Source organism: Bombella favorum, assembly GCF_014048475.1.
Classification (GTDB): domain Bacteria; phylum Pseudomonadota; class Alphaproteobacteria; order Acetobacterales; family Acetobacteraceae; genus Bombella; species Bombella favorum.
This window is the reverse complement of the sequence record NZ_NWUS01000005.1, coordinates 1-47,152: the sequence shown is the minus strand read 5'-3', so window position 1 is coordinate 47,152 and position 47,152 is coordinate 1. Positions and strand designations below refer to the sequence as shown.

The following is a 47,152-nucleotide window of genomic DNA, read 5'->3' as shown; positions in this document are numbered from 1 at the left end:
ATCAGCCTTCGCTAACGAAAACGCCGCCAACATATCCCTTCCAGTCTTTACTTTATAACCCATATTCTCTTTTCAATGACCACCCCGTCAGCCCCGAAACTTCCGCTCCAGCGCCGCCGGTGAATGGGCTTATACGCAGAACCCCCTACCCGCACAACCCCAAAAAAGAAGAAAAATCAAAAAAACTTCAAAAAACGTTAAAAAAACCTAAAAAGCCCCGTTTTTCCTTCCCGTCTCTCCTCCCCTCCCCCGAAATAGAAAGGGCCGGGTCATTCAAACCCGGCCCTTTCATCCATAAAGGTTCTCCTGCCCTCAAAAATTCGGCATGGAAGGCAGCAGGTCCCCTCCCTGACGGAACGGGCAAACTCGAATAGCCAACCCCGTTGTATCATCCGTTTCCACCATCAAGCCAGAAACAGTGGCCTTTCCTCCGGCAGGCTGGAAGCGTTCTGTCGGCACCTTCTTAAGCATTTTGCGAATGGCGTTCTCTTTTTCCATACCGATCACGCTATCATAGTCACCACACATACCCGCATCTGTCTGATAGGCTGTTCCACCTCTCAGAATACGATGATCAGCTGTTGGCACATGCGTATGAGTACCAACCACGAGAGAGACCCGCCCATCGTAAAGATGTCCAAAGCCCATTTTTTCGCTGGTGGTTTCTGCATGGACATCCAACACAGCAGCATGAACGGTTCCCCCAAGACGATGCTTGGAAAGAATCTGCTCCACGGCTCGGAATGGGTCATCCAGGGCATCCATGAAGACACGGCCCATCACATTGATAACTAGCACCTTCCGCCCACAAGGCAGGGTAACAACACAACTCCCCTGCCCCGGTGTTCCCTCAGGATAATTGGCAGGGCGGACAACAGCAGGAAGCTGATCGAGCTGTCCGATAAGGTCTTTCCGGTCCCACGCATGGTTGCCCAGCGTTATAGCATCCACACCACCATCCAGCAGGTCACGGGCGATCTGGGGGGACAGACCAAAACCGTGGGAGGCGTTCTCCGCATTCGCAACGACCATGTCCAGCGATAGCTCTTCTCGCCAGCCTTTTAGGCCCTCTAGAACAGCCTCACGCCCTGACCGGCCAACGATGTCTCCCAGAAATAACAGTCTCAATGTCTATCCTTCATTCTTTCTGATCTGAATAATCTCACGTTCCGTCACAATGACGGGTAGTCGATGATCATACTCATCCATAGGCAGGGCCTCTCTCTCCTGTGAGGACAGACCGTACCCTATGAGTGTGGCCTGCGGGTAAAGAGGCAAGGTTCGGTCATAATAACCGCCACCATAGCCAAGCCGCCCCCCCTGCCTATCAAACGCTACGAAAGGTACCAGAATAACATCAGGTTCCTTCCGTCCCCCTGTGGGGTGCCATGTCCCAAACCGCCCCTTTCGCATTGGGCGGTCACATCGCCATTCCCGGAAGATGAGAGGCTCTCCTTTAGGAGGTGTCTGCGGTAAAACGACACAATAACCCGCACGCACCAGCTGTTCACAAAGCGGGCGAAGGTCTGCTTCCCCCGGCAAAGGCCATGTAGCCGCAATCACGGTCGGCTTTATGTGATGAAGGCTGATCAGGAGGTTAGCGATAAGCTGCCGATTCTGCCGTGGCAGAACGGGCCGACGGGACGCCAGAATTTCCTGACGAATCATTTTTTTATCGCAAACGGATGGAAGAGGAAGCTGAGCCATAAAATCCATGAACTGGTGAAGCCGCCTTAGCCGTTGGTCTCATCAGCCCTCCCGGACCTGCTAGGGCAGGTGGGCACCGGTAATAACGTGACCACAGCCACGACAGAGCCAGTTCCCTTGGAAGTGCTTATCGGCCCAGAGGTTGATCGTGCCTGACGCACCAGGCAGCTTCGGCCCTCATATTGCACTCCTACCCGGTACTAGACAAGCACCGGAACGGTGCTTTCTATGGATCACGGCCATAGGCAGGGCCGGTATGTGGGAAATCGTGAGTATCTTATTCGCTAACTGCCACCTCATTGGCGGTAGCTGTCCCGGCCGACGGCTTGAGACCTTCCTCCACCCGGCGGAGCAAACTGGTTGCTATATCCGCCGCATCTGCCAAACGCCCCGCTGTCTGTTTGTAAGAGGCCTCAATCTGACTGCTGCGCGCCACAGCTGCCCGCTCTTCGTCCGTCATCTGCTTTTTACGGGCCTCATAAAGGTCATCAGTCGTGAGCAAAGCGACTAGAAACATAGCTTCGCCATCGCCCCGCGGCCCCAATGTCCTACGTACTTCCTCAAGACGCCGAGAGATGGAAGCAGCGAGGTCCTTCAAATACTCTTCTTCACCGTCCTGACAGCCAACCGTATAGCTAAGACCACCAACTGAAAGCGTTACCTGCGCCATATACCTTATCTTTCCTCTTCTGCTTCAGAGGATGCTGCCAACCCGGCCGTCTCTGCATCCATATCCAGAATTCCCCGCAGTCGGGCTTCAAGAGCATCAATTCTGGCAAGCAGAGCCTGTTTCATTTTTTTCTGCTCTGTACGTTCAGCCTCGCACTGAATCTCCTGCTGCTCCAGAGCAAAACCAAGCTGAACAAGAGCGATTTCCAGCCGCTCAAGGTCCGGATTTTTCTGCATGGCGCTCACCTGCTTTTTCTCCTGCACTGACATCCCTCACCTCGTAGCCTATGATACGCCCCTGCCACGGTAGAAGCAGGCCACCTGCATCCCCCATGAACCTATAGCCATCGTCCCAGATGGAGCCAGAATGACCGATCCTCACAGTGCGTCAAGCATCTTTCCATCCTTCCCCCGTCCCTTTATCACCATTTCTACCCGCACAACCCTCCTGAAAGTGCATCAACATTTTGCTGGACACCCCTTCACCATCCTCTCCCCTCTCCATGCCGGGGCCAGTCTAGGCATAGAGTGGTGGCTCCACCTCATCGGGGAGTCCAAGGCACCCTCCATTCTGGATTGTGGGGCCAGTGCCTCACTCGCTATCGAGGCCCTGCATAAAGGTATTGAGGGAGTCGTGTGCAGGGACTTCCGGGCTGGTCTACCAGACGACATGAGAGGACGCCTTTTCTCGCAACGCCCATCTGATACGAGCATCCCAACGCTGATGCTCCCCTGAAAGATGAAAGGCTGGTCAATACACAAACAATCTGCCACATCTGATTCCTATGAATCACTGTGACCTCTACCCTGTCATTCCTTCCCTCACTGCGCTGACAGCAGTGCAGGAGCAGCTTCCTTCTCTGCTAGCCGACGACTCTGTCACTGCCTTGCGGCTCTGTTTTGACAAGCCACTAGAACGCAAGCAGCTTGAAACCGTACGGCAGATGGCATGGGAACGGAATGTAGCCCTGATCCTGGCACCTGCCAGCCTCAATCTGATACAGGGTGTTTCCCTGAAAGACAGTGATGGGATTCATCTTGCCAGGCTACAGGATGTCAAAACCTTTGCTAACCGCAAGGACAGACCTGGCTCTTTTCAAATCGGCTGCACATGCCTGACGTTGGATGATGCTATGTCTGCTGGGGAGCAGGGTGCCGATTACGTCAGCCTCCCTGCTGTCAATCTATCCGCCCTGACACAATGGAGCGTGTTTGCAGAGCTCCCCGCCGTGGCTGAACATGTCTGCACCGCAGAAGAGGCCCGTGCCGCCGCACAGGCTGGGGCCGACTTTCTCGCCATCACGCTGGACCCGGCAGAAGATGGCCTAGCTCGTTTCGCAGCTGTAAGCGCAGCCCTCTCCTAACTCAGGCGAATCTCCCCTTACTGATAGGGGAGAATGGAGTCTGCCATATACAGAACACCATTGGCCTGCGGGTACCCTCCTCCGGTCAGCGTCACTGTGCCATCCTTGCCGATGACTTCCACACTGCCGAAGACTGTAGGCTTTAGAATCACGTCATGCCCCGGCCCAGCAAGTGTCGGCACCTGTACGCTGCCACCCTTTTTTGCTGCCTTACGCTGGATCGTAGGCATATCCCAATGCCCAACAAGAATCATCTGGCCAATAAAACCCCTCAAATAGCTACGCCCTGTAGGCCTCATAAGGTCCGGTTTAACCTCATGCTTGAAGGCCTCAAAAGGACCATTGGGAACAGCCAGCACAGTATAATTTTTCTCTCCCTCCAGCAGGGGCCAGTACCCAGCTCGTATGACGGCAGCCTCAAAATCGGCCATCTCAATAGAGCCAGAAAGATTGTCACTCAATGGCCTATCTTCAAAGGAAAATGCGGGCGGCACATGGTACTTGACCTGCGGATTAGGCGGCTCATCGGAAGAGGCCGGCTTATACGCCTCTTGAATACTCTTCGCCTCGGGCAAAGGTGCTGCATAAGAAGAACCACGCACAGAAAGAGGGTCCTGCCGGTTCGACGTTCCGCCGCCGCAGCCAGCCAGAGCAGAAAGAGCCATACAGGCTAGCCCCAGCTTTACAGGCAGCACCTGCCCACATCGCAACCTACGCATCAAACTCAACACCCCCCTCCATACAGCTTCCATCCCACAACCTTATCTTCCACCGCTTCAAATGTCGTCTGACAGGTAGAGCTGTAATAGCTGGGAGGAATACTGATGCCACCCCAGCCTCCCCCATACCCATAGCCATAACCGCCGCCCCAGCCCCAATCCCAACCGGAATACCCCGGGGAAAACTGCGTTTCCGTCTCGATATAGGACAGAAAATTATGCCCTTGAGCAACGTAGGTACGGGTAGGCACCCCAAAACGGCGCAAGACCTCTACAGTCGACTGTCCAACCATGGAATTCAGCACCTTCGGCCGCTGAAGAGCCGGTGCTGTACACCCTCCCAACAACAGAACGACCCCAAGAGCCAGCCATACCCCCTGTCCATATGCAGAGCGTTTCATACCCCCACCCCTTCACTCATCGATAATTTATCGACCATGCACTCTGGTTACAGAACCATTTCTGTCAGCTTAGCCAAAGAATCTCCTCAAGACGAGGGGCTCCCGTTGCCAGCATCACAAGCCTATCAAAACCCAAAGCAATACCAGATGTCGGAGGCATGTCGGGTAGAGCCTCAAGAAAGGCCTCATCCACTGGCCAATCCTGTTCCGGCGTAATCTGCATCCGCCGGACCCGGTCCGCTTCAAAACGCTGACGCTGCTCTTGCGGGTCTGTCAGCTCCTCAAACGCATTGGCCAGTTCCAGCCCAGCGGCATAAAGCTCAAAACGCAGAGCCACCCGTGGGTCAGCTGGGTCACGCTTTGCCAAGGCTGCCTGTTCGGCTGGCCAATGTGTCAGAAAAGTAGGACGCTCCCGCCCGATATACGGCTCAACCTTCTCCAGCAGTAAACGGAAGAAAAGGTCTTCCCAATCCTCCCCCTCCCGGAGCGAAACACCAGCCTCACAAGCAAGACGGGCCGCATCCCCGGCACTAGATAGCAGGTCCACCCCGACATAACGAGCAAAGGCCTCCTGCATCGTCATACGTTCAAAAGGTCGAGACAGATCCAGATCATCCTCGCCATAAAGCAGGCTAGGCGGCAAAAGAGAGCGCAACAAATGTTCCGTCTCATCCATAAGAGACGAGAGGGCCGCACCGGGGCGGTACCATTCCAGCATGGTGAATTCCGGCATGTGGGTCGCACTCCGCTCCCCATTGCGCCAGACACGGGCTAGCTGAAACAAAGGCTGCCCCGTTGCGGCTACGAGACGTTTCATAGCGAATTCTGGGCTAGTATGGAGGTGGCGCACCTCTGATGTACCGTCCGGATGGTCCAAAACGGTACGGAAACAGCGCAAATGCACTTCCTCACCCGGCACGGGCACGGCATAGGGCGTCTCGACCTCCAGATAGCCCCGCCCCTCGAAGAAAGCGCGCACGGCTTGCACCATCCGGGCACGTCGCCGCAGAAATGGCAAACGGTCCCGTATCCGGGCTGTTGTCTGCATCGTGCTGAAACGTCCCATCACCACCCCCTCCACTTTTTAACTTTCATGCCCAATCATCATCCCTCCCCTATAAAGCAGGCCTTCACGCAAGCGCCATAGTAGAGTCTTCTTGCGGAAAGCCGTCTCCTTTCGCTAGAGCAGCCTCATGCAAGACCCTGCCTCACCCTCCACACCACACAAAGCACTCCGCACGACACAAGCGCTTCTTGAGGCAGACCTCATCACGCCGGAACAAGTTCCTGCGTTGGAGGCTGTGGCGGATCGCTATGCCACCGCCATCCCCCCGGCTTTCCAACGGCTCATCACCCGCCCGGATGACCCAATCGGGCGGCAGGTCATTCCCGATGCACGGGAATTGCAGACCATGCCACACGAAAATGAAGACCCTATCGGCGATGAAGCCCTCTCCCCTGTGCCCGGCATCGTGCATCGCTACGAGGACAGAGCCCTGCTCAAACCGCTGCTTATCTGCCCGCTGTACTGCCGCTTCTGCTTCCGCAGGGAACATGTCGGCCCGGATGGTGGCCTGTTGGGGGAAGAGGCATTAGAAGCCGCCTTCCACTGGATTGAGACACATCCACAGATACGGGAAATCATCCTGACCGGCGGGGACCCGCTGATGCTCTCCCCTCGCCGGATGAAACACATCATCCAACGTCTGTCGGCCATCGCCCATATTGAGATTATCCGCATCCATAGCCGTGTCCCCGTCGCCGCACCGGAACGCCTGACAACGGACCTTCTGGATGCTTTGGAGACTGACCGTGCCCTCTGGATGGTCGCTCATATCAACCATGCCCGGGAACTAACCGAAGAAGCCCGTCTGGCTGTCCGGCAAATGCTCTGCCGGGGGATTCCTGTCCTCTCCCAATCCGTCTTGCTTCGGGGCGTGAATGACACAACTGAATCGCTGGAAGCCCTCCTGCGTGCGCTGATCGCTGCTCGCATCAAGCCCTATTACCTCCACCACCTCGATTCTGCCCCCGGCACAGCGCATTTTCACGTCCCGGTGGAAGAAGGCCGTGCCTTGCTGGAGAGCCTACGGGGCCGGGTCTCCGGTCTGATCTGGCCGACCTATGTCGTGGATATCCCCGGTGGAAAGGGCAAAGTACCCCTCGGGCCGGATTATCTCATCCACTCATCATCTGACAGTGCCTCCCCCCCCTCGCAAGCACGAGGAACGGATGGACAGCATTATCCTTTTACCTAGAGCGCGTAACAGGGAGCTTGCACACCCCCCGCCGACACGGCTAGAAGTCTCCCAGAGCGCCATCGCTCCCGCCTGTAAGGCAGGGAGCCTTGGGCAACACCGATCTTTTGCACGTACATCAGGAGCTGACATGAAACAGCAAGCCAACCTCATCCGGGCCGGGCAGGTCATCGAACATAACGGTCGCCGCTGGACCGTTCTTAAACAGCAGATTCTGACCCCCGGTAAGGGCGGTGCCTTCATCCAGGTGGAGATGCGTGACCTCGCCAGCGGCAACAAAAGCAACGAGCGGTGGCGTACAGCTGATACTGTCGAACGTCTCCTGACCGAAGATAATGACTACATCTATTCCTATATGGACGGCGACAACATCGTCCTCATGGACCCGGAAACATTCGAACAGACCATGCTGCCGAAGGACATCCTCGGTGATCAGCTCCCCTTCCTTCAGGACAACATGACAATCGGTGTCAAGCTGGTTGAGGGCGACCCCGTTGCCGTTACCCTGCCACCGCAGGTCACGCTGGAAATTGCTGAAGCCGACCCAGTCGTCAAAGGTCAGACTGCCAGCTCCTCCTACAAGCCTGCCGTGCTGTCCAACGGTGTGAAGGTGATGGTTCCTCCCTTCATCGAAGCTGGTGAGCGCATTGTCGTCCGCACGGAAGACGCCACTTACGTTGAGCGTGCCAAGGACTGATCATGCGTCTTTCTCCCCATATGGCCGTCATGCAGAACACAGCGCAAAAAGCGGCGCGCTCTCTCCTGCGTGACTTTGCCGAGGTTGAACAACTTCAGGTCAGCATCAAAGGTCCGGGAGACTTTGTCTCCCAGGCCGACATGCGGGCCGAGAAGACCATCCGTGAAGAGCTGGCCCGTGCCCGCCCTGGCTATGCCTTCCTGATGGAAGAAAGCGGTGCCTCTGGCGGTGACAATTGGACATGGCGCTGGATTGTCGACCCGCTGGATGGAACCTCCAACTTCCTCCATGGTATCCCGCTCTGGGCTATTTCCATCGCCCTCCAGCGGCGCCATCCAAACGGGGATGTCGAGCTCGTGGCTGCCGTCGTCTATAATCCGGCCTCCCATGAAATGTTCTGGGCAGAAAAAGGCATCGGTGCCTTCCTCAATGACCGGCGCATCCGTGTTTCTGCACGGCGCAAGCTCTCAGAATCCATGTTCGCCACAGGGATTCCTTTTGCCAAGGTTCCCGCAAAACATCGCCTGCCTTTCGGGCGTGTTCTGAGCAGCCTTATGCCCAAAGTGGCTGGCATCCGCCGTTGCGGTGCTGCCTCATTGGACCTCGCCTGGCTGGCAGCTGGACGCTATGAAGGCTACTGGGAACTGGGGCTGAAGCCGTGGGATTGCGCTGCTGGCCTGCTGCTCGTGCGTGAAGCTGGTGGCCATGCCACAGATGATCAGGGCCGTGACCTGGGCGATCTTGATGATGAAGTGAATGTGGTTGCTGGTAACCAGCATTTCCATGCGCCCCTGCGGGAGCTGGTCCACAACGCCCTCACACAGGACTAAGCCCTCACACCACCATGAGAGGGTTATGGGGCCGTATTCCACAGCATGATATTGCCATAATGATTGCAGGATACGGCTCCTCCGCATAGGATAACGGCATGAAAAAACGGCAGGCTTCCCTCTCCCCTCTACTTTTCACGCCTTTTCTGGCAGGTCTTCTGTACGCTCCGGCTGTGCAGGCGCAGGTTTCCACCAATCTAGATGCCTTGCCCAAGGCGGCCCCAGCCCAGCGGCCCCAACAGACTGTCCGGCATACGAGCCAGCCAGCCCCCACCCATCATGATTCAACGCCACCGCTTCCGCCGGTGCCATCAGGCTATACACAAGTACCGGCTATTTCAGCCGGGGCTCCTAAGCCGACCGTCATAACGCCGCCGCCCTTTCCGGTTGTTCTACACCCCCCTGTTCCTGCAGCAGATGTACAACCCGCCAAGGACAGCCACAGCCGAGCTGAAGCACAGCAGTCGGATTCTCTTCGTATTCTGTTCGATACAAACAGCACCGGCATGAATGCCACCACTATTGATGCTATCCGCCATTACGCAGAAGCCATGGCACCGAAGGTAAATACCCGCCTCATCCTCCGCAGCTATGCGACGACACCAGGCAGCGACATTTCCGCCCCCCGTCGCATCTCCCTGTCCCGTGCGTTGGCCGTGCGCAGCCTGCTGATACAAGGCGGCATTGCCACGACACGCATCTATCCCATCGCCCAAGGGCGGCCAGATAGTACCGACACAGCACCAGCGGACAGGCTAGACATCCTCCCCGAAGCCAACCCTGCCCCTTCAGAGAGCCCTGAGAAAGGAAACACGATACCATGACACGCCCAACCCGCTATCTCGTCCGTATCATTGTTTTCCTACTGATCATTCTGGGATTGGCCTTTGCCCTGCAGAATGTGTTGATCCATGCCTTTATGGTAAATCCGGGGCTAGATGGCGTCATCGTCGCAATTCTGCTGCTTGGTATTCTCTGGAATCTCCATCTAACCCTCCGACTCTTTCCGGAAGTTCGTTGGGTCAACATCCTTCGTCAGCCACGGGCTGGGCTGAAGGTACCAGAGCCACCCCGCCTTCTCTCCCCTATGGCTCGTGTTTTGCGGGCACGGCGTGACCAGAATCCGAAGTTGACCCTCTCCACACAGACCACACGGGCTATGCTGGAAAGCTTGGAAGCCCGCATGGATGAGGGGCGGGAAATTTCCCGCTACATCACGCAGCTTCTGGTATTTCTTGGGCTACTAGGGACATTTTACGGGCTGATCCTGACCGTGCGTTCCGTTGCGGATGTTATCGGTGCCATGCCTTCTGGCGGTGCAGATATTTCCACCATGTTCGACCATATCAAAACGGGGCTGATCAAACCACTTGCTGGGATGTCCACGGCCTTTTCTGCCTCCATGTTCGGTCTGGCCGGGTCGCTCATCCTTGGCTTCCTCGACCTGACTTCGGGGCAGGCGCAGAACCGCTTTGCCAATGAGATTGAGGAATGGCTGGCCGACCAGACCTTCCTTGACGCTCCCACCGCAGAAGCAGACAATAAGGCCTCTCATGATTCTGCCCGCGCAGCAGAAAATAAAGCCGCCAACATAGAGGCGTGGCTTCCACGGGTGCAGGACTTCATGCGCCTTACGACAGAAAATGTGGCGCTGCTCCAGCAAAACATCACCATTCTGCGCCGCATCATGGAAGGTAATAAAGGAACTGATGAAAAGATCATCCTTACTCTGAACACCCTCAATGAGAGCCTGCACAAGCTCCAGACTGACAGTGCACTCAGCCGCGGGCAAACTGCCATTCTCAACAAGCTGACCGATGTAGAAGGAATCCTCCGCCAGTCTGCACAACAGGCCCCCGCCCCGTCTTACCATGAGGGACAAGTCTCCCTTATTGACCGGTTGACCCGGATCAGCGAAAGCCTCCTTCACCACCGAGAAGCACCTACGGAGACCATCCGCACGGGCCAGGCCGCTATCCTTGAAAAGCTAACGGAAATCAACGCTGGCATCCAGAACAGACAGGAAGCACCACCCCATCAGCAAGATGAAGCTATCCGCACGGGTCAGATCGCTATCCTTGAGAAGCTAACGGAAATCAACGCTGGCATCCAGAACAGACAGGAAGCACCACCTCATCAGCAAGATGAAGCTATCCGCACGGGTCAGATCGCTATCCTTGAGAAGCTGACGGAAATCAACGCTGGCCTCCAGAGCAGACAAGAAGCCGCTCCTACGCTGGACCTCTCCCCGATCCAGAATGCCCTCCAGCAGATTGCAGAAGGGAATCAGGCAACATTAGAAACCATGAAAACCCTGAGCAGCACCATCAGCCAGCGTCAGTTTGAAGACCCAGCCGTGACCCAGCTGCTGCAGGACATGGAAAGGCAGCTTCTTGGTCTGCGCACCGACATCGTCACGCTTGCGGGAGATGAGAAGGCCTCTTTCCTTTCCCGGCATGAGGAGGGCTAATCATGGCCCGCCGCCGTCACCGCTCCGGCTCGATCAACGCATGGCCAGGTTATGTGGATGCGCTCTCCTCCCTGTTGATGGTGGTCACGTTCGTGCTGCTAGTCTTCGTACTAGGGCAGGAATTTCTTTCTGCGGCTATTAACCAGAGAGAACATGCCCTGGCGGACCTAAAGCAGGAACTGACCCACCTCAGTGACATGCTCTCCCTCAGCGAGGCGAAGGTTAAAACGCTGAGCAATGCCGAACAGGAACAGCGCAACATGGTTGCCTCGCTAAAAAGCCAGCTGGACGAGCGACAGCATCAGCTGGAAGAAGCGCAAAACCATGCAAAGGACGTCGAGGGGGCGCAGCTTGGCAACATTGCTGATCTCTCCTCGCAGATCAGCGAACTAACCCGTCAGCTTCAGGCTATTTCCAGCGCTTTGGAAATTGAAAAAAAGAATGAGGCGGACAAGGATGCCCGCATCGCCGAGCTGGGGCAGAAGCTCAACATCGCTCTGGCAGACAAGGTCAGTCAGCTCCAGCGTTATCGTTCTGAATTCTTTGGTAGACTACGGGATATCCTGAAAAATCAGCCAGGGATTTCCATCGTGGGCGACCGGTTTGTCTTCCAGTCCGAGATCCTTTTCCCCAGTGGCAGTGCCACCCTCACACCCACGGGCCAAAAGCGGCTTCTTACGCTGGCCCGTACATTCCGTGAGGTCGCTGCTACTATTCCGGCTGATGTCCCGTGGATTCTTCGTGTTGATGGTCATGCAGATAAACAGCCCATCCGCTCCGCATTCCCCAGCAACTGGGAACTCTCATCCGCCCGTGCCATCACGGTCGTCAAAACGCTGATTGTCAACGGGGTGAACCCACACCACATTGCGGCCACGGCCTTCTCCGGCTATCAGCCGCTAGACAATGGCTCCAGCCCCGAAGCTCTGGCCCGCAACCGTCGGATCGAGTTCCGCCTGACAGACCGCTAACACTACCATTCGTGGTGGGGGGCTCCGCCACTCCACCTACTGACAGAACCTTCAGAATCACTTAATTAGGGCGTCATGACCGACACACCGCTTCACCTCATCCGCAATTTTTCCATCATTGCCCATATCGACCACGGTAAATCCACCTTGGCGGACCGGCTGATTGAAGCCTGCGGCGCCCTGACTGCCCGTGAAATGAAAGGGCAGGTTCTTGATTCCATGGAGCTGGAGCAGGAACGTGGCATCACCATCAAGGCTCAAACCGTCCGGCTGACCTACCCGGCCAAGGATGGCAACGTCTATACGCTCAACCTTATGGACACACCCGGCCATGTGGACTTCGCCTATGAGGTCAGCCGTTCTTTGGCGGCCTGCGAAGGGTCACTGCTGGTTGTGGATGCCTCACAGGGGGTCGAGGCGCAGACACTGGCCAACGTCTATCAGGCGATTGATGCCAATCATGAGATCGTCCCCGTTCTCAATAAAATCGACCTTCCGGCTGCCGAGCCGGAGCGTGTCCGCGCCCAGATCGAAGAAGTGGTCGGCATCCCGGCGGATGACGCTGTGGAGATTAGTGCCAAGACGGGCCTGAACATTGAGGGCGTGCTGGAAGCCCTCGTCCAGCGTCTACCCGCCCCCAAGGGTGATGCCGAAGCTCCCCTGCAAGGTCTGCTGGTGGACAGCTGGTACGACAGCTATCTCGGCGTCATCATCCTTGTCCGCATCAAGGAAGGCCGCCTGAAGCGGGGCGACAAGATCCGTATGATGCAGACCGGGGCAACCTATCATGTCGATCAGGTCGGTGTGTTCTTGCCCAAGATGCAGCCTGTCGAGTCCCTAGGGCCGGGTGAGATGGGCTATATCAATGCCGCCATCAAAACCGTGGCGGATTGTAATGTCGGTGATACCATCACGCTGGACAACCGCCCGGCGGAAAAAGCCCTCCCCGGCTTCAAACCCTCCGTGCCGGTGGTCTGGTGTGGTCTTTTCCCGGTTGATGCGGATGACTTCGACAAGCTGCGGACCAGCCTTGGCAAGCTGCGGCTGAATGATGCATCCTTCCACTTCGAGGCCGAAACTTCTGCAGCGCTTGGCTTCGGTTTCCGTTGCGGGTTCCTCGGGTTGCTGCATCTGGAGATCATCCAAGAACGACTCTCTCGTGAGTTCAATCTGGACCTCATCGCTACAGCCCCTTCCGTCGTCTATAAAATGCACATGAATAACGGCGATGTAGAAGAGCTGCACAACCCGGCAGACATGCCAGAAATTAGCAAGATCGACTATATCGAAGAGCCGTGGATCAAGGCCTCCATCCTCGTGCGGGATGAATATCTAGGGTCTGTCCTCACCCTCTGCACCGAACGCCGTGGCGTGCAGATCGACCTGACCTATGTTGGCGACCGGGCCATGGTCGTCTATCGCCTACCACTTAATGAAGTCGTGTTCGATTTCTATGACCGTCTGAAGTCCCTCACCCGGGGGTATGCCTCCTTTGAGTATCAGATGGATGGCTACGAAGAGAGCGATCTGGTCCGCATCTCCATTCTCGTGAATCACGAGCCGGTAGATGCCCTGTCCTTCATCGCTCATCGTACCGTGGCCGAAACACGCGGGCGGGCCATCTGTGCCAAACTAAAGGACCTTATCCCCCGTCAGCTCTTCAAGATCGCCATTCAGGCTTCCATCGGTTCCAAGGTCATTGCCCGTGAGACACTCGGGGCACTCTCCAAGGATGTGACGGCCAAGTGCTATGGTGGTGACATTTCCCGTAAGCGCAAGCTGTTGGAAAAGCAGAAGGAGGGTAAAAAACGTATGCGGCAGTTCGGCAAGGTCGAAATCCCGCAGAGTGCCTTCCTTGCTGCCCTGAAGATGGACTGACCCATGCTTCGGACCGCTGCCCTGCTCTGTATCCATAATGAGGCCAACAGGCTTGGTTGGTGGATCGCCCACCACGTGGCGGCGGGCTTTTCTGCCCTGCTTATCTGTGACGATCACTCCACAGATGGCAGTCAGGAGATTTTGACACAGGCAGCCCGCAATTACGACATCCGTCTGCTGGCTACAGACCAGCGGGAGACGGACCGCCTGCAACGCCATCAGAACGCCCTGACAAAGATGCTCCGGCAGGAAGGTGGCCATTTTGACTGGGTCATTCAGCTAGCCGTTGATGAATATTTCCTCCCAGAAGGCGGCTCCGTATCGGCCTTTTTTACCGAGACAGAAGCTCGATTGGGAGCGAAAACCTTCCAGCAGATCACGCATTTCCCCATCAACTGGTGCCTAACAGGGCTGGGTAAACGGACGAACCAGCTATTTGATGGGCAAATGCCCCATCCAAGAGCCCTTTTCCAGACCCATGCCTCCGAGGCCTTCCCAGATAGCCGGGTAACACGGTCTTTCTTCCGTCCTGCTCACCAACGGCAAGGACTACCAGACCCCTTTGCCTATGTTCAGAACACACCGGACTGGTCCACGGCCCGCATCCTGCATGACGCTGCCGCCAGCAGCCCCACACCGCAAATGCGCCGTTACTACGACCGCAATGACCAATATTACAATAAGGGGCAGGCTCTCCTACCGAAAACACTAGATATCAGTGCCCATATCCTACAGGGGCTGATCCTCGGTGCCTGTTACGCCATACAGAATGGACAGTCCGCCCCGGCCCATCCAGAAGGGCCACTCCCTGAAACGGCCCGCCGGTTTAAACGATTCCATCTACACCGTGGCGAGCAGAAACTCGTCATGGATAGTCATAACCGTACAATCAGCTTCCAGCCCATTGAGGAGCTGCGTGATGGTGATGAGTTTGTACCTCTCTGCCTCATCAGGCCGGAAGATCTCTCTCCCCAGACAGAACATCTTGCCTGGCTCTATACAGAGCAGCCTATCGCTGCGCCTTACCTGCCAGCAACCACACCTACATTCACCTATTTCCCAACCCTGCTGGACTGCCTACCGGTCCGCCTTCAGCAGGAGGATAATGGTGCTGTCAGGCTATCCCTCTACCCAACAGGACTATCCCTACCGGATGATGAGCCTGTAGTCCTCATCCATACGGAAAATGCGCTCCCCTCCGGGCCCGACCCGGTGGAAAAGGCTCTCCAATTCTTCACGATTTATGGTTTCTCGGCGGCTGGACTGCATGAAGCCATACGGCAAAGCCGGTGGCTCTCTCCATCAATCATCGGGGCGCTCTATGCCCAACTGCCTAAACAAGAGGCCCAAACCCTCTTCTCGCCCCTACTTTATCGGCTTTTCCATGACTGGAAGCGCTAGACCACTCCCTACCCTATGAGACATGACGCTGTGATCCGATCCCGCCTCGACCGCTTCTTCCAGATCACCCAGCGCCATTCGACAATCCCGCGTGAGGTCAGTGCCGGGCTGACTATTTTTGGATCAATGGCCTATATCATGGCCGTCAACCCGGCTGTCCTTGCGGGGGCCGGTCTCATACGCCATGACATGGTGATAACCACCATTGCCGGGGCCATCGCTGGAACCCTCCTCATGGCGCTCTGGGTACGGCTTCCCATTGCTCTCGCCCCCGCTATGAGTAGTAACGTCCTGTTCGCTCAAGTCATTGTCCAGCAAGCCCATGTCTCACCCGCTACGGCCTTTACAGTCGTTCTTTTCAGCGGATTGTGCTTCACGCTGCTCCCCCTCACCCGGCTTCGCCTAAAGATCATACAAAGCTTTCCACCCTGCATCATATTGGGCATTCAGGTGGCCATCGGTGCTTTTATTGCCCGCATTGGCCTCATCTCCGCTGGAATCGCCGTTCCATCCACTAATGGGCTGGGTTTCGCCTCCCTGTCCCAACCTTCCGTCATCCTTGCTCTAGCAGGCGTGATGCTCTGCCTCCTACTTCAGCTCCTCCGTATTCCTGCTGGACTGCTCATCACCATCATGCTCCTGACCGTGGCCGGACTTTTTATTCCCGGTTCGGACGGCCAGCCCTTAACCCAGCTCCCCGCTCATCTGATGGACTGGCCCCATTATCCCATCCACATGCTGGCACCTTTCAACTTCAAAGAGTTCTTCCATCATCTCGGCCTGCTTCTGCCCATCACACTCTATATACTGCTAAGCGACTTTTTTGATGCTACAGGCACGATGCTGACAGTCACCCGACAGGCTGGACTTTGCGGAACCAAAGAACGTCCTGATCTCGACCCCCGAGCCTTTACCGCCGATGGTGTCGCCAGCGTCCTTGGCGCACTACTGGGGACCTGTACCGTCTCCGCCTATCTAGAAAGCCTAACTGGGGCCGAAGCTGGTGGCCGTACGGGTCTCAGTGCCCTTGTAGTCGCCTTATTATTTGCCATCTCTTGCATCTTCTGGCCTCTAATCACCGCCATTCCTGCATTGGCAACAGCCCCGGTGCTGATTTTTGTCGGGATTATCATGCTCAGCAACCTGACAGAACTCTCCAACACACTAGAAGACGCCTTTCCCCCTCTCTGCATGCTTCTGCTAACGGTCGTCACAGGTAATTTCATGCTCGCTCTCGCTTGCAGCATGCTGCTTTATACGGCTATTCTACTTGTCAGACGGGCCTTTTGTAAGGTAACACCTATTATAATAGGTCTTGATATCACTTTTCTCTGTTACATGATTTTGCAGGGACAGCTTTAAAGCAGCAGGACAACAAACATCCTGACATTCCTTGAAGGAAATCATTACAATGGGGTTGCCCATGCCTCTGAAAAGTATCACGGCATTCCATGATGTTTCCGAACAAATAGGATGAGGGCTGGAAAAAATCTCTTTATCCCTGTAATGCCCTGTAAGTTTCATGATCTGAACCCCGGCTGGATAGTTCATGCCCGACCCTATGACGACACAGACAACACCGCTGCACCAGCTTTCTTTTGAAAATGCCTTGGCCGAGCTTGAACAGATCGTCCGGGGGCTGGAAAGTGGCCAGATGAAGCTGGAAGATGCCATCTCTGCCTACGAGCGTGGTGCCGCCCTGCGCCGCCATTGTGAAGCACGACTGGGGGAAGCAGAAATGCGTGTGAAAGCCATCGTCCAAAAAGCAGATGGCTCACTCTCCGAGGAGGAGCTTAACACTCCAGCGGATCAGCCGATCCCGGCACGCCGTAAAAGAGCCCCCACCCGGACTACGCAGAGGCCACAGGATGATGCCCCTTCCGCCCCGATCTGGGATGATAACATTCCATTCTGATGATACCTGATACACAGCCATCCCCGACCACCACCAAGGAGACCCCTTCCATGACCGACAGCCACGCCCTCCCTCTCAAGGATGCCCTACGTCAGGCCTGTCGTGACATTGAAGCCAGTATTGACGCTCTCCTGCCGCCCGTGCCGGGGGATGAATCCTTGCTGATTGAGGCCATGCGCTATGCAGCCCTAAATGGTGGCAAGCGTCTGCGTGGGTTCCTCGTGCTGGAAATCGCCGCCCTGTTTGGTGCCCCCCGTGAGGCTGCCCTCCGTGTGGCCGCATCCGTTGAGTTTCTCCACGCCTATTCTCTCGTCCATGATGACCTCCCCGCCATGGATGATGATGACCTCCGCCGAGGCCAGCCCTCCACACATAAGAAATTCAACGAGGCTTTTGCCATTCTTGCTGGCGATGCCCTCCAGACCAGCGCCTTTGAAGTGCTACTGGAAGATGCCACCAGCAAAGACCCTGCCATCCGGGCTGATCTAGCTCTGGCACTGGCCCGTGCTTCTGGTAGTGCAGGCATGGTCGGCGGGCAGGTCATTGATATCCGTGGCGAGGGCAAGGCCCTTCCGCTGGAGAAGGTTCAGCGTCTGCACGCCATGAAGACCGGCGCCTTAATCCGTTACGCCGCAGAAGCCGGGGCTATTCTGGCTGGGCTCAAGGCTGATGACCCACGCCGTAAGGCCATCGTCCGCTATGGTACAGACCTCGGCACGGCTTTCCAGGTAGCCGATGATATTTTGGACACCACAGCCAGCACCGAGGAACTGGGCAAGACAGCAGGCAAGGATGAAGACGCTTGCAAGTCTAACTATGTCTCTCTGCTAGGTATCGAGGGCGCCCGAAAAGAGGCGCAGCGTCTAAGCGAGCAGGCCCGTCAATCCCTTTCTTCATTCGGCCCGCAAGCAGAGACACTCCGTGCCCTCGCTGATTATTTCGTTGAACGCAGGAACTGATTGTTCATGAGCACGTCTTCCTCTATCCCTACTCTGGGTCGTTATCCTCTTCTGGATCGGGTAAGCGTACCGGCGGACATGAAAAACCTGTCCATCGAGCAGCTCACCACCCTAGCAGAAGAGCTCCGTTCGGAGACCATCAATGCCGTCTCGACAACGGGCGGGCATCTCGGTGCCTCCCTTGGCGTTGTCGAGCTGACAGTGGCTCTTCATGCGGTATTCAACACACCGGATGACCGGGTAATCTGGGATGTAGGTCATCAGGCCTACCCCCATAAAATTCTAACCGGTCGCCGTGAGCAAATCCGCACGCTGCGCCAGCCCGGTGGTCTTTCCGGCTTTACACGCCGTTCCGAAAGCCCCTACGACCCCTTCGGTGCTGCACACTCCTCCACGTCCATCTCTGCCGGGCTGGGTATGGCTGTGGCGCATCACCTCTATGCGGAAGATCATCCCTCCTATCGGGAACGAAACGTCATTTCCGTCATTGGGGATGGGTCCATCTCCGCTGGTATGGCCTATGAAGCCATGAACAACGCCGGCGCCATGGGCGGCAAAGGGGCTGAACGCCTCATCGTCATCCTGAATGACAATGAGATGTCTATTGCGCCACCCGTTGGGGCTATGTCCAATTACCTCAGCCGCCTGATGACCTCCCGCCGCTTCCTGACCCTGCGGGACATGGCTGGCAAGCTGGCCAAGCGGCTTCCCTCCCGCATTGAGCGCACCGCCAAGCGGGCTGAGGAATATGCCCGTGGTATGATTACCGGCGGCACACTGTTTGAGGAGCTTGGCTTCTATTACATCGGCCCCGTAGATGGGCACGACATGAACCAGCTTGTCCCCATCCTACGCAATCTCCGGGATGCTGAGGATAAGGGGCCTGTCCTGCTGCATGTCATCACCGAGAAAGGCCGAGGCTATAAGCCTGCCGAATCCGCTGGTGATAAATACCACGCCGTCGCCCGCTTTGATGTGGAAACCGGTAAGCAGCAAAAAGCTCCCGCTGGCCCGCCCACCTATACGGATGTTTTCTCCCGTGAGCTGCTCCACCGGGCTAACCAGGACGATAAAGTCGTTGCCATTACTGCGGCCATGCCTTCTGGCACCGGGCTGGACAGAATGGCCCAGCAGCATCCGGACCGTTACTTCGATGTCGGCATTGCCGAACAGCACGCCGTAACTTTTGCTGCCGGTATCGCCAGCGAGGGGATGCGCCCGTTCTGCGCCATCTATTCCACATTCCTCCAGCGGGCCTACGATCAGGTCATGCATGATGTAGCCCTCCAGAATCTGCCTGTTCGCTTCGCTGTGGACCGTGCCGGGCTGGTCGGTGCTGATGGGGCGACCCATGCCGGGTCTTTCGACCTCAACTATCTCTGCTGCCTACCGAACATGACCGTCATGGCTCCGTCTGATGAGCTGGAACTGCTCCATATGACAGCCACGGCATGGGCCCATGACAGCGGGCCGATCGCCCTGCGCTATCCCCGTGGGGCTGGCCTTGGCCTAACCCTCCCCGAAGAAGGCGAGATTCTGGAAATCGGCAAGGGTCGTATCGTGCGTGCCTCCGAAGGGGAAGGCGTGGCCATCCTCGCCCTTGGCCCCCGTCTGCAGGAGGCCCTAAAAGCCGCTGAGACGCTGGAGAAACACGGTATCGCCGTTACGGTGGCCGATGCCCGCTTTGCCAAGCCCGTTGATGAGGCACTGATCGAACAGCTAGCCCGCCAGCACAAGGTCTTCATCACTATTGAAGATGGCGCACCGGGTGGGTTCAGCACGCAAGTCGTGCAGCATTTGGCTCATACCGGTCTGCTGGATCAGGTTCGTTTCCGTCCGATGGCCCTGCCTGATACATGGATCGACCATAACACACCTGCCGCCCAGTATGAGGAAGCTGGCCTGACAGCGCATCATATTGCCGACCTGGCCCGCAAAGCTCTTGATGGAAAGGCCGGGGCCTGATGGCCAAACGTCGTGCGGATCAGCTCCTTGTAGAAAGGGGGCTGGTCGAAACACGCAGCCGGGCACAAGCCCTCATCATGGCCGGGCTGGTCTATGCTGGCCCGCATGGTGACAAGCCTGTTAAAAAAGCAGGCGATCAGCTCGCCGAGGACATGCCCCTGACCTTGAAAGGGCAGGATCACCCTTGGGTCTCCCGTGGTGGGCTGAAGCTAGCTCATGCGCTGGAGCATTTCCCTCTTTCTGCTGAGGGCAAAATCGCCGTGGATGTCGGGGCCTCAACGGGAGGTTTTACCGATGTGCTACTCCAGAACGGGGCCGCCACAGTCTATGCTGTAGATGTCGGGCATGGTCAGCTCGCATGGAAAATCCGTTCTGATGAACGGGTGATCGTGCTAGAAAAAACCAATGCCCGCCATCTGAATACCGAGCATGTACCAGAGGCCCCGGATATTGTCGTCTGCGATGCTAGCTTCATTAGCCTCAAAACCGTTCTAGCCCCTGCCCTCAGCATGGCAAAGGATGGCGCATGGGCCGTAGCCCTCATCAAGCCGCAATTCGAAGCGGGCCGAGCCGACATCGGCCCCAAAGGCGTTGTGCGAGACCCCGCCGTGCATGAGCGTGTCTGCGAGGAAATCCGAAACTGGTTTGCCGCCCTCCCCGGCTGGACCATCCTAGGCCTTGTCCCCAGCCCGATCACCGGGCCGGAAGGCAATAAAGAATTCCTCATTGCCGCCCGTAAAGGCGCACTCTAGGTCATTCTTTTCCATCCCATCACTTTTCTGACCCGTAAACGGGTTCCCGTGCTATAGCCGCCCCATGACACATCCGATGCCCTCTTCTTCCCCTGTTTCCTCCGATGCCGTAAATGCCCTCAATGAAAGCGAGCGCAAACGCATTGAGGCTAAATCCGCCCTTTTTGCTCCGCCTACGCCTGTTACGGAAGACGGGCGGCGGGAACTGGTCGGCCTATCCCGGGAAGAACTGGCCGAGGTCCTGACCGAGATCGGCGAGAAGCCCTTCCGAGCCAAGCAACTTTGGCACTGGATTTACCATCAGGGCGTGACGGATTTTTCCCGCATGTCCACCATCGCCAAGCCATTACAAGCCAAGCTGGAGCAGCACTTCATCGTTGGCCGCCCCAGCCTGACGACACAGCAGACATCTAAAGACGATACCCGCAAATTCTTGTTCCGCTTCCGTGACGGGCAGGAAGCCGAAACCGTCTATATTCCGGACCGGCGCGAAGACCGGGGAGCTGTCTGTATTTCCTCGCAGGTAGGCTGCACATTATCCTGCACCTTCTGCCATACCGGCACGCAGAAACTCGTCCGTAATCTGGGTGCTGCCGAGATTGTCGGACAGTTCATGGCCGCACGGGACAGCTATGGTGAGTGGCCCAGCCCCAAGGGAGACACCCCCCGCCTGCTCTCCACCATCGTCCTGATGGGCATGGGGGAGCCACTCTATAATTACGAGAATGTCGCCAAAGCCATGAAAATCATCATGGATGGCGAAGGTATCGCCCTCTCCCGCCGTCGCATCACGCTTTCTACCTCGGGTGTCGTGCCTATGATGGACCGCTGCGGGGACGAGCTGGGCATCAATCTGGCTATTTCCCTCCATGCTGTCCGCAATGACCTGCGGGACCAGCTGGTCCCCCTGAACAGGAAATACCCGATTGAAGAGCTGATGGCCGCCTGTCATCGTTATCCGGCTGCTTCCAATTCCCGCCGCATCACTTTTGAATACATCATGATCAAAGATGTGAATGACAGTGATGCCGAGGCGAGAGAGTTGGTTCGGTTGATCCGTGGTCTGCCTGCCAAGGTCAATCTCATTCCCTTCAACCCGTGGCCGGGATCGGACTTCCGCCCCTCCACACGGGAACGTCTGGCTAGTTTTGCCCAGATCATCATGGATGCCGGGTATGCTGCCCCCATCCGTATGCCTCGTGGTAAGGACATCCTCGCCGCCTGTGGGCAGCTCAAGACCCAGAGCGAGCGGAAGCGGCAAGCAGAATCACGCAATAAGGGGGCGTAAACCTTCCCTTACAGGGCGGGCCTCTGGCCCAATGGTCTGACAACTGTTACAAGACCATAATAACTTAACGATATCTGGTTCTGTCTTTCAGCAGAGGATACATAGCGACCATGAGCAAAGCCTCAGGCATCAAAAAAGTCGTTCTAGCCTATTCCGGTGGGTTGGATACATCCGTCATTCTCCGCTGGCTTCAGGAGCATTACGGCTGTGAAGTTGTGACCTTCACGGCTGACCTCGGCCAGGGTGAAGAGCTGGAGCCCGCACGCCGCAAGGCTGAATCCCTTGGCGTGAAGGAAATCTTTGTCGAAGACCTGCGGGAAACCTTCGTCAAGGATTACGTCTTCCCGATGTTCCGGGCCAACACGGTTTATGAAGGTCAGTACCTACTGGGTACCTCCATCGCACGGCCGCTGATCTCCAAGCGTCAGATTGAGATTGCCGAGGCTGTCGGGGCTGATGCCGTGGCACATGGTGCAACAGGTAAGGGGAACGATCAGGTTCGCTTCGAGCTGTCCTATTACGCCCTGAAGCCGGATGTGAAGGTCATCGCCCCATGGCGTGAATGGGATCTGACATCCCGCACCAAGCTGCTGGACTTTGCCGAGAAGAACCAGATTCCCGTCACTAAGGACAAGCGCGGCGAAGCCCCCTTCTCCGTGGATGCCAACCTGCTGCATTCTTCTTCCGAGGGGAAGATTCTGGAGGATCCCTCCCTTCCGCCGGATGAGATCGTCTTCCAGCGCACCATCTCCCCCGAAGCTGCGCCGGATAAAGCTACCGAAATCACCATCGACTTCAAGCATGGCGACCCGGTGGCTATTAATGGTGAAGCTCTCTCCCCGGCTACTCTGCTCGCTCGCCTCAACGAGCTGGGCAAGGCCAACGGTATTGGCCGTCTCGACATCGTGGAGAACCGCTTTGTCGGCATGAAGTCCCGTGGGATTTACGAAACACCGGGCGGGACCATCCTGCTTCAGGCTCACCGCTCCATGGAATCCATTACGCTGGACCGTGAAGCTGCCCATCTTAAAGACAGCATCATGCCCCGCTATGCAGAGCTGATCTATAACGGCCTGTGGTTCTCCCCGGAACGCCACATGCTGCAGGCACTGATCGACAGCAGCCAGCAGCATGTGAATGGTCGTGTCCGCCTGAAGCTCTATAAGGGTAATGTCATCTGCGTGGGCCGTGAAAGCCCCGACAGCCTGTACGATGCCCGTGTCGTGACCTTTGAGGATGACGAAGGTGCCTATAATCAGGTCGATGCTCAGGGCTTCATCCGCCTGAACGCCCTGCGCCTGCGACTGGGTGCCAATAAAGGACGCCGCGGCGGCACACCCTGATCCCGCGTCCTTATCCCCTGCTGGGCTGTAACAGCCCGGCAGGTCTGTCTCTTCTCTCCCGTTTGCAAAGAGGCGTCTCCATGTCCCATTGTCTGCGTTCTCTCTTCCGTTATCTGCCTGCCTGTGCGCTGGCTGGTCTGCTCGGCATGACTGCCTGCTCCGGCGGCCCCAAACCGGACCTGACACCCCAGCAATTCATGGATCAGGTCTATAAACGACCAGGAGTGCAGAAACTTCCGGATGGCCTCGCCTATAAGGTGCTGAAATCTGGCCCCAAGGATGCACCGCATCCACAAAAGGGTGCTACTATGATGGTCATTTATGAAGGCCGCCTGCCGGATGGTGGCATCTTTGACTCATCCGAGATGCACACTGGTGCCGCCTATATGGAGATGCCTCTGGATGGTGTCATCGAAGGTTGGATGGAAGGACTTCCCATGATGCGTGTCGGCGACACGTGGGAACTCTACGTCCCGCCCCAGCTGGGATACGGCAAGCGGGCCATGGGGATCATCCCCCCCAACAGCCCGTTGATCTTTAAGATTCAGCTTCTGGGTGTCGAGGATGACAACTCTTTGCAGCAATAAGGCTGTGCCCCTTCTCTGACTAGCCCTACATGCAGGGCCTCTGCCGCCCCCCACTCCCGAGCGGGCGGCATCTCTCTATCCTCTTCCGCAGGACAATGTTCATGCAGCGCGTTTTTTCTGGCATCCAGCCAACAGGTATCCCTCATCTTGGCAACTATCTTGGGGCAATCCGCAACTGGGTTACCCTGCAGAAAGACCATGACTGCCTGTTTTGCCTTGTGGACATGCACTCCCTGACCATGCCGTGGTCCCCCGAGGCCCTGCGTGAACAAACCCTTGCTTCCACCGCCTGTCTTCTGGCCTCTGGCATCGACCCGACACGCCTCTACAACCAGTCTGCCGTGAGTGCTCATGCTCGCCTTGGCTGGATTTTCAACTGTGTGTCCCGTCTGGGCTGGTTGAACCGTATGACGCAGTTCAAAGACAAAGCTGGTAAAAACCGAGAAAACCATTCTGCGGGGCTCTATGTCTATCCCAATCTAATGGCTGCGGACATTCTAGCCTTTCACGCCACACGGGTTCCTGTCGGGGACGACCAGCGGCAGCATCTTGAGCTAGCCAATGACATCGCCCAGAAGTTCAACCATGATATGGGTGTTGAGTTCTTCCCGCTCATCGAGCCACTCATCCCGCCTCATGCCGCCCGTGTGATGAGCCTACGAGATGGCAGCAAGAAAATGTCCAAGTCTGATCCATCTGCCCAGAGCCGCATCATTCTGAATGATACAGCGGATGAAATCGCCCAGAAAATCCGCAAGGCCCGTACGGATGCTGAGCCCCTCCCCAGTGAAGAAGCTGGACTGGAAGGCCGCCCGGAGGCCCGCAACCTGCTGACCATCTACGCCGCTATGTCCAACAAGACGCTGGCCGACGTGTTGACCCAGTTTGCTGGACAAGGTTTCGGTACCTTCAAGCAGGCTCTGGCTGATCTGCTGGTTGAGACGCTGGCTCCCGTCGCTGATGAGACCCGCCGCCTGATGGATGACAAGGCCCACCTTATGCAGGTCCTGCGACAGGGTGCCGAACGTGCCCGTGCTGTCTCTGAACCCATCGTCAGCGAAGCAGAAAAGCTGGTTGGTTTCCTTCGCTAAGGCGATAACCTTCTCCTCACAAAAAAGGCCTGCCCCCATAGGAGCAGGCCTTTTTTCATGAAGCCTATATTTCCGAGAATGGCGTTTCCATAAGGTCCAACACTTGCTTTGCTGCTGACATGGCTGGCAGCTCACCATCCGGGGCCTCCAGCATAGCTAAGATATCCCCAAAAGCTTCTCGCTGAGCCTGACGTTTCGTCTCATCCGTTAGAAGGGATGTTATTTCATCAGCAAGCTTCTGAGGGTTGCAATCATGCTGCACCAGTTCTGGAACAACTTCCCGCCCTGCCAGAATATTGATCATAGAAATATAAGGCAGCCGTAGAAACAGCCGCCCAAGCAAAGCCGATATTGGGTTCACCTTGTACGTCACCGCCATAGGGACGCCCCCAATGGCCAACTCCAGAATGGATGTACCCGATTTTGTCAGCGCACAATCCGCCGCACGAATGGCATCATGTTTGTCTTCCGTGTCTGTCAGGATAGACGGGTGAACAGCCCAATGCCGTACCATCTTCCGGACCAATGGAGCCATACCGGAGGTCGCCGGAATGACCGGCTGAAGATCGGGAAACCGCTTATGAAGGATAGTCAGCGTCTTCTCAAACACCGGCAGAAGCTGGGGAACTTCTGATGAGCGACTGCCCGGCATGAGGATCAAAATGGGGCTGCTCGGCCGAAGGTCATGCCGTTTGAAGAAGCGTAAGGCCTTACCATGTGCCACACCCGACTGTAGAATAGGATGCCCGACAAACCGGCCTTCTGGCAGGCCTCGTTCTGCAAACCATTTTTCTTCGAAAGGGAAAAGGCAAAGCAGTCGGTGCCATAACCCTCGGTACCCTTTGACCCGGCCCTCCCGCCATGCCCAGACCTGCGGAGCCACATAATGCAGCCGCCGGACATTCAACTTACGGATACGCTTTAACAGCCGAAACGAGAAGCCCGGACTATCAATAGTAATGACAATATCCGGGCGGCGCAGTTCGATATCCTGTTCCGCTTCCAGAAGCCTCTGGGACAGCAGACGCAAACGGGGCAGAACCTCCATGAAACCCATGACCGTGAGGTCTTCCATCGGGAAAAGGCTCCGCAAACCTCGAGCTTCCATCCGCCCGCCCCCGACACCGGCAAAAACCAATGTCGGGTCGATGCGGTGCAGGGCCTGCATGAGACGGGCACCGATACTGTCCCCGCTTGGTTCCCCTGCGAGAATCCAGATCACCCGACCATGCTGGTGAAGGGGAACCTCACCTTCGACAGGAGCGCCCACATCCACCATGACATCATTCCCTTCGTTGCACCGCCACCATCTGGGATCAACGGCGGAGCGTTGCCCCCGTGGCCTTCTGCACAGAACTTTCCACCGCTGCCATCAAGGCGTCAAGCTGTGCGTCTGTCAGGCTATCCTTCTGCGGCTGGAGAGTGACCTCCACACCGAGGGACCGATGCCCAACCGGGACGGAGCCACCTTCAAAGATATCGAAAAGACGCACATCCGTGATCAGCTTACGGTCCGCCATCCGAACAGCCTTTAGAACATCCTGAATCTGGACGTTTCCATCGGCAAGGAAGGCAAAGTCACGCCGCACAGGCTGAAGAGCCGAAAGAGCCGGGGCTGCTTTACGCTTTACCTTGGGCAGCGGAACCTTATCCAGCGTTACCTCAAAAAGTGCTACCGTACCACCAAGCCCGAAATGACGGGCCACACGGGGATGCAATTCCCCAAAGCTACCTAGCACAAGCTTAGGCCCCTGCCGCACGACGCCAGACCGACCCGGATGGTAATAGCCCGGGGCATCCTGCGTGCTACTCAGGGACGCTTCCGCAACCCCAAGTGCGGTAAGAACCGCCATCAGATCAGCCTTAGCATCCATCCAAGAGGGTTCCGTAGCGGACTGGCCGGGGGCACGGGCACTCACACCGCCACGCACACCCGCCAACACCAGACGGTTACCCTGCTGCCCGAAACAGGGCCCCAGCTCGAAGAAAGAGGCATCACCAGCAAAACCCTGCCCGTGGGCCAGATTCCGCCCCAATGCTCGCAGCAAGTTAATGATTGACGTCGGGCGAAGCTGATTCAAATCCGTGGCAATCGGATTCAACAGACGGTCATCTTCCCGCCCTTCTTCAAACAAGGCAGCATCTTGGTCGGAGACAAAGGAGAAGCCTACAGTCTCCATCAGGCCACGCCCAGCACACAGACGGCGCAGAAGGGATGCTCTGGCCTGCTGCGCCGTCACGGCGGGAGCGGGTACCATATGCGTCTGGGGCAGCGAGAGGGCCGGAACCTCATCCAGACCACGGATACGCAGAACTTCCTCGACCAGATCGGCCTCGGCCTCCATACTCTCAACGCTTGCCGCAGCCTGTGCAGCAACGGCGGCATCCAGCGTTTCAGACTGCGCCAGACCATGTCCGGCCGCTACATCATTCCGCCACGACGGCACAGAGAAAACGGCCTTCTCTGCCGTGCGGTCCTGAACCTCAAAACCCAAAGCCTCCAGAATATCCACGGTCTTATCCGCTTCAATTTCCAGTCCACCCAGTGTGGCCAGACGCCCGAAACGCAAGCTGGCCGTTCTCTGCCATGCTGGTTCTGCGCCTGCCTCAGTCACTTCACTCGGCGTGCCACCACATAGCTCCACAATCAGGGCTGTAGCGGCTTCCAAACCAGAGCGCACAAGAGCTGGGTCTACCCCACGCTCGAAGCGATAGCGGGCATCAGTCTGCACACCAAGACGACGCCCTGTCAGGGCGATACGCACGGGGTCGAACAAGGCGGATTCCACAAAGACATCAACTGTCTCATTCGTGACCGCACTGGCCTCCCCGCCGATGATGCCTGCCAGAGACTGCACACCAGCATCATCCACAATAACGAGATCATCCTTCCCCAGAATGAGCTCCTGCCCATCCAAAGCCCGGAAATGCTCGCCCATGCCGGATGTCAGGGACAATCTGCCACCTGTCAGGCGGGATGCATCGAACACATGCAGGGGGCGACCAATATTCATCATTAGATAATTGGTTACATCCACCAAAGCCGACTGCGGCCGCAGCCCCACACTCTCCAGACGCCGTTGTAGCCAAGCAGGGCTAGGACCGTTCTTCACACCACGGATCAGCCGCCCAGTCACATAGGAACAAGCCGGATGGTCTAGCTCCCAGTGGATCGGACAATCACCCTGCCCTTCCACCGTTTTCGTCAGCCAAGGTTTCAGGGTGCCTAGACCAGCCGCTGCGAGGTCACGGGCAATCCCTCGGACGCTCAACGCATCGCCACGGTTAGGGGTAATAGCAATCTCGATGACCGGATCATCCAGCTTGGCATAGCGGACATAATCCTCACCCAACGGAGCACCATCAGGCAGCTCCGCAATGCCACTGGTTTCTTCGCCGATTCCCAGTTCCCGCAGGGAACAGAGCATCCCGTTACTGGTCTGACCACGGATTTTCCCCGGCTTGATCGTCATATCGCTACCGGGAATGTAGGTACCCGGTGGGGCGAAAATGACATGCAACCCCGTGCGGGCATTCGGCGCACCACAAACGACCTGCACTTCTTCAAAGCCTTTACCCGCAGACACACGGCAAAGCTGGAGACGGTCGGCATCCGGATGGCGGGAAGCCTCCAGAATTTTCGCTGTACGGAACCCGGCCAGACGTTCAGTCGGGTCATCCACATTTTCGACCTCCAGGCCGATGCGGTTTAATGTCGCGCAGATATCATCCAAAGACGCCGTGGTATCGAGGTGATCCCGCAGCCATGAGAGTGAAAATTTCATGTTAGAAACCCTCCGTCAGCGTTGCCGGGGACAGTGATGAAAAACCATAGTGACGCAGCCAGCGCAGGTCACTCTCATAGAAGGACCGCAGGTCCGTAATACCGTTCTTCAGCATGGCCAGACGTTCGATCCCCATACCAAACGCAAAGCCCTGCCATTCTGCCGGGTCCAGCCCGCAATTGCTCAGCACCCGGGCATGAACCATTCCAGCCCCCAGCACTTCTAACCAATCGGCCCCACCGCCGATCACACCTGTCTCCCGTGACCAGCCGATATCAATTTCCATGGATGGCTCGGTAAAGGGAAAATAAGAGGCACGGAAACGGACAGGCAGATCAGGCTGATTAAAGAAAGCCCTTAGGAACTCTGTCAGGCAACCTTTCAGATGGCCCAACGTGATGCCTTTCTCGATGACCAGCCCTTCGCACTGATGGAACATCGGGGAATGGGTAGCATCGTGATCGGCCCGGTAGGTCCGGCCGGGTGCGATAATGCGAATCGGTGGCTTTTCGCCCAGCATAGTCCGGATCTGCACCCCGGATGTCTGTGTCCGCAGCACACGCATTTCTTCACTCTCCCCGGTGGCGGGAAGGTAAAACGTGTCTTGCTCTGTCCGAGCTGGGTGATGTTCCGGCGTGTTCAGGGCGGAAAAATTATGCCACTGGCTTTCAACATCCGGGCCTTCGGCTACATGGAAATCCATGGCCCCGAAAATAGTCGTAATTTCCTCAATCGTCCGGCTAACAGGATGGATGAGGCCAACCGGTGCAGTAGCCGGCGGCTGGGTAACATCCACCGTTTCCTCCGCCAGACGTTGCTGGAGAGCCAACTCCTCGATTTCTTTACCACGCTGTTCGATCAGCCCAGTAAGCTCATCCCGCAGGCGGTTGAGGGCCTGCCCCCGTTCTTTCCGCTCCTCATGAGGGAATGAGCCAAGCTGCCGGAGCAGGCCGGTCAATTTACCGGAACGCCCCAACGTCCCTACACGGACTGCATCCCACTCACTATGAGTTCTGGCCTCCTTTAGGGCCGCCAGTGTCTCATCCTTCAGCGTTTCGAGGTCATTGGCCATAGCCTGTCTTCCATCATCTCGTGAGCCTGTTTCAGAAACACCTCCCGCCCCCGTTTCGCCCCGAGGGGCCGGATGTTGAGATGTTTCTGAAGCAGCCTCAAAGAAAAACGGGCTGCTCCGTTGCCAGAACAGCCCGCCATTCATCAGTCCCATCCCTCATGGCTCCCTTAAAAGCAGACCATGAGGAATCGGGGGATCCTCTTACAGGGCTGCCTGAGCCTTGCGTACGATCTCAGCAAAAGCTGCGGCATCATCATAGGCGATGGCAGCAAGAACCTTACGATCGATCTCGATCCCAGCCTTATTCAGCCCGTTGATGAAACGGCTGTAGGTCAGGCCATGCTCACGCACGGCAGCGCTGATGCGCTGGATCCACAGAGAGCGGAAGTCACGCTTCTTGTTGCGGCGGTCGCGATAGGCATAACGCAGTGCCTTCTCGACACGCTCGAGAGCGATGCGATAGTTTGTAGAAGAACGCCCGCGATAGCCTTTGGCCAGATCAAGGACCTTCTTGTGACGAGCGTGAGTGGTCGTACCCCGTTTAACACGTGCCATGGTTTTTCAAATCTCCCTTATGACAGCCCGTAGGGCGCCCACTGCTTGACGGTACGTGCATCCATGTCCGTCATCACCTGCGGACCACGGTTGCTGCGCTTCATCTTCTGCGGACGGTTGATCAGGCCATGGCGTTTGTTACCGGGACCACAGGTCACCTTACCGGTTGCGGTGATCTTGAACCGCTTCTTGACCGAAGACTTCGTCTTCAACTTGGGCATTTTCATCTCCTTAGTTCTGAAGTTTCCCTTTTCCTGATGGAAAACGAAAACCGCACGGCCGGGCATGCCACATCATATGGCCCGGGCGCGTGCACGACCTAAGGGCGGTTATAGGGATAACGGGGTGTGGCCTCAAGCAAAAAGCACATCAGACCGCATGTTTTTTCCACAGCATCCTATTAACCTTCAGAAAGGATTTATCACATGGCTGTGAATATGATGTTAGAGGCACTGACCTAGTCCGAATTATTATTCGCAAATGCTTGACCCATAGCCCCTTCCTTGTGCTTTAAGAGCGGGAGATCATCATCCGTGGCGGAACAATCCTGCCAGGGAAGCACTATCCACGTGAATGATCGAGTTTAACAACACTGAGGCTTATCCATGTCCTCCACTTCCCGTACGGGGGGAATCTGGGTCTCGCTGGTTGCCATCCTTATGGCGATCGTCGGCCTACTGCTGGTTGCCGGTGGTATCTATTCCATCAGCGAAGGCGGTCCCTTCTATTATCTCATCAGCGGGCTGGGCACGCTGCTTAGCGCGTTTTTCGTTCATAAACGGAAGCCGATCGGTCTTGCCGTCTATGCCGTTGTTCTTCTGGGCACACTCATCTGGGCTCTTTGCGTCGTAGGCCTAGACCTCTGGGGCCTCGTGCCTCGGCTGGATGTGGTCATCGTCATTGGCTTTGTGCTTCTGCTGCCCTTTATCCGCCGTCCGCTCGCTGCAAACCTGCTGGCTACGCTCCCTCTGGGGGTTGGTGTTGTCCTCAGTGCTCTGGCACTGGTGATCTCCATTTTCATGGACCCGTATGACATCAACGGTTCCCTGCCTGCAGAACAGGTAAACGCCAGCCCGGCCAATCCGGAAAATGTGCCGGATAATGACTGGCCATCTTACGCCCGTACGCAGGATGGTAACCACTGGTCCCCTCTGGCACAGATCAATAGCCAGAACGTCAACAAGCTGAAGGTTGCTTGGGTACTGCGGACTGGCGACCTGCCGGACCCATCCCGCGACCCAGGTGAGGCCACCAACGAAGCCACACCGCTTGAGTTCGATAACACGCTCTATTTCTGCTCCCTGCATCAGAAGGTCTTTGCCGTTGATGCTCTGACGGGGAAGACGAAATGGGTGTTCGACCCTAAGGTTAACGTTAATCCGGGCTTCCAGCATCTGACCTGCCGTGGCGTCAGTGCCCACACGATGCCCGCCAATGCTGTGGATAGCAGCGGCCAGCCTGTCACCACGACGGATTGCGCCAAGCGCATTATCGCCATGGTCAATGATGGCCGTATGGTCGAGATTGATGCGCAGACGGGTAAAGTCTGTCAGGGCTTCGGTGATAATGGTCAGGTGGACCTGCGCTTCTCCCATCAGCCTTACACAACGGTTGGTGAGTATGCGCCGACATCACCGCCGGTCGTTACGGACAAGCTGATCATCGTTAATAGTGCGGTGAAGGATAACGGTTCCGTTCATCAGCCTTCCGGGGCGACACGGGCCTATGACGTCTACACAGGCAAACTTGTCTGGGTGTTTGACGCAGCAAATCCCGATCCGAACGAGATGCCGAGCGAAGAGCATCCCCATTTTCACCCCAACTCTCCGAACTCCTGGTCTGTCTCGTCTTACGACAAGAACCTGAACATGGTGTACATCCCTATGGGTGTTGGTACGCCTGACCAATGGGGTGGCTACCGCGACAAGGATGCCGAGCGTTATCCGCCGGGTATCATTGCGCTAAACGCCGATACGGGTAAGCTCGTCTGGTTCTACCAGACCGTTCATCATGACCTGTGGGATATGGACGTTTCCGCCCAGCCTAATCTGGTGGACGTCACCCAGAAGGATGGCAGCCTAGTACCGGCCATCTACATCCCGACAAAGAGTGGTGATATCTTCGTTCTGGACCGTCGCACGGGTAAGCCGATTGTTCCAGCACCGGAGGTACCGGTACCAGGTGGTGCGGCTACGGGTGACCATACAAGCCCAACACAGCCTCACTCCCAGCTGACCATGCGTCCGGATGCACCGCTGTCCGATCGGGATATCTGGGGTGCTACCATCCTCGACCAGATGGTGTGCAGCGTGTACTTCCACAGCCTGCGTTATGAGGGGCCTTTTACGCCACCTTCCACACAGGGTACGCTGGTCTTCCCTGGGGACCTCGGCATGTTTGAATGGGGTGGCCTTGCGGTTGATCCTCGCCGTGAAGTGGCCTTTACCAACCCCATCTCCATTCCGTTCGTTTCCACACTGGTCCCCCGTGGGCCGGGCAACCCCCGTTGGCCGGATGCAAACAGCAAGGGCGGAAGCGGTGGCGAGACAGGGCTCCAGCCGAATTACGGCATCCCTTACGCCATCAACCTTCATCCGTTCCTAGACCCGCTGTTTGCCAAGATCGGTCTCTTCTTACCGTGCCGCACGCCACCGTGGGGTGCTGTTGCTGGAGTCGACCTGCGGACTAACAAGGTCATCTGGCGGCATCGTAACGGAACCCTGCGGGACTCCCTGCATGGCTCCATCCTGCCGATCCAGATGCCACCCATCAAGATCGGCGTGCCAAGCCTTGGTGGACCGCTGGCCACAGCTGGCAATGTTGCGTTCCTGACGTCTACGCAGGATTATTATATCCGTGCTTATGACATCACGACAGGCAAGGTCATCTGGCAGGACCGCCTCCCCGCTGGGGCACAGTCCTCCCCCATGACCTACAGCATCAATGGTCGCCAATACATCGTGACCTATGCTGGGGGACATGGTTCCTTCATGAGCAAGATGGGTGATTACCTGATCGCCTATGCTCTGCCCGAGAAGGACGAGAAAAAGTGATAGCCTAAAAAGGCTTATCGCAAAGTAAAAGGGGGAGTGCCCAACAGGGCCTCCCCCTTTTTTGTCCTGAGCCTGTTTCCAGCTGGTTAACCCTGATTAATAATATATGGTAATAATGGACCATTATTTCTGGAAAATAACACAGACTTCACTATCCTATTCTGAGATTTTCCGTATAGAGTGGTGCCAGCCTATTCGTCCTTGTTTTGACAGAAGGAAAAATCCCATGATGTTCCGTCGCATGGCCACATTCGCCCTCATTGCCAGCGCCCTGACCAGTCAGGTTGCCTTTGCTGCCACCTCTCACGGCAAGGCTCACCATTGCCGCAATGAGAAGGGGCAGTTCACGAAATGTGAAAAGCCAAAGGCTAAGCCATGCCGCGACAAAAGCGGTAAATTCACTAAGTGCAGCACACAGGATGCAAAACCTGCTGACAAAGCCGCCGCTACTGCCGACAGTGTGAAGGACAGCTCCAACCCGATGAAGTCCGACATGCCTGCAACGGACGCCACAGCACCTGCCACGCACTAAAACGCGTTGCAGACATCTGCATAAAAAAAGGCCCTCTGGTTTACCCTCCAGAGGGCCTTTTTTGTGACCATAATCCGGCCTACCACCATAAATGATGCTCTCAGGCAGCCGCCCGCTGCCGAATGGCCTTTGCCATAGCCTCCACACCATTACCACGGTTGGCTGAAAGTGCCTTTACCAACCCGAGCTCATGCAGAAAAACTGGTTCAGTCGCCAAAATTTCATCCCGTGTGCGACCGGAATAAACCCGCAGCAACAACGCTACCAGCCCGTGAACAATGGCGGCATCGGAAGCTCCAGCGAAGAACAGGCGGCCTTCCTTCTCTTCAACCTCCAGCCAGACTTGACTCTGACACCCGGGCACACGGTGGGCATCATCCTGCCACTCCTGCGGAAATGCTGGAAGTTTCCGCCCCAGTTCAATGATGTACTGATACCGTTCCATCCAGTCATCAAACAAGGTCAGCTCATCACCAATGGCTGTGATGGCCTGTGCTGCATCCTCTTCTTGCGGCTGAACAAAACAGGCTTCCCTATCGGCCATAGCTTCCCCCTTATCTTCCACGTAGCGTTCATGCCGCACATCATACCCGGACAAAATGAAATGGAAACCATTCTCCTCCGGGAGGTCATACCGTCATGTTTTCAGGAGCGGCAGCAACAGACGCATCACTGTTCCTTGTCCGGGCTGGCTTTGCACAGCCACATCGCCATGATGGGCCAAAATGAAGCCATAAATACCAGCCAACCCCAACCCCGTGCCCTTCCCTGCCTGTTTGGTCGTAAAGAAAGGCTCAAAAATATGCCGCTGGACTTCCTCGCTCATCCCCTCGCCCTCATCCCGAACCTCCAGAGCCAGCGCATGATCCTGCTCACATTCCGATGGTGCAGCGGGCAAGGTATAACAAACCCGGCGCGCTGAAAGCGTGACCGTGCCACCAGCAGGCATCGCATCACGAGCATTTACGCAGAGATTGAGCAAGGCCATCTCAAGCTGTTCCGGGCATGTTAAAACGGATGAAGATATCTCTTCAGCGAGGTCCAGAACAAAACGAATGGCCGGTGTTGCCCCGTAAAAACTGTGCTGGAACAGACCGGACCGCTCCTTCAGAAAAGAGACAATATCAAACGGTCGAACCGTTGCACCACTTCGCCCTGCACGGCCAAACTGAAGCAGCCGGCGGGTCAGTGCCTCTCCCCGCTCTACAGTTTCCAAGGCCCGAGCAAGCCATTTCCTCTGGGCGGCAGAGGCGGGGTCTTCGTTCTTTACCTGCTCTGCCAGAGCATCCAGGCAATTTCCCAGAATAGTCAGCAGGTTATTGAAGTCATGCGCCACACCACCGGCAAGACGCCCCAGAGCCTCCAGCCGCTCCCCCCTGTTTAGCCGATCCTCCATCATCACCCGCCGGGTCACGTCCCGGTCCATGCTGACCTGCCAGGCTTCCGTCAGCGGCACCCCTTCCGGCCATTTCAGAGCCAGACGGACAATCTCATGCCATGTACTCCGGCCATCCTCCGCCGTGACCTCCAAAAGCTCTTCTGCCTGCCCTTCCTGCCAGACCTTTTCCCGCAAGCGGGCAATCACCGGCTGTAGGCTAGCCGCATACTGGCTACTCTCGGATGTTCCTTGATAATGCCGGTTACTGCGGATGCAGTGGCCCTGCGCATCCGAAAAAACCAACCCAAAAGGCAGGCTTTCCATAAGGCCGTGAAGCAAAGCCTGTTCTACCTTCAGGGCATGTTGAGCTTGCCATGTCCTGTGTGCTTCATGAACAAGACAAAGGACATGGTCTGCCTCCCACGGCTTATGTACATAAGCTACAATCTTCCCATGATTCAGGGCCGCAACCACGGCATCAAGGTCCGCATAACCAGTCAGCAGAATGGCCCGCGCATCCGAGCGAGTGCTAGCACGGCTAAGGAACTGATCACCCGTCATACCCGGCATACGCTGGTCGGAGATAATGACAGAAATCTCCGGATGTGCCTCCAGCAAAGCAAGAGCACGGAGGGGCTCGGTAGCTGTCAGCACCGTGCAGCTTTCCTCCAGCAAATCGCCAAGGGCAATAAGGATCTCTTCCTCATCATCCACCAAAAGAACGCAAGGCCTCATCTCGATACTATATGGCACGGTCATGCCGTTTCACTTCCTCCCATAGCCTTGCGCCGTTTTGGCTCCCGCACAGCCCATCCTTCTGCCGTTTCATGAACGGGAAGGCGAATCACGAAATGTGCACCTCGCCCTGGTTCGGTCTTCTCACCTGCCGGGTAAGCATCCGTAACATCAATCGTCCCACAATGAGCCTGCACGATGCCATGAACTATGGAAAGCCCCAGCCCCGTTCCCTCTCCCTGTGCCTTCGTCGTAAAGAAAGGATCAAAAATCCGAGGTCGGACCGCCTCCTCTATGCCCGGGCCATTGTCGCTTACCGTAATTTCGTAAACATCCTCATAAAGACGGGTCGCAATTCGTATCCGTCCGTCATGGCGCACATCCCCAGCCAAGCGTACCTCGTTTAATGCATCCGCCGCATTGGCAATGAGATTCATCACCGCTTGATGAAACAATGTTTCCTGACAAATCAGCTTCTGGGGTGCGTCCAACCGGGATTCCACAGCAATGCTTCCGCCTAGCCTGTGCCGAACAAGAGCCAGCCCCGTCTCTATGGCCTCACTCACATCTACCATGCTCCATTGCCCTTCCTCCAGCCGAGAAAAGCGGCGCAGACGCACGACGAGGTCCCGGATGCGCCCCAGCCCTGTCTTCATGGCCGCAAGGCGGGTTCCAGCCCTTCTGATGCGATTCTGGTCTCCTTCATCCTGCACTTTATCCTCCATCCAGTGCAGGCACCGTTCGATCGTATCGGCATGCCCCAGAGTGAAGGCCAGTGGGTTATTAATCTCATGAGCGATACCCGCCACCAGCTCCCCTAGAGACGCCATTTTAGCCGTTTGAACGAGTCTGGCCTGCATCTGCACCAGCTCCTCATTTGTCTGGGCTAAGTCGCGGTTGGCTTGGGCCAACGCATCCGCAAGAGAGGCCTGTGCCTGTGCGGCCTCCAATGCCAGAGCGGATTGTTGCCGCTCCATCTCACGCTGATGGAACGTCTCATTCTCCCGCCGCCGCCGTACCATCGCTCGTATCCGTAGTGCCAGCACCATCGGTGTCATATCGCTGGGGACGAGATCCTCCAGCCCTGCCTCCAGAAATGCCACACAGGATTCACCACGGAAACGTTCTGCCTGTACGATCCCTAGAATACGGAAAGGGATTCCCCCCTGCTCCCGCAAAGCCCGGCGGCGTTGGTCCAGCTGGCGGCAAAAAGCCAAGTCCACCTCATTATCCTGCATATCCTCCAACACGATACAGTCCGGCCCATCCGGCCCTGTCAGCCAACCGCCGCTCAACAGATCACTAGAGCGTGTAACCGATGTCACGGTATGACCATCCCGCCAGAGCAGTTCCCCCAGCCCGGTTTCCTCTGTTGTTTCATCGTGATTATCACGATCCAACACCCTAGGATCATTCCAGAACTCCAGCAGGACCTCATCCTCTGGCGCACGGACAATCACGACTCTGGCCCGCCGCATATGCCATTGGGGATGCAGATACCGTTTCTCATCTGCCAAATGCAGAAGTGTGCGTATCCGCAGCAGCAACAGGTCAGAATGGGCAGAGCTGGAGAGATAAGCATCGGCACCACTCTCGAAACAGTCCAGCTCGACCCGTGTGGAGACGTCTTCTGTCAACATCAGTACCGGAACATCCTGCATAGCAGGATTCGCCTTAGCCCGGCGGACAAACTGGCCAGCACTCATGCCTTTCTGAAGGGTGCAGCAGATCACCATATCCACCTGATTATCCCGGCAGGAGGCTTCCAGCACTTCCAGCATTGTTTCGGCACTCTGCCGACAGACAACATCCATCCCCTCACTACGCAGCAGACCATACACCCGGCTATGGGCTGTGCCTGCTGGGTCCAGCAGCAGAATATGAACGTCTTTTTCATCCCGCGTGGGTAAGATTTGCATTACGCCTCTCGTGAAGCTAGGTGCAGAAGTAAGAAGACAAGACAGAGGGGCTTCGGCTTCCACCACTGTTCTCCGTCTTTCTTCACATATGCCATTGCCAGCCCGGCTGTCTTACAGGAAGGCCTGAAACATTCATGGATACATCGCCCTCTTCTTCCCATTCCTCCCCAATGCGGGGTGAGCGCCTGCTTTCAGCCACCACACCATACCAGAAGGGCGGATTCATCGTGGGGCGGGTCCTGCTCAACATTGTGTGGGCATTGGCCCATTTCGCTTTCAGCTTCCTCATCCAGCTGACAGAGCTTTTCGCACCCATTCTGCTCATCCTCGGGGTGGGCTGGTCCCTGTTGCCGCACCTTATTACCGTTGCCACCGCCAATCTCGGCTCACTGACTGAAGACCAGCAGACGCATGAGATCGTCAACCATATCGCCCATACCATCCCCGACCAGCTCATGATCGCTGGCCATCTGCTTACGCCGCACGGCTTGGTCAAGGATGGTCTGCTTCTCATGGCTCTAGCGGCAGCCTCCTCCACAGCCGCAGCATGGCTGGCACGGCGACTCTGACCAAGACCATGCGGAGCCCTGCATGATTACTCTGGAGATGCTCCCTCTACCTGCCGGTACGTCTCTCGTACCCGGCGGGGTACAGACTGTCTCCCTCCAGCTGGAACGGGGAGAAATCCTTTGGGTGACGGGACCAGCCGAAGCCGGCAAAACTGCCTTGCTGGAAACCATCGCCCTACGCCGCCCTGTCGCAAGTGGGGCCATGACCCTTCTAAACCAAGATGCAGGCCCTCGCATCACCCGTCGAGCCCACAAACTGCTCCAACAACGCATAGGGTATATCGAGGCTGCGCCGCTCTTCATGGACCGTCTGACGATAGCGGACAACATCGCCCTACCGCTAGAGATGAACCATGCCAGCAAGGCTGATATCCGACGGGAAACGCAATCCATTCTTCAATGGTTCGCACTGGAGAGCCATGCCCGTTCCTATCCCACCACACTCAGCCAGACTACCAGACTACGCGCTGCCTGCGCCCGGGCTCTGATCTCCCAACCCTCCATCATTCTGGTAGATGAGCCTGCCCTAACTCTCTGCGCTGGATTACGGGACCATCTCCTTTCCACCATACGGGGACTAGCCAAAAATGGCACAACAGCCCTACTGGCAACACAAACCCTGCCAGTAGGGGCATCCCTTGAGGGAGAGATCCTGCACCTACCCCAGCACAAGCCATCCCCAGAAATTGCAGGCCCTTCGATGCCTGAAGAGGGGGTGGCGGCACCACATATCCTTGTTACCAGAGATGAAAGGCTGCTCCCATGACGTATCTGTCCCATGCAGCAGAACGGCCTGCCTCATGGCCATTACTACTTGGGTTATGCCTTCTCTCATGGCTGTTCGGGCTGGCCCTATCCCTGCCTTGCGGTGTGGAAAGAGCCGTCCATCACTGGGAAGAGCAGCTGAACGACCAAGTCGTCATCGCTCTCCCCGCCGCCGGTGATGAGCCCTCTAGCCAGACGAACAAGCTATCCCAGGCCCTAACAGCCACATTTCCCAAAGCCCATCCCACTCTTCTGCCTGACCGTGATGTAACCCGGATTCTGGCGTCGTGGTCCACCCCTTGGGACGGGCCACTCCCTAGGCTTTTCACCTTGTCCTACCACGGAGAGATGAACACACTGACGACTCTGGTGCATAATATCACCCCAGAAGCCATCATCGTGCCTCCCCCTCCCCAAATGGCAAAGCTAGCCCCCCTCATGGCGGCCCTCCGTAAGGCAGCAAGCCATGTGGCTCTAGCTGCCGGGTTGGCTGCGGCACTCGTAGTGCCGGCTCTGCTCTATCTGGCCGCCCGGACCATTGCTCTGGCCAACAGGCAACAACAGGCCGTCCTTCTATCTATGGGTAGGGCAGTCACCACCTTGCATCATATTCTGGCCAGACGGATGGCGCTAACGGCCTTTCTAGGCAGTCTGGCAGGCATCATCCTGCTCCTGCCTTCACTGATGCTCATTACCTCGGCTCTGCGCCCTCTGTTGCGCCTGCCCGCCACTACCGGGCTCTTCCCAACTGTTCCGCCCCAGTCCTTTTTACCACCGATGCTTTGGGGGACATTCTGCCTGATGCCTTTCCTAATGGCACTGGCTGGCTGGGGCATGACGTATCTGGTCTGCGTCAAACAGGGGCGTCACCCCTCATGAAGCGGCCGGGCATAAATGTCTGGTCTGCCCTTTTCGCCGTGCTGACCGTTGCAAGCTGGATCCTACTAGGAAGTTTCATCTATTTTTGTGCAGACGCCCTACGGCCCTCGCCAACACTGGATAATATCCCTGCCGATTGTGACGGCATTGTTGCCCTGACAGGTGGTAAAAACCGTATAGAAGCCGGTATTGCCCTCCTTCGCCAAAAGCCAAACCGCCTACTTTTAATCTCCGGTGTCTCTCCCCATACGGGGTTAAATCCTATTCTGACAGCTACGGGGATCGGCCCCCTCCCTCCAGAGCTGAGCCACAGAATCAGCCTCGGGTATCGGGCGGCCAGCACAATCGGCAATGCATGGGAAACCGCCCAATGGGCAAAGCAGAAAAACCTCCATCATCTTGTGCTCGTCACGGCGGGGTATCACATGCGCCGCTCGCTGTTGGAGTTCCATGACATTGCCCCGCAGCTACGCCTGACCCCTTATTGGGTTCAGCCTCCGGCCATGCATGATCCACTGCACCCACACACCATACGGCTAATGTTCAGCCAATATGGCAAACTGGTCGGAGCTTTTCTTCGCCTCATGATTCTTCATCAGCAGGACTATGAACAGGAGGGCTTCCGCCCCGCTCCACCGGTTTCACCCCCTCCACCGGCCTGATTTCTCGCTGCAAGCACGATCTTTTCCCTTGCCCTTCGGGCGGATTCTGCGCCATGCAAGGAGCATTATGATGAGTCTCGTCCGTGGCAGCCTGTTCAACCTGTATCTCCTGATTCTGACCCTCGTCATGGGGGTCTTCGCCTTTCCCATCCGCCTGCTTAACCGGCGGGATGCTGCCTTAGGCTATGCTAAGCTTTGGTCCAGTGCCGTACTCTGGGGGCTGGAGCGTCTCTGCGGCATCCGCATCGTCATCAGCGGGCAGGAAAACCTACCGGATGGACCTGCCCTCATTGCCTCACAGCATCAGTCTTTCTTTGATGGTTTTGTGTGGATGAATACGGTGCCGCTGCCGGCCTATGTCATCAAGAAAGAACTGACATCCATTCCGCTGGTCGGCCCCATGCTCATTCTCAGCGGCATGATCCCTGTCGATCGTTCCGGCGGGTCTCAAGCCCTGCGGGGCATGATGGATGCTGTGGCTAAAGCGCAGAATGCTGGACGACAGATCATCATCTTTCCACAAGGCACACGCACCCGCCCCGGAGAACGGGTACCATTGCAGAATGGCGTTATTGCTCTGGCTCGACAGGCGACATGTCCCATCATCCCGGTTGTGACTAATTCCGGCCTGTTTTGGCCCCATTCACACTGGCGGAAATACCCCGGGACGCTCCGGGTTGTTATCGGTGAACCCCTCGCTGCCAGCACGAAAGGACGTGAGCTTATCCCAGCGATCAATAAAGCATGGGATGCACTCTGCCAGCAGTATGACTTGCCCTGTGATCCTGTGGAAAACTCTGTGGATGTGAAACAGGGCACGAAGTGAGTGCCCTATGCTCCCAATAAAGGCAATGTAGTAAAACAAAGGGGGGATGCTCTACGGCATCAAATATAATGTCATGAAATATAAAAATTTTTATAGGTTATATGCCTTTTAAAAGGCACCCCTCTATGCCGCCCCCAAAAAGGGATTACTTAAAAAAAGGTAAAGAATACTCTGGGGAAAAAATAATTATCCTCTCATTCTGCTCCTCACCCAAGAAGGAAGCTGGAGCATGATCTTATCCTATCGCCGCACTATCCTGACCATTACATCCTTATGCCTTCTCCTTCTGGCCGGCAGCTGGGGGTTATACCTCCAAACACAGGCACTGCTCTCCCGCCAGATGGAACATCTAGCCGTGCAGTCCCTTCCTTCTGACGGACCAACACCCACCTTGACCATCCAGAGTTCCGAGGCCAAAGGATGGCCCTTTGGAGCGTGGCGGCGGCTTCATGGTGTGTCCTTCCATACACATCTAAATGGCACAGACCTTGCGGGGGCAACGCCGACCCTTCAACTTGGTGGCAACTGGCTGGACTGGGCACAGGCTCTGATGACCGGAACAGAACTCCCCCTTCATCTGCCTGAACGAACCGCCCTGCGTATGGTGCAAGGCCCGGACAATTGGACCCTGATTCTGGATAATGCCAGACTGCACATCAGCAAGACTAGTATTCCCTGTCCCCCTACAGCAACTGGTCATGGCAATTCGAACATGCCGCTTTATCGGGCGCATTTTCGAATTTCTGACCTACACTTCGCCTCATCCCGCCTGCCTTATAGCCTAACGCTTCTACATTCTGTCGGAACCATCCGTTTTGCGCCGCAGTCCTTATCTCATGCGGACCCAGCTTTGCAGAACAGAGCGCTGCTTTCGGCCTCATTAACAGCTAGGCAGTTGAACTACCCCGCTCCCCTATTACACAACTTCAGAATTGAACAGGTTCACAGTCTTTTTGCTCTGCTACCCAGTACAGCCTCCCCCCATGTTGCAGCGGGTCTTTCTGCCACAAAGGCATCTACCGCCTCTCCTTGGCCTGATATTCCGTTGCGGCTCAGGCTGCATGAACTCAGTGCCATCATCCAGCCCGCTACCGGGAACAGACAAAAAGGCCCACCGCCTCGGCTGTCTCTCGGAGGGGAACTTTATGTACCTGCCTTTTCCGGTACTCTGTCTGTCAGCCTAACCAACTGGCAATGGCCGCTAGAAGAATTTCTGCAAAGCACATGGTTCCGCCAGAACATACCGCCTGCTATGCAAGTGATGCTGAATAACACGATGAACAGCCCGCGCATGATGGACTTATCGACCCATCCCCTGATGCTCAGCCTCCCCCTCGACCATGGGGTTCCACCCGGCCTCTCATCAGAGCGACTGCACACCCTCTACGACCATTTCAGCCGATTTACACCACGCCTACGATGACCTTCCAAAGCCTCTGCCCAACAGACCTTATCACCGTTCTAATGACCCTTGGGGATGATGCCCCCCATGTTGCCCTACTGCGCCACGACCAGAACACACCAACCTTTGAAGAAAGTCATCATTCCTTGCAGAAGCGTCTCTGCCATTGGGCAGAAACGCTGACACACTGTCCCATTGGCCATATGGAGCAACTTTACACATTCAGCTCCTTCCCCATGCAGGGCCAGACGCCACATATTCATATTACCTATCTAGCGCTCAGCTCCAGCCATCCCCAATCCTGCCATGGGTCTCTTTACCATCATTTTCCATGGGAAGACCGCCGCAGCGAAAGCGGAAACCAGAACCTGGCACGGTTCATCACGAAAATTGAGCAATGGGCTTCCGGCCATGAGGAACGTCAGAGCCGTATTGCGCCAGCCTTTGGGCTGTATGAACTGCCATGGGATGATACCCGTGTGCTGGAACGGTATGAACTGCTCTGGGAGTCCGGGCTTGTGCCTCGTTCCATCCCGGCGGATGACGTTACAGATGGAGACAGTCGCCGCCTTCTGGCCACGGCCCTCTCCCGCCTGCGGGCCCGCATCCGTTACAGCCCTGCCGTTTTTGAACTGCTCCCGAAGGCTTTCACGCTCCTGCAGCTACAGCAGGCCATGGAGACAGTATCTGGCCGCCTTATGCACAAGCCCAACTTCCGCCGCCTTGTGCTGCACCAGAAACTTGTGGAAGAAACCGGCACCTATGACCGCTCCACCGTAGGACGCCCCGCCCGACTGTACCATTTCCGCCCGGCTGCCATGGCGTCCTGCTATCTGGAGGCAGCGTTTCTGCCACTGGAAACGCCTACCTCCTGATTGCTTGCCTTAGACGTTATGAAACTTTAAAGAGACAGACCCGTCCTTAGGAAAGGTCATCGTAAATTTATCCCAATTTCCCTGACCAGACTCCTGCATGAGCTTATGAAGTGCCGGCACAGCCACAGAGACCTGTCCCAAAGCCTGCTCAGCTAGTGGACAATGAAAAATCTTTCCATCCAGCTCGTAGTGAAAGCTCGAACCGACAGAATAGCTCCTATCCTCCGATGTCTCGTATGAGAACTCACACTCCGCCTTATCGAAGTCACCTTCAATACTAGAAAGCATCGCTCCGTAGAGGGCATCCATAATTTCCCTCCGTTTCATAAAAGAAAGCATATATTCAGCTCCTCCTCGAAAATATTACATACCAGAAAAACTATCTTTTTAGATAGAAAATTCATGTTGCATATGCCCTCCCGGAGGAGAGTCATAAAAAAATCTTATAGATAATCTTCCATTTTTATATATTGTAATAACCATATAATCCCAAAATTTGCCTACCATACTCTGCATTTTACTATTAATCATAGGAAGTTCTTTCCTTCTTAAAGAGGAGATATCTCCTTCATAGACATCCCTAAATCCTATTGATTTTTTAACTCCGTCTACAAAATAAACAAAACAAAATCCCGTTCCTATACATTCGTTATTTTCAAAATAAGTATTCGACAACAAACAAACCGCATCACAACTATTATTTAAAAGAAAGGATTTTAAAGATTTTATTACAATATCAACAAAATTATCCAAATCTGGACTACTTTTTAGATTCATTTTTCCACTCCTCATCATAAGCATTTCCATTAACCGTATACTCAACATGCACAACCTCAGGTCTGGAATTACTTTCCTGCCCCTCTGGCCGTCCGAACTGTACCTTCACAGGTCCTACACGATCACCATTTTGCAAGGCCTTACGGAGGACATTCAACCAAAAAAATTCAAATAAAAACCACTAATTATTACTTTTACCCCATAAAAAAACAAATATACAAAATAAACTAGGGGGAAAAATCATAATTTATATAATCACCTAGAGAAGTATTATAAAAGAACTTTACATACACCTCACCGCTTTTATACACCTTAATAATCATAAAATCCCACAACACACCCGACACAGAAGACATATTACTATTAAATGGAGAAAAGCAATCACTAACTATCCTATGAGCATCTCCTTCATAAATTTCATCAAAATCACAGGAATTTTCTACTTTATCTATAAAGTAAACAAAACAAATATCTGTGCAAATACACTTTCCATCATTAAAAATGGTTGTTACCTGCAAAGATGCGCTATCACAATCATTCTTCAGAAGAAATTCTCGCATAGGATCTAGAAAGACACCTATCCTATTCTGAGATAAAATATCACTTTTCAGCTTCATTCTTCCACCTCTGAGTACGAACACGTCTATTAATTGAGTAGTTAACTTTCACAAAATCAGGCCTAGAACTATCCTCCTGCCCCTCCAGCCGATCAAACTTTATCCTCACCGGCCCTACACGATCACCGTTCTGCAGGGCCTTACGAAGACTATTCTCCCATATCCTATACCCACTATTATTAAACTGCTTATTCTGCGGAAACAGATTGAACCTATGACACGTTCCTCCCAGACTGCAGGCCTGAATATGTCCGCCTACATCGTCAGGTAAACCTTCAAGTCCAACTTGTCTCTGTCTGTTATCACGCGGCATTTTCTGGTCAATTGGGATATAGGTTATTTCCTCAACACGCCCATACTGATTTGTCCTGAAATATTCGCCCTCGCCAAAATGCACTTCGGCATTTTTGGGAAGGTCATTTAGTATAGAATAAGAGGAACTCCCTCTAGCAACCTCTAATAAGTCAACTGTCAACAGGACCTTACCATCATTTGTAACGCCGCCCAATGGATAGTTATAAAAACTACCTTTCGGAAATAGGTTACTAACCTGCTCATCAACAGTTCTAACAATATTCGTATGGTATTGTGGATCTATTAGCCCTTCAATCGTACCATCATGCTGCCCTAAAGAAGCCTCACCCCAAACATCATGCGAACTCACATTTTGCAAAGTTAGAAGATAAAAGTACTTCTCCTTAACAACAAAATACTAACCATTCGGAGAACGAAAACACTGTATCTCCATTCAAATCTGTCAGAACATGCCCCTCTGCATTAGAAACAGCTTTGTAACGTACACCATTACTACCTTCTAAGGCGATAGTACTCTCTGGCGTACCATCCGACGGTGTACTATTCCATGCTTTGGCGTCCGCTGGCAGCGTCCTTATCCTCTATAACCTGTCCAATGCTATAACTGGGTCTCTTTTCCTGAAAATCAACAGCCAATATTGCCACATTTCCTTCAAAATCATCCCTTTTATTTTGCGCCTGATTATACTGCTGGATGGCCGACGCTGCTGCGGCACCATTCAGGACATTAACCGTACTACTGCCCGACCCAGCCACCAGACCTCCTACAGCTCCCGCCGCACTGGCAATGCCGTTGCTCAGCAGATTCATCAGGCTGTCATGCAGCTTCGCCTGTGAGCCATATCCACCACTCGACTGGCCGGTCAGGGCCGTAGCAGCACGATCCGCCCAGTCACGGGTGGCCCCCGAAGCAACCGTCCCAGCAAAGACGCTCGTCGCCGTGGCGGCAACATTCCCCCCAGTCACTGCCGCTACGGCTGCACTGCCCCCTGCCTCCAATATGGCTCGGCCCCAGTTGTTCGTTGCACTGTGCTCGTCAAAACTCTGCACGCCATGGCTGTAGAGCTCGTCCGAAACACGCCCCATCACCTCACCGACGATCTGCGTGCCGAGCTGGCTGGCCTGTATCTGATTCTGGAGTTTCTGCGCATCAAACCTGTTCGTCAGCGCA

General features: G+C 55.7%; 47 protein-coding genes, 1 other RNA gene and 1 pseudogene. 28 read left to right on the top strand and 21 right to left on the bottom strand.

Features of this window, described 5'->3' with window-relative positions; translation table 11 throughout:
* Positions 1-312: 312 nt before the first annotated feature.
* From CPA57_RS08865 to CPA57_RS08845, 5 genes are all read right to left on the bottom strand, one after another.
* Entirely contained in the window at positions 313-1,128 is an 816-nt protein-coding gene (locus tag CPA57_RS08865) for a TIGR00282 family metallophosphoesterase (RefSeq protein ID WP_182082443.1), read from the bottom strand.
* Between the two features lie 3 nt (positions 1,129-1,131).
* Entirely contained in the window at positions 1,132-1,716 is a 585-nt protein-coding gene (locus CPA57_RS08860) for a 5-formyltetrahydrofolate cyclo-ligase (protein WP_229709372.1), read from the bottom strand.
* Positions 1,717-1,721: 5 nt separating this feature from the next.
* Positions 1,722-1,881: non-coding RNA, 6S RNA (gene ssrS / locus CPA57_RS08855), on the bottom strand.
* 103 nt (positions 1,882-1,984) lie between these two features.
* Positions 1,985-2,377: a cell division protein ZapA gene (locus tag CPA57_RS08850; RefSeq protein WP_182082442.1), complete on the bottom strand. Its 393-nt coding sequence runs from the start codon at positions 2,375-2,377 to the stop codon at positions 1,985-1,987.
* Positions 2,378-2,382: 5 nt separating this feature from the next.
* Positions 2,383-2,622, bottom strand: a complete 240-nt coding sequence (locus CPA57_RS08845) for a hypothetical protein (protein WP_182082441.1) — start codon at positions 2,620-2,622, stop codon at positions 2,383-2,385.
* A gap of 121 nt (positions 2,623-2,743) precedes the next feature.
* Between CPA57_RS08845 and CPA57_RS08840 the strand changes: the two genes are divergently transcribed.
* Entirely contained in the window at positions 2,744-3,112 is a 369-nt protein-coding gene (locus tag CPA57_RS08840; RefSeq protein WP_182082440.1) for a hypothetical protein, read from the top strand.
* 49 nt (positions 3,113-3,161) lie between these two features.
* On the top strand, positions 3,162-3,740 hold the full coding sequence (locus CPA57_RS08835; RefSeq protein ID WP_182082439.1) for a beta/alpha barrel domain-containing protein: 579 nt from the start codon (positions 3,162-3,164) through the stop codon (positions 3,738-3,740).
* Positions 3,741-3,757: 17 nt separating this feature from the next.
* Here CPA57_RS08835 and CPA57_RS08830 read toward each other — a convergent pair whose 3' ends face one another.
* The 3 genes from CPA57_RS08830 to epmA form a co-directional block, all read right to left on the bottom strand.
* A complete protein-coding gene (locus CPA57_RS08830; RefSeq protein WP_182082438.1) occupies positions 3,758-4,468 on the bottom strand; it encodes a hypothetical protein in 711 nt (236 codons plus the stop codon).
* Complete coding sequence (locus CPA57_RS08825) at positions 4,465-4,860, bottom strand: hypothetical protein (RefSeq protein ID WP_182082437.1); 396 nt, start codon at positions 4,858-4,860, stop codon at positions 4,465-4,467. Before CPA57_RS08825 ends, CPA57_RS08830 begins: the two co-directional genes overlap by 4 nt.
* A gap of 64 nt (positions 4,861-4,924) precedes the next feature.
* Positions 4,925-5,926: an EF-P lysine aminoacylase EpmA gene (epmA, locus tag CPA57_RS08820; RefSeq protein ID WP_182082436.1), complete on the bottom strand. Its 1,002-nt coding sequence runs from the start codon at positions 5,924-5,926 to the stop codon at positions 4,925-4,927.
* A gap of 127 nt (positions 5,927-6,053) precedes the next feature.
* On the opposite strand from epmA, the gene CPA57_RS08815 reads away from it, so the two are divergent.
* The 17 genes and pseudogenes from CPA57_RS08815 (at position 6,054) to trpS (ending at position 25,265) form a co-directional block, all read left to right on the top strand.
* A complete protein-coding gene (locus CPA57_RS08815) occupies positions 6,054-7,118 on the top strand; it encodes a lysine-2,3-aminomutase-like protein (protein WP_182082435.1) in 1,065 nt (354 codons plus the stop codon).
* Positions 7,119-7,248: 130 nt separating this feature from the next.
* Complete coding sequence (gene efp, locus CPA57_RS08810; RefSeq protein WP_077397251.1) at positions 7,249-7,815, top strand: elongation factor P; 567 nt, start codon at positions 7,249-7,251, stop codon at positions 7,813-7,815.
* Positions 7,816-7,817: 2 nt separating this feature from the next.
* Entirely contained in the window at positions 7,818-8,645 is an 828-nt protein-coding gene (locus tag CPA57_RS08805; protein ID WP_182082434.1) for an inositol monophosphatase family protein, read from the top strand.
* Positions 8,646-8,743: 98 nt separating this feature from the next.
* A complete protein-coding gene (locus tag CPA57_RS08800; RefSeq protein ID WP_182082433.1) occupies positions 8,744-9,469 on the top strand; it encodes an OmpA family protein in 726 nt (241 codons plus the stop codon).
* On the top strand, positions 9,466-11,115 hold the full coding sequence (locus tag CPA57_RS08795; RefSeq protein WP_182082432.1) for a MotA/TolQ/ExbB proton channel family protein: 1,650 nt from the start codon (positions 9,466-9,468) through the stop codon (positions 11,113-11,115). Before CPA57_RS08800 ends, CPA57_RS08795 begins: the two co-directional genes overlap by 4 nt.
* 2 nt (positions 11,116-11,117) lie before the next feature.
* On the top strand, positions 11,118-12,086 hold the full coding sequence (locus tag CPA57_RS08790) for a peptidoglycan -binding protein (protein ID WP_182082431.1): 969 nt from the start codon (positions 11,118-11,120) through the stop codon (positions 12,084-12,086).
* 75 nt (positions 12,087-12,161) lie between these two features.
* Positions 12,162-13,964, top strand: coding sequence for a translation elongation factor 4 (lepA, locus tag CPA57_RS08785; protein WP_077397211.1), 1,803 nt, complete (start codon positions 12,162-12,164; stop codon positions 13,962-13,964).
* Positions 13,965-13,967: 3 nt separating this feature from the next.
* A complete protein-coding gene (locus CPA57_RS08780; RefSeq protein WP_182082430.1) occupies positions 13,968-15,365 on the top strand; it encodes a glycosyltransferase family 2 protein in 1,398 nt (465 codons plus the stop codon).
* 15 nt (positions 15,366-15,380) lie between these two features.
* Positions 15,381-16,727: an NCS2 family permease gene (locus tag CPA57_RS08775; protein WP_182082429.1), complete on the top strand. Its 1,347-nt coding sequence runs from the start codon at positions 15,381-15,383 to the stop codon at positions 16,725-16,727.
* Between the two features lie 187 nt (positions 16,728-16,914).
* Positions 16,915-17,160: pseudogene (locus CPA57_RS08770) on the top strand (exodeoxyribonuclease VII small subunit); the annotation flags it as partial.
* Positions 17,161-17,330: 170 nt separating this feature from the next.
* Positions 17,331-18,239, top strand: a complete 909-nt coding sequence (locus CPA57_RS08765; protein WP_182082428.1) for a polyprenyl synthetase family protein — start codon at positions 17,331-17,333, stop codon at positions 18,237-18,239.
* Positions 18,240-18,245: 6 nt separating this feature from the next.
* Entirely contained in the window at positions 18,246-20,204 is a 1,959-nt protein-coding gene (gene dxs / locus CPA57_RS08760; RefSeq protein ID WP_182082427.1) for a 1-deoxy-D-xylulose-5-phosphate synthase, read from the top strand.
* Positions 20,204-20,956: a TlyA family RNA methyltransferase gene (locus CPA57_RS08755; RefSeq protein WP_182082426.1), complete on the top strand. Its 753-nt coding sequence runs from the start codon at positions 20,204-20,206 to the stop codon at positions 20,954-20,956. The genes dxs and CPA57_RS08755 overlap by 1 nt, the downstream gene beginning before the upstream one ends.
* Before the next feature lie 76 nt (positions 20,957-21,032).
* Complete coding sequence (gene rlmN, locus CPA57_RS08750; protein ID WP_407647577.1) at positions 21,033-22,244, top strand: 23S rRNA (adenine(2503)-C(2))-methyltransferase RlmN; 1,212 nt, start codon at positions 21,033-21,035, stop codon at positions 22,242-22,244.
* 110 nt (positions 22,245-22,354) lie between these two features.
* The gene (locus CPA57_RS08745) at positions 22,355-23,587 is read left to right on the top strand and encodes an argininosuccinate synthase (protein ID WP_077397218.1); all 1,233 of its coding nucleotides are present in this window, start codon (positions 22,355-22,357) and stop codon (positions 23,585-23,587) included.
* Between the two features lie 92 nt (positions 23,588-23,679).
* The gene (locus CPA57_RS08740; protein ID WP_407647578.1) at positions 23,680-24,174 is read left to right on the top strand and encodes an FKBP-type peptidyl-prolyl cis-trans isomerase; all 495 of its coding nucleotides are present in this window, start codon (positions 23,680-23,682) and stop codon (positions 24,172-24,174) included.
* 101 nt (positions 24,175-24,275) lie between these two features.
* Entirely contained in the window at positions 24,276-25,265 is a 990-nt protein-coding gene (gene trpS / locus CPA57_RS08735; protein WP_077397237.1) for a tryptophan--tRNA ligase, read from the top strand.
* A gap of 64 nt (positions 25,266-25,329) precedes the next feature.
* On the opposite strand, the gene lpxB is transcribed toward trpS, so the two are convergent.
* The 5 genes from lpxB to rpmI all read right to left on the bottom strand — a co-directional run bounded on the left by lpxB (position 25,330) and on the right by rpmI (position 30,898).
* Positions 25,330-26,544 (bottom strand): lipid-A-disaccharide synthase, encoded by a 1,215-nt coding sequence (gene lpxB / locus CPA57_RS08730; RefSeq protein WP_182082423.1) that lies wholly within the window; start codon positions 26,542-26,544, stop codon positions 25,330-25,332.
* Between the two features lie 37 nt (positions 26,545-26,581).
* A complete protein-coding gene (pheT, locus tag CPA57_RS08725) occupies positions 26,582-29,050 on the bottom strand; it encodes a phenylalanine--tRNA ligase subunit beta (RefSeq protein WP_182082422.1) in 2,469 nt (822 codons plus the stop codon).
* Position 29,051: 1 nt separating this feature from the next.
* Positions 29,052-30,122 carry a phenylalanine--tRNA ligase subunit alpha gene (pheS, locus tag CPA57_RS08720; protein WP_182082446.1) on the bottom strand — a complete coding sequence of 357 codons (1,071 nt, stop codon included), beginning with the start codon at positions 30,120-30,122 and terminating at the stop codon, positions 29,052-29,054.
* A 201-nt stretch (positions 30,123-30,323) separates the two neighbouring features.
* Complete coding sequence (rplT, locus tag CPA57_RS08715; protein WP_043557924.1) at positions 30,324-30,677, bottom strand: 50S ribosomal protein L20; 354 nt, start codon at positions 30,675-30,677, stop codon at positions 30,324-30,326.
* A gap of 17 nt (positions 30,678-30,694) precedes the next feature.
* Entirely contained in the window at positions 30,695-30,898 is a 204-nt protein-coding gene (gene rpmI / locus CPA57_RS08710; RefSeq protein WP_182082421.1) for a 50S ribosomal protein L35, read from the bottom strand.
* A gap of 384 nt (positions 30,899-31,282) precedes the next feature.
* Between rpmI and CPA57_RS08705 the strand changes: the two genes are divergently transcribed.
* The gene (locus tag CPA57_RS08705; RefSeq protein WP_182082420.1) at positions 31,283-33,730 is read left to right on the top strand and encodes a membrane-bound PQQ-dependent dehydrogenase, glucose/quinate/shikimate family; all 2,448 of its coding nucleotides are present in this window, start codon (positions 31,283-31,285) and stop codon (positions 33,728-33,730) included.
* A 226-nt stretch (positions 33,731-33,956) separates the two neighbouring features.
* A complete protein-coding gene (locus tag CPA57_RS08700) occupies positions 33,957-34,262 on the top strand; it encodes a hypothetical protein (RefSeq protein WP_229709371.1) in 306 nt (101 codons plus the stop codon).
* A 100-nt stretch (positions 34,263-34,362) separates the two neighbouring features.
* On the opposite strand, the gene CPA57_RS08695 is transcribed toward CPA57_RS08700, so the two are convergent.
* The 3 genes from CPA57_RS08695 to CPA57_RS08685 form a co-directional block, all read right to left on the bottom strand.
* Positions 34,363-34,806: a SufE family protein gene (locus CPA57_RS08695; RefSeq protein ID WP_182082445.1), complete on the bottom strand. Its 444-nt coding sequence runs from the start codon at positions 34,804-34,806 to the stop codon at positions 34,363-34,365.
* 93 nt (positions 34,807-34,899) lie between these two features.
* A complete protein-coding gene (locus CPA57_RS08690) occupies positions 34,900-36,399 on the bottom strand; it encodes an ATP-binding response regulator (RefSeq protein ID WP_182082419.1) in 1,500 nt (499 codons plus the stop codon).
* Positions 36,396-38,294, bottom strand: a complete 1,899-nt coding sequence (locus CPA57_RS08685) for an ATP-binding response regulator (protein ID WP_182082418.1) — start codon at positions 38,292-38,294, stop codon at positions 36,396-36,398. Before CPA57_RS08685 ends, CPA57_RS08690 begins: the two co-directional genes overlap by 4 nt.
* A gap of 134 nt (positions 38,295-38,428) precedes the next feature.
* Between CPA57_RS08685 and CPA57_RS08680 the strand changes: the two genes are divergently transcribed.
* The 7 genes from CPA57_RS08680 (at position 38,429) to CPA57_RS08650 (ending at position 44,272) form a co-directional block, all read left to right on the top strand.
* Positions 38,429-38,863: a hypothetical protein gene (locus tag CPA57_RS08680; protein WP_182082417.1), complete on the top strand. Its 435-nt coding sequence runs from the start codon at positions 38,429-38,431 to the stop codon at positions 38,861-38,863.
* Positions 38,864-38,885: 22 nt separating this feature from the next.
* Positions 38,886-39,629, top strand: a complete 744-nt coding sequence (locus tag CPA57_RS08675; RefSeq protein ID WP_182082416.1) for an ATP-binding cassette domain-containing protein — start codon at positions 38,886-38,888, stop codon at positions 39,627-39,629.
* Complete coding sequence (locus tag CPA57_RS08670; protein WP_182082415.1) at positions 39,626-40,507, top strand: hypothetical protein; 882 nt, start codon at positions 39,626-39,628, stop codon at positions 40,505-40,507. Before CPA57_RS08675 ends, CPA57_RS08670 begins: the two co-directional genes overlap by 4 nt.
* A complete protein-coding gene (locus CPA57_RS08665) occupies positions 40,504-41,169 on the top strand; it encodes a YdcF family protein (RefSeq protein ID WP_182082414.1) in 666 nt (221 codons plus the stop codon). Before CPA57_RS08670 ends, CPA57_RS08665 begins: the two co-directional genes overlap by 4 nt.
* A gap of 70 nt (positions 41,170-41,239) precedes the next feature.
* Positions 41,240-41,995: a lysophospholipid acyltransferase family protein gene (locus CPA57_RS08660; protein ID WP_182082444.1), complete on the top strand. Its 756-nt coding sequence runs from the start codon at positions 41,240-41,242 to the stop codon at positions 41,993-41,995.
* A 229-nt stretch (positions 41,996-42,224) separates the two neighbouring features.
* Positions 42,225-43,418: a hypothetical protein gene (locus tag CPA57_RS08655; RefSeq protein WP_182082413.1), complete on the top strand. Its 1,194-nt coding sequence runs from the start codon at positions 42,225-42,227 to the stop codon at positions 43,416-43,418.
* Positions 43,415-44,272 (top strand): NUDIX hydrolase, encoded by an 858-nt coding sequence (locus CPA57_RS08650; protein ID WP_182082412.1) that lies wholly within the window; start codon positions 43,415-43,417, stop codon positions 44,270-44,272. Before CPA57_RS08655 ends, CPA57_RS08650 begins: the two co-directional genes overlap by 4 nt.
* Before the next feature lie 9 nt (positions 44,273-44,281).
* On the opposite strand, the gene CPA57_RS08645 is transcribed toward CPA57_RS08650, so the two are convergent.
* The 5 genes from CPA57_RS08645 to CPA57_RS08625 form a co-directional block, all read right to left on the bottom strand.
* Positions 44,282-44,611 carry an immunity protein YezG family protein gene (locus CPA57_RS08645; RefSeq protein ID WP_182082411.1) on the bottom strand — a complete coding sequence of 110 codons (330 nt, stop codon included), beginning with the start codon at positions 44,609-44,611 and terminating at the stop codon, positions 44,282-44,284.
* Between the two features lie 48 nt (positions 44,612-44,659).
* Positions 44,660-45,049, bottom strand: a complete 390-nt coding sequence (locus tag CPA57_RS08640) for a hypothetical protein (RefSeq protein WP_182082410.1) — start codon at positions 45,047-45,049, stop codon at positions 44,660-44,662.
* 227 nt (positions 45,050-45,276) lie between these two features.
* Positions 45,277-45,666 (bottom strand): hypothetical protein, encoded by a 390-nt coding sequence (locus CPA57_RS08635; RefSeq protein WP_182082409.1) that lies wholly within the window; start codon positions 45,664-45,666, stop codon positions 45,277-45,279.
* Positions 45,650-46,330, bottom strand: coding sequence for a DNA/RNA non-specific endonuclease (locus CPA57_RS08630; protein WP_182082408.1), 681 nt, complete (start codon positions 46,328-46,330; stop codon positions 45,650-45,652). Before CPA57_RS08630 ends, CPA57_RS08635 begins: the two co-directional genes overlap by 17 nt.
* Before the next feature lie 191 nt (positions 46,331-46,521).
* The coding region (locus CPA57_RS08625) for a hypothetical protein (protein WP_182082407.1) at positions 46,522-47,152 on the bottom strand (631 nt) is incomplete at its 5' end.

What these genes read in the sequence shown, in the direction of transcription:
- CPA57_RS08655 (WP_182082413.1), top strand. Translation starts at nt 42,225, where the DNA reads ATGATCTTATCCTATCGCCGCACTATCCTGACCATTACATCCTTATGC.
- CPA57_RS08695 (WP_182082445.1), bottom strand. Translation starts at nt 34,806, where the DNA reads ATGGCCGATAGGGAAGCCTGTTTTGTTCAGCCGCAAGAAGAGGATGCA.
- CPA57_RS08805 (WP_182082434.1), top strand. Translation starts at nt 7,818, where the DNA reads ATGCGTCTTTCTCCCCATATGGCCGTCATGCAGAACACAGCGCAAAAA.
- CPA57_RS08815 (WP_182082435.1), top strand. Translation starts at nt 6,054, where the DNA reads ATGCAAGACCCTGCCTCACCCTCCACACCACACAAAGCACTCCGCACG.
- lepA (WP_077397211.1), top strand. Translation starts at nt 12,162, where the DNA reads ATGACCGACACACCGCTTCACCTCATCCGCAATTTTTCCATCATTGCC.
- CPA57_RS08690 (WP_182082419.1), bottom strand. Translation starts at nt 36,399, where the DNA reads ATGACCGTGCCATATAGTATCGAGATGAGGCCTTGCGTTCTTTTGGTG.
- CPA57_RS08705 (WP_182082420.1), top strand. Translation starts at nt 31,283, where the DNA reads ATGTCCTCCACTTCCCGTACGGGGGGAATCTGGGTCTCGCTGGTTGCC.
- lpxB (WP_182082423.1), bottom strand. Translation starts at nt 26,544, where the DNA reads ATGGTGGATGTGGGCGCTCCTGTCGAAGGTGAGGTTCCCCTTCACCAG.
- CPA57_RS08850 (WP_182082442.1), bottom strand. Translation starts at nt 2,377, where the DNA reads ATGGCGCAGGTAACGCTTTCAGTTGGTGGTCTTAGCTATACGGTTGGC.
- CPA57_RS08640 (WP_182082410.1), bottom strand. Translation starts at nt 45,049, where the DNA reads ATGAATCTAAAAAGTAGTCCAGATTTGGATAATTTTGTTGATATTGTA.
- CPA57_RS08680 (WP_182082417.1), top strand. Translation starts at nt 38,429, where the DNA reads ATGGATACATCGCCCTCTTCTTCCCATTCCTCCCCAATGCGGGGTGAG.
- CPA57_RS08825 (WP_182082437.1), bottom strand. Translation starts at nt 4,860, where the DNA reads ATGAAACGCTCTGCATATGGACAGGGGGTATGGCTGGCTCTTGGGGTC.
- CPA57_RS08835 (WP_182082439.1), top strand. Translation starts at nt 3,162, where the DNA reads ATGAATCACTGTGACCTCTACCCTGTCATTCCTTCCCTCACTGCGCTG.
- CPA57_RS08665 (WP_182082414.1), top strand. Translation starts at nt 40,504, where the DNA reads ATGAAGCGGCCGGGCATAAATGTCTGGTCTGCCCTTTTCGCCGTGCTG.
- CPA57_RS08650 (WP_182082412.1), top strand. Translation starts at nt 43,415, where the DNA reads ATGACCTTCCAAAGCCTCTGCCCAACAGACCTTATCACCGTTCTAATG.
- CPA57_RS08790 (WP_182082431.1), top strand. Translation starts at nt 11,118, where the DNA reads ATGGCCCGCCGCCGTCACCGCTCCGGCTCGATCAACGCATGGCCAGGT.
- CPA57_RS08670 (WP_182082415.1), top strand. Translation starts at nt 39,626, where the DNA reads ATGACGTATCTGTCCCATGCAGCAGAACGGCCTGCCTCATGGCCATTA.
- pheS (WP_182082446.1), bottom strand. Translation starts at nt 30,122, where the DNA reads ATGGCCAATGACCTCGAAACGCTGAAGGATGAGACACTGGCGGCCCTA.
- CPA57_RS08635 (WP_182082409.1), bottom strand. Translation starts at nt 45,666, where the DNA reads ATGAAGCTGAAAAGTGATATTTTATCTCAGAATAGGATAGGTGTCTTT.
- rplT (WP_043557924.1), bottom strand. Translation starts at nt 30,677, where the DNA reads ATGGCACGTGTTAAACGGGGTACGACCACTCACGCTCGTCACAAGAAG.
- CPA57_RS08675 (WP_182082416.1), top strand. Translation starts at nt 38,886, where the DNA reads ATGATTACTCTGGAGATGCTCCCTCTACCTGCCGGTACGTCTCTCGTA.
- rpmI (WP_182082421.1), bottom strand. Translation starts at nt 30,898, where the DNA reads ATGCCCAAGTTGAAGACGAAGTCTTCGGTCAAGAAGCGGTTCAAGATC.
- CPA57_RS08685 (WP_182082418.1), bottom strand. Translation starts at nt 38,294, where the DNA reads ATGCAAATCTTACCCACGCGGGATGAAAAAGACGTTCATATTCTGCTG.
- CPA57_RS08840 (WP_182082440.1), top strand. Translation starts at nt 2,744, where the DNA reads ATGACCGATCCTCACAGTGCGTCAAGCATCTTTCCATCCTTCCCCCGT.
- CPA57_RS08700 (WP_229709371.1), top strand. Translation starts at nt 33,957, where the DNA reads ATGATGTTCCGTCGCATGGCCACATTCGCCCTCATTGCCAGCGCCCTG.
- pheT (WP_182082422.1), bottom strand. Translation starts at nt 29,050, where the DNA reads ATGAAATTTTCACTCTCATGGCTGCGGGATCACCTCGATACCACGGCG.
- CPA57_RS08780 (WP_182082430.1), top strand. Translation starts at nt 13,968, where the DNA reads ATGCTTCGGACCGCTGCCCTGCTCTGTATCCATAATGAGGCCAACAGG.
- dxs (WP_182082427.1), top strand. Translation starts at nt 18,246, where the DNA reads ATGAGCACGTCTTCCTCTATCCCTACTCTGGGTCGTTATCCTCTTCTG.
- efp (WP_077397251.1), top strand. Translation starts at nt 7,249, where the DNA reads ATGAAACAGCAAGCCAACCTCATCCGGGCCGGGCAGGTCATCGAACAT.
- epmA (WP_182082436.1), bottom strand. Translation starts at nt 5,926, where the DNA reads ATGGGACGTTTCAGCACGATGCAGACAACAGCCCGGATACGGGACCGT.
- trpS (WP_077397237.1), top strand. Translation starts at nt 24,276, where the DNA reads ATGCAGCGCGTTTTTTCTGGCATCCAGCCAACAGGTATCCCTCATCTT.
- rlmN (WP_407647577.1), top strand. Translation starts at nt 21,033, where the DNA reads ATGCCCTCTTCTTCCCCTGTTTCCTCCGATGCCGTAAATGCCCTCAAT.
- CPA57_RS08775 (WP_182082429.1), top strand. Translation starts at nt 15,381, where the DNA reads ATGAGACATGACGCTGTGATCCGATCCCGCCTCGACCGCTTCTTCCAG.
- CPA57_RS08755 (WP_182082426.1), top strand. Translation starts at nt 20,204, where the DNA reads ATGGCCAAACGTCGTGCGGATCAGCTCCTTGTAGAAAGGGGGCTGGTC.
- CPA57_RS08795 (WP_182082432.1), top strand. Translation starts at nt 9,466, where the DNA reads ATGACACGCCCAACCCGCTATCTCGTCCGTATCATTGTTTTCCTACTG.
- CPA57_RS08745 (WP_077397218.1), top strand. Translation starts at nt 22,355, where the DNA reads ATGAGCAAAGCCTCAGGCATCAAAAAAGTCGTTCTAGCCTATTCCGGT.
- CPA57_RS08645 (WP_182082411.1), bottom strand. Translation starts at nt 44,611, where the DNA reads ATGCTTTCTTTTATGAAACGGAGGGAAATTATGGATGCCCTCTACGGA.
- CPA57_RS08765 (WP_182082428.1), top strand. Translation starts at nt 17,331, where the DNA reads ATGACCGACAGCCACGCCCTCCCTCTCAAGGATGCCCTACGTCAGGCC.
- CPA57_RS08860 (WP_229709372.1), bottom strand. Translation starts at nt 1,716, where the DNA reads ATGGATTTTATGGCTCAGCTTCCTCTTCCATCCGTTTGCGATAAAAAA.
- CPA57_RS08660 (WP_182082444.1), top strand. Translation starts at nt 41,240, where the DNA reads ATGAGTCTCGTCCGTGGCAGCCTGTTCAACCTGTATCTCCTGATTCTG.
- CPA57_RS08800 (WP_182082433.1), top strand. Translation starts at nt 8,744, where the DNA reads ATGAAAAAACGGCAGGCTTCCCTCTCCCCTCTACTTTTCACGCCTTTT.